Origin of the sequence: Shewanella electrodiphila (assembly GCF_023283985.1) — a bacterium.
Lineage (GTDB): Bacteria > Pseudomonadota > Gammaproteobacteria > Enterobacterales > Shewanellaceae > Shewanella > Shewanella electrodiphila.
Genome location: NZ_JAKIKU010000002.1, coordinates 346029 through 403699, shown reverse-complemented (window position 1 = coordinate 403699; position 57671 = coordinate 346029). Strand labels below are relative to the sequence as shown.

Annotated in this window: 50 protein-coding genes and 1 other RNA gene (2 of these 51 cut by a window edge); 20 read left to right on the top strand and 31 right to left on the bottom strand. The window is 39.6% G+C overall.

Features of this window, described 5'->3' with window-relative positions; genetic code table 11:
• Both L2737_RS05295 and L2737_RS05290 read left to right on the top strand, forming a co-directional pair.
• A protein-coding gene (locus tag L2737_RS05295; protein ID WP_248955119.1) for an ATP-binding protein crosses the window boundary here: on the top strand, positions 1-1100 show its 3' portion. It extends 226 nt beyond the left edge of the window; only the last 1100 of its 1326 coding nucleotides appear in the window; its start codon lies beyond the left edge, outside the window; its stop codon occupies positions 1098-1100.
• A 151-nt stretch (positions 1101-1251) separates the two neighbouring features.
• Positions 1252-2634: a DUF3300 domain-containing protein gene (locus tag L2737_RS05290; RefSeq protein WP_248955004.1), complete on the top strand. Its 1383-nt coding sequence runs from the start codon at positions 1252-1254 to the stop codon at positions 2632-2634.
• Positions 2635-2760: 126 nt separating this feature from the next.
• On the opposite strand, the gene der is transcribed toward L2737_RS05290, so the two are convergent.
• From der to rlmN, 8 genes are all read right to left on the bottom strand, one after another.
• Positions 2761-4236 carry a ribosome biogenesis GTPase Der gene (gene der, locus L2737_RS05285; protein ID WP_229372303.1) on the bottom strand — a complete coding sequence of 492 codons (1476 nt, stop codon included), beginning with the start codon at positions 4234-4236 and terminating at the stop codon, positions 2761-2763.
• A 79-nt stretch (positions 4237-4315) separates the two neighbouring features.
• On the bottom strand, positions 4316-5503 hold the full coding sequence (gene bamB / locus L2737_RS05280) for an outer membrane protein assembly factor BamB (protein ID WP_102528859.1): 1188 nt from the start codon (positions 5501-5503) through the stop codon (positions 4316-4318).
• Between the two features lie 12 nt (positions 5504-5515).
• Positions 5516-6136, bottom strand: a complete 621-nt coding sequence (locus L2737_RS05275; protein ID WP_229372305.1) for a tetratricopeptide repeat protein — start codon at positions 6134-6136, stop codon at positions 5516-5518.
• A gap of 49 nt (positions 6137-6185) precedes the next feature.
• The gene (gene hisS / locus L2737_RS05270; protein WP_102528861.1) at positions 6186-7460 is read right to left on the bottom strand and encodes a histidine--tRNA ligase; all 1275 of its coding nucleotides are present in this window, start codon (positions 7458-7460) and stop codon (positions 6186-6188) included.
• A gap of 160 nt (positions 7461-7620) precedes the next feature.
• Complete coding sequence (gene ispG, locus L2737_RS05265; RefSeq protein ID WP_102528862.1) at positions 7621-8736, bottom strand: flavodoxin-dependent (E)-4-hydroxy-3-methylbut-2-enyl-diphosphate synthase; 1116 nt, start codon at positions 8734-8736, stop codon at positions 7621-7623.
• Positions 8737-8774: 38 nt separating this feature from the next.
• Positions 8775-9779 carry a RodZ domain-containing protein gene (locus L2737_RS05260; protein WP_248955003.1) on the bottom strand — a complete coding sequence of 335 codons (1005 nt, stop codon included), beginning with the start codon at positions 9777-9779 and terminating at the stop codon, positions 8775-8777.
• Complete coding sequence (gene pilW, locus L2737_RS05255) at positions 9779-10561, bottom strand: type IV pilus biogenesis/stability protein PilW (protein WP_102528864.1); 783 nt, start codon at positions 10559-10561, stop codon at positions 9779-9781. Before pilW ends, L2737_RS05260 begins: the two co-directional genes overlap by 1 nt.
• A 35-nt stretch (positions 10562-10596) precedes the next feature.
• Complete coding sequence (rlmN, locus tag L2737_RS05250) at positions 10597-11718, bottom strand: dual-specificity RNA methyltransferase RlmN (protein WP_102528865.1); 1122 nt, start codon at positions 11716-11718, stop codon at positions 10597-10599.
• A 169-nt stretch (positions 11719-11887) separates the two neighbouring features.
• On the opposite strand from rlmN, the gene L2737_RS05245 reads away from it, so the two are divergent.
• The 4 genes from L2737_RS05245 (at position 11888) to L2737_RS05230 (ending at position 16178) form a co-directional block, all read left to right on the top strand.
• Entirely contained in the window at positions 11888-13066 is a 1179-nt protein-coding gene (locus tag L2737_RS05245; protein WP_248955002.1) for a CNNM domain-containing protein, read from the top strand.
• A 183-nt stretch (positions 13067-13249) separates the two neighbouring features.
• Positions 13250-14998 carry a bifunctional metallophosphatase/5'-nucleotidase gene (locus L2737_RS05240; protein ID WP_248955118.1) on the top strand — a complete coding sequence of 583 codons (1749 nt, stop codon included), beginning with the start codon at positions 13250-13252 and terminating at the stop codon, positions 14996-14998.
• 229 nt (positions 14999-15227) lie between these two features.
• Complete coding sequence (locus L2737_RS05235; protein WP_102528868.1) at positions 15228-15530, top strand: NrfJ; 303 nt, start codon at positions 15228-15230, stop codon at positions 15528-15530.
• A gap of 138 nt (positions 15531-15668) precedes the next feature.
• The gene (locus tag L2737_RS05230; RefSeq protein ID WP_248955000.1) at positions 15669-16178 is read left to right on the top strand and encodes a GNAT family N-acetyltransferase; all 510 of its coding nucleotides are present in this window, start codon (positions 15669-15671) and stop codon (positions 16176-16178) included.
• A 31-nt stretch (positions 16179-16209) separates the two neighbouring features.
• On the opposite strand, the gene L2737_RS05225 is transcribed toward L2737_RS05230, so the two are convergent.
• Positions 16210-16422, bottom strand: coding sequence for a DUF3820 family protein (locus L2737_RS05225; RefSeq protein ID WP_055025682.1), 213 nt, complete (start codon positions 16420-16422; stop codon positions 16210-16212).
• A 717-nt stretch (positions 16423-17139) separates the two neighbouring features.
• On the opposite strand from L2737_RS05225, the gene L2737_RS05220 reads away from it, so the two are divergent.
• From L2737_RS05220 to L2737_RS05205, 4 genes are all read left to right on the top strand, one after another.
• Positions 17140-17886 (top strand): AAA family ATPase, encoded by a 747-nt coding sequence (locus tag L2737_RS05220; protein WP_102528870.1) that lies wholly within the window; start codon positions 17140-17142, stop codon positions 17884-17886.
• On the top strand, positions 17846-18247 hold the full coding sequence (locus L2737_RS05215; RefSeq protein WP_229372317.1) for a CopG family transcriptional regulator: 402 nt from the start codon (positions 17846-17848) through the stop codon (positions 18245-18247). Before L2737_RS05220 ends, L2737_RS05215 begins: the two co-directional genes overlap by 41 nt.
• Before the next feature lie 254 nt (positions 18248-18501).
• Complete coding sequence (locus tag L2737_RS05210) at positions 18502-19326, top strand: M90 family metallopeptidase (RefSeq protein WP_248954999.1); 825 nt, start codon at positions 18502-18504, stop codon at positions 19324-19326.
• A gap of 46 nt (positions 19327-19372) precedes the next feature.
• Positions 19373-19849, top strand: a complete 477-nt coding sequence (locus tag L2737_RS05205; protein WP_248954998.1) for a nuclear transport factor 2 family protein — start codon at positions 19373-19375, stop codon at positions 19847-19849.
• A 181-nt stretch (positions 19850-20030) separates the two neighbouring features.
• On the opposite strand, the gene L2737_RS05200 is transcribed toward L2737_RS05205, so the two are convergent.
• From L2737_RS05200 to L2737_RS05170, 7 genes are all read right to left on the bottom strand, one after another.
• Positions 20031-20939, bottom strand: coding sequence for an alpha/beta hydrolase (locus L2737_RS05200; protein WP_248954997.1), 909 nt, complete (start codon positions 20937-20939; stop codon positions 20031-20033).
• Between the two features lie 176 nt (positions 20940-21115).
• Positions 21116-22591 carry an HDOD domain-containing protein gene (locus L2737_RS05195; protein ID WP_428848372.1) on the bottom strand — a complete coding sequence of 492 codons (1476 nt, stop codon included), beginning with the start codon at positions 22589-22591 and terminating at the stop codon, positions 21116-21118.
• Between the two features lie 277 nt (positions 22592-22868).
• Complete coding sequence (aceA, locus tag L2737_RS05190; RefSeq protein WP_102528875.1) at positions 22869-24194, bottom strand: isocitrate lyase; 1326 nt, start codon at positions 24192-24194, stop codon at positions 22869-22871.
• 120 nt (positions 24195-24314) lie between these two features.
• Positions 24315-25970 carry a malate synthase A gene (aceB, locus tag L2737_RS05185; RefSeq protein ID WP_102528876.1) on the bottom strand — a complete coding sequence of 552 codons (1656 nt, stop codon included), beginning with the start codon at positions 25968-25970 and terminating at the stop codon, positions 24315-24317.
• Positions 25971-27477: 1507 nt separating this feature from the next.
• Positions 27478-29196 (bottom strand): tetratricopeptide repeat-containing diguanylate cyclase, encoded by a 1719-nt coding sequence (locus L2737_RS05180; protein ID WP_248954995.1) that lies wholly within the window; start codon positions 29194-29196, stop codon positions 27478-27480.
• A 9-nt stretch (positions 29197-29205) separates the two neighbouring features.
• On the bottom strand, positions 29206-29412 hold the full coding sequence (locus L2737_RS05175; RefSeq protein WP_153913335.1) for a hypothetical protein: 207 nt from the start codon (positions 29410-29412) through the stop codon (positions 29206-29208).
• A gap of 28 nt (positions 29413-29440) precedes the next feature.
• Positions 29441-30286: an SAM-dependent methyltransferase gene (locus L2737_RS05170; RefSeq protein ID WP_248954994.1), complete on the bottom strand. Its 846-nt coding sequence runs from the start codon at positions 30284-30286 to the stop codon at positions 29441-29443.
• A gap of 345 nt (positions 30287-30631) precedes the next feature.
• Here L2737_RS05170 and L2737_RS05165 point away from each other — a divergent pair, with 345 nt between their 5' ends.
• Positions 30632-31165 carry an outer membrane protein assembly factor BamE gene (locus L2737_RS05165; RefSeq protein WP_248954993.1) on the top strand — a complete coding sequence of 178 codons (534 nt, stop codon included), beginning with the start codon at positions 30632-30634 and terminating at the stop codon, positions 31163-31165.
• Positions 31166-31285: 120 nt separating this feature from the next.
• On the opposite strand, the gene L2737_RS05160 is transcribed toward L2737_RS05165, so the two are convergent.
• Together L2737_RS05160 and L2737_RS05155 are read right to left on the bottom strand one after the other, a co-directional pair.
• The gene (locus L2737_RS05160; protein WP_229370092.1) at positions 31286-31618 is read right to left on the bottom strand and encodes an RnfH family protein; all 333 of its coding nucleotides are present in this window, start codon (positions 31616-31618) and stop codon (positions 31286-31288) included.
• Positions 31608-32045, bottom strand: a complete 438-nt coding sequence (locus L2737_RS05155) for an SRPBCC family protein (protein WP_248954992.1) — start codon at positions 32043-32045, stop codon at positions 31608-31610. Before L2737_RS05155 ends, L2737_RS05160 begins: the two co-directional genes overlap by 11 nt.
• A 201-nt stretch (positions 32046-32246) precedes the next feature.
• Between L2737_RS05155 and smpB the strand changes: the two genes are divergently transcribed.
• The 3 genes from smpB to L2737_RS05140 all read left to right on the top strand — a co-directional run bounded on the left by smpB (position 32247) and on the right by L2737_RS05140 (position 34583).
• Positions 32247-32744 (top strand): SsrA-binding protein SmpB, encoded by a 498-nt coding sequence (gene smpB / locus L2737_RS05150; protein ID WP_102526487.1) that lies wholly within the window; start codon positions 32247-32249, stop codon positions 32742-32744.
• A 72-nt stretch (positions 32745-32816) separates the two neighbouring features.
• Positions 32817-33171: a transfer-messenger RNA gene (gene ssrA / locus L2737_RS05145) on the top strand.
• Positions 33172-33335: 164 nt separating this feature from the next.
• Positions 33336-34583 carry an integrase domain-containing protein gene (locus tag L2737_RS05140; RefSeq protein ID WP_248954991.1) on the top strand — a complete coding sequence of 416 codons (1248 nt, stop codon included), beginning with the start codon at positions 33336-33338 and terminating at the stop codon, positions 34581-34583.
• A 489-nt stretch (positions 34584-35072) separates the two neighbouring features.
• Here the strand turns inward: L2737_RS05140 and L2737_RS05135 are convergent, their stop codons facing one another.
• From L2737_RS05135 to L2737_RS05115, 5 genes are all read right to left on the bottom strand, one after another.
• Positions 35073-36545, bottom strand: a complete 1473-nt coding sequence (locus tag L2737_RS05135) for a hypothetical protein (RefSeq protein WP_248954990.1) — start codon at positions 36543-36545, stop codon at positions 35073-35075.
• A 30-nt stretch (positions 36546-36575) separates the two neighbouring features.
• Positions 36576-37127 (bottom strand): hypothetical protein, encoded by a 552-nt coding sequence (locus tag L2737_RS05130; protein ID WP_248954989.1) that lies wholly within the window; start codon positions 37125-37127, stop codon positions 36576-36578.
• A 141-nt stretch (positions 37128-37268) separates the two neighbouring features.
• The gene (locus L2737_RS05125) at positions 37269-38810 is read right to left on the bottom strand and encodes an endonuclease NucS domain-containing protein (protein WP_248954988.1); all 1542 of its coding nucleotides are present in this window, start codon (positions 38808-38810) and stop codon (positions 37269-37271) included.
• Between the two features lie 113 nt (positions 38811-38923).
• A complete protein-coding gene (locus L2737_RS05120) occupies positions 38924-39712 on the bottom strand; it encodes a trypsin-like serine protease (RefSeq protein ID WP_248954986.1) in 789 nt (262 codons plus the stop codon).
• 118 nt (positions 39713-39830) lie between these two features.
• Positions 39831-40109 (bottom strand): hypothetical protein, encoded by a 279-nt coding sequence (locus tag L2737_RS05115; RefSeq protein WP_248954985.1) that lies wholly within the window; start codon positions 40107-40109, stop codon positions 39831-39833.
• Between the two features lie 596 nt (positions 40110-40705).
• Here L2737_RS05115 and L2737_RS05110 point away from each other — a divergent pair.
• The 4 genes from L2737_RS05110 to L2737_RS05095 all read left to right on the top strand — a co-directional run bounded on the left by L2737_RS05110 (position 40706) and on the right by L2737_RS05095 (position 44161).
• Positions 40706-41122, top strand: coding sequence for a site-specific integrase (locus L2737_RS05110; RefSeq protein ID WP_346349188.1), 417 nt, complete (start codon positions 40706-40708; stop codon positions 41120-41122).
• 222 nt (positions 41123-41344) lie between these two features.
• Positions 41345-41767, top strand: a complete 423-nt coding sequence (locus L2737_RS05105; RefSeq protein WP_248954983.1) for a hypothetical protein — start codon at positions 41345-41347, stop codon at positions 41765-41767.
• A 2-nt stretch (positions 41768-41769) separates the two neighbouring features.
• Complete coding sequence (locus L2737_RS05100) at positions 41770-42285, top strand: hypothetical protein (protein WP_248954982.1); 516 nt, start codon at positions 41770-41772, stop codon at positions 42283-42285.
• A gap of 1048 nt (positions 42286-43333) precedes the next feature.
• Positions 43334-44161, top strand: a complete 828-nt coding sequence (locus L2737_RS05095) for a hypothetical protein (RefSeq protein ID WP_248954981.1) — start codon at positions 43334-43336, stop codon at positions 44159-44161.
• A gap of 410 nt (positions 44162-44571) precedes the next feature.
• Here L2737_RS05095 and L2737_RS05090 read toward each other — a convergent pair whose 3' ends face one another.
• The 4 genes from L2737_RS05090 to L2737_RS05075 form a co-directional block, all read right to left on the bottom strand.
• The gene (locus L2737_RS05090) at positions 44572-47388 is read right to left on the bottom strand and encodes a hypothetical protein (protein WP_248954980.1); all 2817 of its coding nucleotides are present in this window, start codon (positions 47386-47388) and stop codon (positions 44572-44574) included.
• Positions 47378-48301, bottom strand: coding sequence for an SIR2 family protein (locus L2737_RS05085; RefSeq protein WP_248954979.1), 924 nt, complete (start codon positions 48299-48301; stop codon positions 47378-47380). The genes L2737_RS05090 and L2737_RS05085 overlap by 11 nt, the downstream gene beginning before the upstream one ends.
• Positions 48302-48573: 272 nt before the next feature.
• Positions 48574-49140 (bottom strand): recombinase family protein, encoded by a 567-nt coding sequence (locus tag L2737_RS05080; protein WP_248954978.1) that lies wholly within the window; start codon positions 49138-49140, stop codon positions 48574-48576.
• 227 nt (positions 49141-49367) lie between these two features.
• Positions 49368-49709 carry a zinc ribbon domain-containing protein YjdM gene (locus L2737_RS05075; RefSeq protein WP_248954977.1) on the bottom strand — a complete coding sequence of 114 codons (342 nt, stop codon included), beginning with the start codon at positions 49707-49709 and terminating at the stop codon, positions 49368-49370.
• Positions 49710-50139: 430 nt separating this feature from the next.
• On the opposite strand from L2737_RS05075, the gene L2737_RS22435 reads away from it, so the two are divergent.
• Positions 50140-52785, top strand: coding sequence for an EAL domain-containing protein (locus L2737_RS22435; RefSeq protein ID WP_248954976.1), 2646 nt, complete (start codon positions 50140-50142; stop codon positions 52783-52785).
• A gap of 238 nt (positions 52786-53023) precedes the next feature.
• Here L2737_RS22435 and L2737_RS05065 read toward each other — a convergent pair whose 3' ends face one another.
• Positions 53024-54073 (bottom strand): alkene reductase, encoded by a 1050-nt coding sequence (locus L2737_RS05065; RefSeq protein WP_248954975.1) that lies wholly within the window; start codon positions 54071-54073, stop codon positions 53024-53026.
• A gap of 156 nt (positions 54074-54229) precedes the next feature.
• Positions 54230-54487, bottom strand: coding sequence for a TIGR02922 family protein (locus tag L2737_RS05060; RefSeq protein ID WP_102526490.1), 258 nt, complete (start codon positions 54485-54487; stop codon positions 54230-54232).
• Positions 54488-54750: 263 nt separating this feature from the next.
• Here L2737_RS05060 and L2737_RS05055 point away from each other — a divergent pair, with 263 nt between their 5' ends.
• Positions 54751-55473: a YebC/PmpR family DNA-binding transcriptional regulator gene (locus tag L2737_RS05055; RefSeq protein ID WP_102526491.1), complete on the top strand. Its 723-nt coding sequence runs from the start codon at positions 54751-54753 to the stop codon at positions 55471-55473.
• Between the two features lie 73 nt (positions 55474-55546).
• On the opposite strand, the gene hpf is transcribed toward L2737_RS05055, so the two are convergent.
• Both hpf and L2737_RS05045 read right to left on the bottom strand, forming a co-directional pair.
• Positions 55547-55903, bottom strand: a complete 357-nt coding sequence (hpf, locus tag L2737_RS05050) for a ribosome hibernation-promoting factor, HPF/YfiA family (RefSeq protein WP_102526492.1) — start codon at positions 55901-55903, stop codon at positions 55547-55549.
• 520 nt (positions 55904-56423) lie between these two features.
• Positions 56424-57671, bottom strand: the 3' portion of a protein-coding gene (locus L2737_RS05045) for an alpha-1,6-glucosidase domain-containing protein (protein WP_248954974.1). It continues 3093 nt past the right edge of the window; only the last 1248 of its 4341 coding nucleotides appear in the window; its start codon lies beyond the right edge, outside the window; it ends in the stop codon at positions 56424-56426.

Below are 57671 nucleotides of genomic sequence, written 5' to 3'. Positions count from 1 at the left end.
CTTCAGAAGATAAACTGGTTTGGCACTCAGAATCTTTTCTAGGCTTAGATTTACCCACGAATCAATCAACAGCATTATTACTGCCAGCACCTCCAATGGGCCAAGGCCAGCTCACCCAAGTTCGTTTTGATGATTTAGCTGGTAACAGCAACAATAACCATGTTGTGTATAGCTTTAGTGTTAGCTTTGAAACCAATGAAACACCCCTGGCAATCACAGTACATATTGTTAAAGATGACGCTGACTATCAACAGCAAGTGAGTGAGTTCAGCACCACTCTCTGGACTTGGCTTATCGTGCTCATGATTGTATTGGCTTTGGTTCAGGCTATTTGGTTATTCTGGACATTAAAGCCATTAAACCAGTTCACGAAAGAGCTAGCATTAGTAGAGCAAGGCCAACAAACACGATTAAATCAACATTACCCCAACGAGTTAAATGCTGTCGCAAAACAACTCAATGTATTGCTAAACACAGAGCAACTTCAGCGCCAGCGCTACCGAAATGCGTTAGCCGACTTAGCTCATAGTTTAAAAACGCCATTAGCCGTGCTGCAAAGCCAAACGGACTTAAGTCCGGACTCTAAAGAGCAAGCAAATAATATTAATAACATCATTAGTTATCAGCTCAACAAGGCTAAATCCAGTGCCAATCAAGCATGGCATTTAGGGGTGAGCATTGATGATGTAGCCAGCAAATTAATTAGAACCTTAGCTAAGATATATCAACAGTCACACATTGATATCGACTATCAAGCCCCTGCTAAACTGGTATTTAAAGGCGAAGAAGCGGATTTACATGAACTGCTGGGTAATCTGCTCGATAATGCTTGTAAGGCGGCGAAAACGCAGGTTTGTTTATCGGTAACAAAAACTGACTCCAGCTTAAATTTTATCATTGAAGATGATGGTAATGGCTTAACTGAAGTGCAGCGCCAAAATATTTTTGAGCGTGGTATTCGCGCTGACACCTACAATCAAGGACATGGCATTGGTCTAGCCATCGTTCAAGACTTGGTTAATAGCTACCAAGGTGAGTTAACAGTTGCTCAATCAGAGCAGTATGGCGGCGCAAAATTTACAGTCACCTTTCGCCATTAAGTCTTTATCCATTTAATTGGCTAAATAGCGACTAAAAGATTATCTCATTTAGTTAGCCCTATCTAATACACTTTCATCTTGTGTTCATTTTCACTTAGTTATTCTATCCCTAACATTCGTAAAGTACCGATGTTTGGTACATGGAGATAAAATGACACTATTATCTATCCCCAATAAACTATTAAAAGCAGGGCTAATGAGCCTGTGCTTACTGTCACCAGCGGCGTTAGCTGTTGATAGCCAATCCAATGCCAATAATGACGCTCAATTTGAGCAGTCTCAGCTTTCTGAAGCGCAGTTAGCGCAAATGCTTGCGCCTATTGCACTTTACCCAGACAGCTTATTGACGCATATTTTAATTGCAGCAACGTATCCGCTTGAAATCGTTCAGGCCCGTCGTTGGGAGCAACAAAATAGCAGTTTAAGTAGCAGTCAAAAAATGCAGCAGGCTGAACAACAAGATTGGGATCCCAGTGTCACTGCCCTTGTCGCTTTCCCTACCGTACTTGAAAAACTCAATGAAGATTTAGATTGGACTCAAGAACTCGGTGAAGCTTTCTTGCAAGATGAAGCTATAGTGCTTGCCAGTGTTCAGGCGCTTAGGCAACAAGCTGACGAAGCAGATAGCTTTAATGATATGGATAACATGACAGTTACCCGTGTCGAGAAACAGATCATTATTGAGCCTGCCAAGCCTGAAGTCATTTATGTTCCAGTGTACGACCCAAGAGTGGTTTACGGTCACTGGCGCTGGCATGCATACCCGCCTGTTTACTGGCATTATCCAGCACACGCTTATTATCGCCCACACCGTCCAATATATTGGGGGCCAAGTGTTTACATAAACTTTAACTACTTCTTTGGTGCTGTGCATTGGTCACATCACCGTGTCGTAGTGGTTAATCATCGTAATACGCGTTATTACCGCAAACCACATAAAATTGCTTATAGCAGTGGTTCACAGCGATGGAAGCATAAACCCGCGCATCGCCGAGGTGTCGCTTATAAAGCGCCTAAAGTCAGCCATCGATACGATAAAAAACGCTATAACAAGACAAAAATAGTGCATAGCTCAGTTAACAAGCCTTCGCATATGCCTGCAAACTCAAAGCATTCGCAGCACAATCGAGTCAACAAAGCGTTAAAAGACAATAAACGTCATGCTGTAAATAACAAAAGCACTTACAGTAAATCAAACCACAAGGTTAATCATAACGTTCAAAAGAATAAGTCGACGAATCACTATGCGAATAACAAAGCCATTAGCAAAGCGAATAATCACAACAATCAGAGTCGACAATATAGTCAACGCGCTAGCAATAGCTCGTCTAAAGCGAGGACAACGCAAAATCATGCGTCGTCAAAGCAGTACTCATCTAGACAGCACACATCTACAAATAAGAGCAGCAGTAATAGAAATATGAATAATAGAAATATGACTAACAGAAATGTAAGCAATAGAAATGTGGGCAATAGAACAACGCAGCATAAGTCATCAACTCGTTCATCTGCACCTAAACAGAAAGCCAGATAAGGTGTCATACCGCCACAGTTGTTTTTAACTAACATCTGCTAAAAACAAAAAAGCCTGAATTTTTCAATTCAGGCTTTTTTAATCAGTCAAAAGTCATCGCACTTTTAGTGTCAACGACCTTCTTAATTAAGACTGTGATTTTTTACGAGTATTAATGTGGCTCATAGCACGTTTGCGACGACGCTCTTGGCTAATAGTCAGCTTTTCGGTTTTACCTTCGAACGGATTCGCACCTTCTTGGAAGCGGATCTGAATTGGGGTACCAACCACTTTTAATGAACGACGGAAATAGTTCATCATGTAGCGTTTGTATGAGTCAGGTAACTTACTCACCTGGTTACCGTGCACGACAACGATTGGCGGATTGTAACCACCAGCATGAGCATATTTAAGCTTAACACGGCGACCATGTACTAATGGTGGCTGATGATCATCTTGTGACATTTGCATAATACGCGTCAGCATTGACGTACTCACACGACGTGTCGCACTGTCATACGCTTCTTCAATAGATTCGTACAAGTGACCAACACCAGTTCCGTGTAATGCTGAAATAAAGTGAATACGGGCGAAATCAATAAAGCCTAAACGGCGATCTAATTCACTCTTAACACTTTCTTTAAATGACTGGTCAAGGCCATCCCATTTATTCACAGCAATAACGATTGCGCGGCCCGCATTCAATGCAAAACCTAATAAGCCTAAATCTTGCTCAGAGATACCATCTTGCGCATCAATCACTAACAATACTACGTTAGAATCTTCAACCGCTTTCAACGTTTTAATCACCGAGAACTTCTCGATAACTTCATGTACTTTTGCACGGCGACGAACACCAGCAGTATCGATCAACACATACTCACGACCTTCACGTTCCATTGGAATGTAAATGCTGTCACGAGTTGTACCTGGTGCATCGTAAACCACAACACGTTCTTCACCTAAAATACGGTTAGTCAGCGTTGATTTACCCACGTTAGGCTTGCCAATAATCGCAAGTTTAATCGGTAAGTTTTGTAGACGCTCTTGCTCCGCTTCGGCTTCTTCTTCGGTGTATTCACGAACTTCTTCACCGTCTTCATCAGCATCTTGACGAGTAATACCCATCGCTTCAGCATAAGGAGCCAGTGAATATTCAATCATATTGGTCACGCCGCGGCCTTGCGCAGCTGCCATTTGATAAACTTCACCTAAACCCAGCGACCAAAACTCAGCGCAAGCTGAATCAGCGTCAATACCATCAACTTTGTTGGCAACAACAAAGGTGGTTTTATCACGGCTACGTAAATGTTCTGAAATCGCTAAGTCAGCAGAAGTAAGACCTGCGCGCGCATCAGTTAAGAATAATACGACATCAGCTTCTTCAATCGCAGCAAGCGACTGTTCAGCCATTTTGGTTTCGATCCCTTCTTCAGTGCCATCGATACCACCAGTATCAACCACAATAAATTCGTAACCAGATAAAAACGCACGACCATATTTACGGTCACGTGTTAAACCAGGAAAATCGGCGACAAGCGCATCTCTTGTGCGAGTAAGACGGTTGAATAAAGTTGACTTACCAACATTAGGTCGCCCCACCAGGGCCACTACAGGGATCATGATTTTGCCTCTAAAAACTTTTAAATAAAAAGCCCCCGGAACACACTTCCAGGGGCTCTAATAAGGTTTACTGGTTAATTTATGGCAGGATTACAGTAGCTAGCTTCCCGCTGCGACCTTGCACATAAACTTTGTCTCCAGCCACTACCGGCTGCGAGAATAAACCATCACTATCAACCTCAACTCGACCAGCGACTTCGCCAGTGCTGCGATCGATAAAGTGCAGATAACCTTCAAAGTCACCTACAACAATATAAGAACCAATAACTGCAGGAGAAGTTAAACCACGGTTTGTTAACGTAGTATTACTCCAAAGTTCTAAACCATTTCGTCTATCTACTGAGTAAATACGACTATGGTCATCAACGACATAAAGTCCAACCCCTGCTGCGGCGAGTTCATTAAAGCTTGAGTACTTACGTGTCCAAACAACACGACCCGTTCTAAGCTCCATTGACACCAAGTTACCATTGTAACTTACCGCGTATAAATTATCGCCCAAAATTAACGGTGTCATATCCACATCAGCCATACGAGTAAACTCGTTACCGCCAGTTGGAGTAAACACAGCTTGTTCCCAAGCCACTTGACCGTTATTTTTAACAATAACTGATATTTTACCATCAGCAGTCCCTAAGAAGAAACCGCCTGAGTCATATGCCGCTGAACCTGTACCGCGAAGGGTTAGGTTTGGCAGTTGCATTTCATGAGTCCATAACTTGCTGCCATCTTCAATTGAAAATGACTCAAAGTTACCATCACTGGTATGCACAGCGACTGAATCTTCAGACACTGTTGGCAATGATAATAATTCGCCGCTTGCAATAGCATGCCAAGCCGTTTCACCGGTTTTAGCATCAAGCGCTACAAGCAATCCTGACTCGCCACCAATAAAGACTTTATTACGGCCAACGGTTACGCCTGCAGCAATACGGGCTTGTCTGGTATTAGCTAGCGCAGTATCTTTAAATTCTGACGCTAAATCTTTACGCCAAGCGACCTTGCCTGTTTCTTGATCGTACGCGATAACAGTACCGTTACGATCAGCCACATAGACGTGACCATAAAAAACAGCAGGTTTAAGTTGTGAGTAGTAATCACCCACACCATTGCCTACGCTGACTTCCCAATTTACCTCAGGAAATACTGTTGCTTGGATTTCAGTTAGTTCTGTTACAACTTCTTCTTCATTATCGCTTGAAGAACAAGCAGATAGCATAGCGACACTTAAGCCCGCAGCTAGCAAGGTTTTGCATAAAGACTTCATTCGGCTAATTCCTTATGCCTTGTTTAAATTGTCTAGCTTCATTTGTAGAGCAGGGCTTGATAACGTGCCGCCATTATCTACCGCTGCTTGATAAGCAGATCTTGCTTTATCCATGTCGCCTTGACGCACTAAGAAGTCGCCTTTTAACTCGTCACGTTGCGCATTGAACGCTTCATCATTCACTTGTTCTAAAGTTGCTAATGCAGTGCCTAAGTTACCTTGCTCAGCTTGAATACGTGATAAACGTATCGTTGCTAAAGATGCTAGTGAAGCACCTGGGTTAGCTGCAATAATTTTAGTGAAGGCTGCTTCAGCTTTATCTAGCTCACCAGCTTCAACAGCTGCTTTAGCAGACATTAGTTCAAGCAATGCTTGATAACCTTGTTGATCATGTTGCTGACCAAAGTCGCTTACTGCAGCCATCACAGCTGTGCTGTCTGTACTATTAGCAGTAATGCTTTGGAATGCTTCAGACGCTGCTTCAGCATTTTCAATTTTTACGTCAGAATAGTAATTCCAACCGTATAATCCACCTAGACCTACTACCGCACCTACAATGATTGAGCTGCCGTAATCTTTCCAGAACTGCTTAATAGCATCTACTTGTTGTTCTTCTGTGCTATAAATATCCACGCGCACTTCCCCTTTCTATTCAGTTCTGTTTATTAGCTATCAGCTAATATTAAAATAATGATTTAATCGTGGTCGCCAAATCGTCTCGGGCAACCAAAAGTTGTTCGTTCTTATTTCTCAATGGCTTAACTGCAACCTGTTGGTTCTCAATTTCGTTCTCACCAATGATTAATGCATACTCAGCACCACTTTTATCAGCACGCTTCATCTGCTTTTTAAAGTTACCGCCACCACAATGACTCATGACTTTAAGCTGTGGCAGGCTTTGACGCAACTCTTGTGCAATTTTAATTGCTTCAACTAAACAGTTTTCACCCATTGCTGTGACATAAACGTCAACAACTGGGGCAACATCTTTGTTTAGTTCAAGGGTTTCTAGCAGTAATACAATACGTTCAAGACCCATTGCAAAACCAACTGCTGGCGTATCTTTACCGCCTAATTGGCCGACGAGTCCATCATAACGACCACCTGCTAAAACAGTGCCTTGAGAGCCTAAGCTATCCGTCACCCACTCGAAAACAGTGCGGTTATAGTAATCTAATCCACGAACAAGGCGAGGATTAACTGTGTATTGGATTCCAACAGCGTCTAAGAGTTCACATAAGGTTGAAAAATGTGTTTTCGACTCTTCACCTAAGTACTCCATCAATGCTGGCGCATCGGCTAACAAAGCTTGAACTTGTGGTGATTTTGAATCTAATACACGCAGCGGATTTGAATACATACGGCGCTGTGAGTCTTCATCTAATTGTTCTTTATGTTGCTCAAGAAACGCAATCAGTGCATCACGGTAGGCCGCGCGCTCAGCTGGATCGCCTAACGTATTTAACTCTAATTTAACGTGTTCAGTAATCCCAAATGATTCCCAAAGACGCGCTGAAAGCATTAATACTTCAGCGTCAATGTCTGCACTTGGAATGCCGTACACTTCAACACCAAACTGGTGGAATTGACGGTAACGACCTTTTTGAGGACGTTCATGGCGGAACATAGGGCCCATGTACCATAAACGCTGCTCTTGGTTATAAAGTAAGCCATGTTCATTACCAGCGCGTACGGTAGAAGCTGTACCTTCTGGACGTAAGGTTAAGCTGTCTTCGTTACGATCTGCAAAAGTGTACATTTCTTTTTCAACGATATCGGTCACTTCACCGATTGAACGTTTAAAAAGATCGGTTGATTCAACAATCGGAGTACGAATTTCGCTATAGCCGTATGCGCTCACAGTAGAACGGATAACCGATTCTACTTTTTGCCATAATGGGCTTTGCGTTGGCAGAATGTCATTCATTCCGCGAATTGCTTGGATCTGTTTAGCCACGTTTTGCCTACTTGTGTTAACTCGCCGTCGTATCGTGTTCAAAATAAAATCGTTTTGTTCGATTTAAAATCGATGACCGAGGACTTAAATTAATCTACATGCCTTACACAAAGAAACACCTACCATCGCTGGTAAGGTGTAATTGTTGTCTAAAACAAACTTATTCTGTTGCGTCTTTAATATCGATTCTGTTTTGCATTATCGCTGCTTTCGCACGAATCTTAGCTTCTAACGAATCCACTAAATCATTGTTATCAAAGCGCTCTTTTTGACGTTTCCCGTCATCATAATAACCACTTTTACCATGGCTACCGGTTAAACCAATATCTGAAACTAATGCTTCACCAGGGCCATTTACCACACAGCCAATGATAGAAACATCCATTGCTGTGGTAATGTCTTCAAGGCGCATTTCAAGTGCATTAACAGTGTTGATCACATCAAACTCTTGACGAGAACATGATGGACACGCAATGAAGTTAATACCACGGCTTCTGATACGTAGCGACTTTAAGATATCAAAGCCCACTTTAATTTCTTCAACAGGATCCGCTGCTAACGAAATACGTAAAGTATCACCAATACCTTCAGCCAGTAACATGCCTAAACCAACTGCAGATTTAACCGAACCCGCACGCGCTCCGCCCGCTTCGGTTATGCCTAAATGCAATGGTTGCTTGATTTGTTTGGCCAGTAAACGATATGACTCAACCGCTAAAAACACATCAGAGGCTTTTACGCTGACTTTAAACTGGTCAAAATTAAGACGGTCTAAAATATCCACATGGCGCATTGCTGATTCAAGTAAAGCTTCAGGTGTCGGTTCATGGTATTTATCCATTAGATCTTTTTCTAATGAACCACCGTTTACCCCTATGCGAATTGGAATGTTTTTATCACGCGCACATTCCACAACGTTTCGAATGCGTTCTTCATTACCGATATTGCCAGGGTTAATACGTAAACAATCAACCCCATATTCAGCCACTTTAAGTGCGATTCGGTAATCAAAGTGAATGTCGGCAACAAGCGGAACATTGACACTTTGTTTAATCAACTTAAATGCTTCAGCTGCATCCATTGTAGGAACTGAGACACGAACAATGTCTGCGCCTACTTTTTCAAGTGCACGAATTTGTGCCACAGTCGCTTCAACGTCAGTCGTTTTGGTGTTCGTCATCGACTGAACTGCGATAGGCGCACCATCACCGATAGGAACATCGCCAACATAAATACGGCTTGAAGGGCGGCGAATAATAGGAGATTCGTTATACATAATCTGTTGCTCTACTGCTTACTTAATTACAATTAACATTACACTCTAGGTAAGGTTAACCTAGCCACACGGCCTTCGGAGAAATCAGCTAAACTGATGTCTTCGCCATTAAATTTAATCGTTACAACTTGCGGGGCACCTAAAATAAGCTTGAACGGTGCAACGCCTTTAGCTTCAACAATTCTGCTTGAACCTTTAACGCCATCAACCAGTGTTTTACCGGTTGCATCAACCACGTTAACCCAACAATCAGCTGTAAAACTCATGCTCAATGCATCATTTGCAGCTAGTGCATCAGTTTCATTTGAAATCACAGGTTCATTTGAAACTACAGGTTCATTGGCAAGCTCTGCTGCTGCGTCAGAAGTTAATGCACTGGCAGATTGCAAAGTCTCGTCGACATTGTCTTGTGCATTATCCGAGGAGGTTGTCAAAGCTTGAATATTGCTCTCTATATCAGATTCATTCGCTGACGGTTCCACATAAGCCAGTTTAGGGTCAATTTCTGGCTCTAATAAATCTTCAGTTTGATTTACCTCAGTGACACTTGCCGCAGCAACTTCTTCAGCGGTAGGTTTTGATAAATCAATCCCACTGAGTAATGAATCTTTTTGTACCCACCAGACCACTAACAGTGCGAGTAATGCGAAAATGATTAAGTAAGTTACTATCGTTAAACGACTATCACGAGCTTCACGAGTCGTCTTACGAGAAAAACTTTGCATTGCCGCTGTTTCGTCTGGTAATTGTTGGGCAAGACATTGCTGCAAAGCATTAGCATCTGCCTCAACGTATTTGGCATAATTTTTTGCATAGCCGCGCGCATAAGTTGCCGATGCAATATTATCAAAGTTATCGTTTTCAATATCTTCAATGATGCCAGGACGTAAATGTAGCTGTGTTGCTACGGCTTCAACTGATAAGCTTTTTGCTTCACGCGCTGTCCGTAACAGCATCCCAGCGGTTGAGACTTCTTCTAGTAAGTCAATTTGGTCAGCATCATTCCCATCTGTATGGGTGTTTTCGTTTTTATTATTTGTCATTAATGCAAAGTAGCCCTGTATTCTTTCGCTTGTTCTGAAGCAGGATATTTGGCGATTAACGTAATGCCATAGCGTTGAAGCGCTTCATCATCTGCTAACTCACGCGATATTTTAATTCCTAAAGCTAAACTTTCAGGCGTTTGCTGCGCCACACGATGAAACCGCTGTAAATTGGTTTTAGCCGCATCATAGTCACTTTCTGCGATAGCTAAATCAATCAGCTCCATCAAAGTAGATTGTCTTCTTGGATCGTAACGCAATGCACTTTCAAAGTACTGCTTAGCCTTTTCAGGCTCACCAGCAGAAAGACTGCACACACCTAAATTTTCATAGCTTGATGCGGTGCGGGTATATTCTTTTGCTTCAATCGCATTTTTAAACATGACTTCGGCTTGACTGAATTTATCTTGTTGACATAAAAACACGCCAAAGTTGTTCATCGCATCACCCGTAGCATCGCTGGTGTTAATGGCTTTGCGATAAGATTCTTCTGCGCGTACTACATCATCAACGGTTTGATAGTAATAAGCCATAGCTGTATGCACTGCGCTTAATTGCGGTGCATAATCAACTGCACGATTCAAATTAAACTTTGCCTGTTCCATGTTGCCACGTTTTAAATAGGTCAAACCAAGCTGCATTCTTTCTTTCGCAGCTGAAGTTTTATCCAATGTCCTTTCAGAAACTGGAATATCTGTACCACTATACGTTCTTTCTGTAACACAACCCACTAAAGGTAATGATAAGGCAACAATAAATAAAAACTTCGGCAATCCGTGCATACTTCTTACGCCTATTAATCTATACAAACAAAGAGTTAATCCATTGTGACCGAAATAGCACTTTCTTGCATGCGTTTTTTCGCCATACGTTTAGTTCGGTCACGAATATCACCCGCTAATTGACCGCAAGCAGCATCAATGTCGTCTCCGCGAGTCTTACGTACAATTACGGTTAACCCATATTCCATCAATACTTTCGAGAAACGGTCAATTCTAGAATTAGAAGAGCGACCATATGGTGACCCAGGGTAAGGGTTAAATGGAATTAAGTTAATTTTACACGGTGTATCTTTCATCAACTTAGCCAGCTCATGTGCTTGGTCTGTGCTGTCGTTGATATGATCTAACATGACATATTCTACGGTCACGCGCCCACGGTTGGCATTTGACTTGGTTAAGTAGCGACGAATACCCGCAAGAAACTCTTCTAATGGGTACTTCTTATTCACTGGCACTAACACATCACGCAATTCATCATTTGGTGCATGAATACTTACTGCAAGTGCAACATCTATCGCATCACCTAACTTATCAAGCGCGGGTACCACACCTGAAGTTGATAATGTTACGCGGCGTTTTGATAAGCTAAAACCAAAATCATCCAGCATGATGTCCATCGCAGGGATGACGTTGGCTAAATTCAATAACGGCTCACCCATGCCCATCATCACAACGTTAGTGATAGGACGATCACCGGTATCTTTATGGAAACCTAAAAATTCTGATACACGCCAAACTTGGCCGATGATTTCAGCCACGGTCAAGTTACGGTTGAAGCCTTGCTGACCTGTTGAACAGAAAGTACATTCTAGTGCACAGCCTACTTGCGATGATACACACAAAGTCGCTCTGTCTTCTTCAGGTATATAAACCGTTTCAACTTCTTGGCCTTGACCTACATTAATAGCGAACTTAATCGTGCCATCATCTGACTTTTGGAAACTGGCAATTTCTGGCGCAACCACTTCACACTTACGCGATAATTTAGCGCGTAATGCTTTGTTAATGTTGTTCATTTCTTCGAAGTCGCTAACACCAAAGTGATAAAGCCATTTCATCAATTGATCAGCACGGAACGGTTTTTCGCCCATTTCGGTGAATAACGCTCTCATTGCCTTTCGATCAAGATCCAATAAATTGATCTTTTTTTCACTCATGTTGTCTAACCTCAAAAAAACCTAAAACCTGCTAGCGGGCGGCGAATTATACAGATCCTTACAAAATTTCGCCAGTGTCACTGCATTAAAGCTTTGATACTTTCACGACTGTGCTAAAATTTCCGTGGACTAATATTGGTCTGCCATATGGAGGTGTAATTCCACCTTTATGATAACTCTTATCATTATAGTATTTATCGCCATTGCAATCTCATTTCTTTGTAGTGTTTTTGAAGCGGTATTACTGTCTGTTACCCCTAGTTACATTGCCAACTTGGCAAAAACTAATCCAAAAGCTGCAAAACGGCTTGATAAACAGAAACAAAATGTGGAATCACCACTGGTTTCTATTCTGACATTAAACACCATAGCTCACACCGTCGGCGCTGCAGTAGCAGGCGCACAGGCAGCAAAAGTTTTTGGTGATGAAATGCTCGGCGTATTCTCTGGTGTGCTTACCTTCTTGATTTTATTCTTTTCTGAAATTATTCCGAAAACATTAGGTGCAAACTATTGGCGCTCTTTAGCCTCTCCGGTTTCGCTCATTTTAGTGTGGATGGAAAGAGCCACTAAACCGTTAATTTGGATGTCATCACAAGTGACAAAGTTAATGGGTAAAGGCGACGAAGGACAATATATCCGTCAAGAAATGAGTGCGATGGCAGAAATTGGCCGCCAATCAGGTGAGCTAGACAAGCAAGAATCTGCGATTTTAACGCAAATGCTGTCAGTGAAAGAAATGCCAGTATCTGCAATCATGACCCCAAGAACTGTGATGTTCAAATTACCGATACATTTATCTCAAGGTGAATTTGTCACGCAATTCTTAGCTAAGCCTTTTACCCGAATTCCGGTATATCAGGATGACCCAGATAATATTATCGGCTACGTTAACCGTAATAATATCATCCAAGCAGAACGATATACGCCTAAGGAATCTATCGGTGTATTGAAAAAGAACCTGCTAGTGATACCTGAGACGGCTAAGATATTACCGATTTTCGAATTAATGATTAAGCGCAATACCAAAATTGCCATGATTGTTGATGAATATGGTTCTGGTGAAGGTATTGTTACCTTAGAAGATATTGTTGAATCCTTACTAGGCTTGGAGATTGTCGACTCCAATGACCCCGTCACTGATATGCAACAATTAGCTCGTAAGTTATGGAGCACTCGCATGAAGCATAAAGGCATTGTATTGTCTGATGATGGTGAGTTCTCTAAACAAGATACGATGGTCGCTGAACAAGCCAAACAAGGTGCTCAACAAAACAATAAGCCTCTTGTCAAGCCAGTCAGTGAACCACTTACTAGAGATAAAAAATCGAGTGATAAAAAGCTGTAAATAAACACGACATAAAATGGCTTTTAGACAAACATTGATTCAAATATAAAGGGAGCATTGCTCCCTTTTTTGACCAAAAAATATCTTTACTGCGTACATCACAGGTGAAAACGAACAGAGTCGAGTTTGTAACCTAGCAAGGGACTCCTACAATCTTTCTCCCTTGTAAATATAGAGGAAATGATGCCGAAAAATTACACGCTATCGCTCGCTCATATCAATGATACCCACTCAAATTTCGAGCCAAGCAAAATTAAATTTAATTTGTCAGTTGATGGCCAAGAGTATCAAGCTGAAACCAAAACGGGTGGTTATGCTCGCCTCTGTTACCAAATAGAAACTGCCAGAAAAAAAGCCCACGATGACCAAAAAGCATTTTTATTTCTTCATGGCGGTGATAGCTTTCAGGGCACGTTATATTTTCGCGAGTTTAAAGGTGCTGCCAATGCGCACTTATTAAATATGTTAAACCCTGATGCCATGGTGTTGGGTAATCATGAAATTGATGCGGGTAACAGCCCGGTTTTAGCCTTCTTAAATCGAATTGAATTTCCACTATTAGCTGGCAATATGGATTTAAGTCAGGAAGTCACCGATAAGGAAGGTCGATTAAAAGACCATCCTATGTTGCTTGATTATGATCCGCAGCTAAAGTGCGCCAAGGTACTGTTAAAACCTTTCTATGACAAAAAAATTGCCATTGTCGGTATCACCCTTGATCAAATGCCATTAATTGCAAGACCCGACCCCGACACTCACTTTATTAACGCTATTGATACTACAGTCAACACCGTGACGATGTTGAAACAGCAAGGTATTGATCACATTGTCATATTAAGCCACTTAGGGCTGGACCAAGACCGTGAGTTAGCCGAAAAAGTTGACGGGATAAGTGTTATTGTTGGTGGTCACTCTCACACACTGCAAGGCAATTTTAGTGACCTAGGCTTAAGCCACACAGAATACGCAGAAGTGATAAATCACACCCCTATCATTCACGCAAGTAAATATGCGGAAGTGTTGGGGCTTGCTGAAATAGAGTTTGACGTTCAAGGCAAGTGTACTGCCATTAATGGCGATAACTACTTTATGCTCGATGAGCAGGTGGATGTTTCATTAATCTCAACTGAGGCGAACGCGGCTAAGCAAATCACGCCAGAACAGATTGCCAAAGTGACCAAACAGTTACAATCCCACTCTGGCGTATTAGGCGATGAAGCTAACCAAGCAGTACACGACACTATTATGCGGGATTATCGCCCTGCGTTAAACGCCCTCGAAGAGCAAGTACTCGCCCATATTCCACGAGATTTGATCCACACTCGATTGCCCAGCAAGCACTTCCCCCATGGCAGTGAAATCGCGCCTTGGGTGTGCCGTAGTATGTATAAAGCCACTAAATTATCTGAGCCAGAATTAGACTTTGCATTACATAATGCAGGCGGCGTAAGGCAATCATTAAATAAAGGTAACTTATCCGTCGCTGATGTGCTCGGGCGAATATTACCGTTTGAGCTACCTTTAGTTAAATATCAAATCCAAGGCCAATACTTATATCAAGTGCTAGAGTCGTCGATTAATGCTGCCACTAACAATGGCGTCACTGGCACAGGCGCAGGCAGCTTTCCGTATACTTATGGGATCAGATACTTCTACGATGGGAAGTTAGAAAAAAATCAACGCATTACCCTTATCGAAGAATATCGACAAGGGCAATGGAGTGAGATAGACAAAGATAAGCTGTATATCGGCGTTTCAAGTGCATACACCGCCGCAGGAAAAGAAGGTTATGACGCATTACTCAAGGCGCACTGGCAACAAGATTTAAATACTATGACCTTGCCAGAAGCCTTTGTCGATTTTGTATCCCAACATGGCAATTTAATTGAAAACCCATTACAACCTAATGTGTACTATATTAGCCATCGATAAAATACAGACTTAGATTGAGCCATTAAAAATAAGCTTAACTAAAAATAGAGATACATAAGAAAAACGATACATTAGCCAAGATTAATATTATTTATGATAATGTAGACTTCACAAATCTGCAGCTGATCACAGACCCTGTGCTAGCTTCATGATTTAATAATGTATCTTTATGTGGATTCATGACTTGAATCATTGCAAATATTAGCCTAATCAAATAGGAAACAATTTCATGAAAGCAAAATTAATCAAATTAGCAGCGGCTGCAACATTAGCATTAGGTGTTTCTTCAGCTTGGGCTGCTGGTATCATGCACCAAGGCGAAGTATTAGACACAATGAACAGCGGTGGCTACACCTACGTACAAGTTAAAGGTGAAGACAAAACTTTCTGGGCAGCTGGCCCACAAGTTGACATTACTAAAGGCGACACTGTTAGCATGAACGAGCAAATGTGGATGAATGATTTCACCAGCAGCACGCTAAACAAAACCTTTGAAGAATTATTATTTGTAGGCAAAATCGAGAAGAAATAACTCGCTTTAGTTTCAGATAAATCAATAATCGGCTAATTTATATTAGTCGATTTTTTTTGGTTAAATGTTCCAGTGGATCATTGATAATGACATTTAAACCTTGTGTTAATTTTATGAACTCAACATCCGAATCTACCTATGAGTAATCTTTTTTCCATTGTTCAGTTTAAGCCAAAGTTTGCTGAAAAAGTCAGTCAATTAGTTCACCTTAGTGTTCAGCACATTGACCATCCTCGCTATAGCCATGAGCAATTAAACGCATGGTCAACAGCCCCTCGTTCAAGAAAACACTGGCAACTGAGATTGCAACGCAGTCAAAGCTGGGTAATGCTCAGCGATACTCAACAACGCGAAACAGAGGATGTCGTGGGGGTTATCAATGTGGAAACCGATTTTCATCATCGAGGCTACATTGATAGTCTTTATATATCGCCATTGTTACAGCGACAAGGGTTGGCAAATCGGCTTTATCAAACTCTGGAATTATGGGCCCAAGCACAAGGCTATACATCACTGAGTGTCGATGCATCTTACTTATCGAAAGGCTTTTTCCTTAAGCAAGGTTTTAAACAAATACAGCCAAGCTATCAAATCACTAAAGACCAAGTCATTAATGGCTTTTATATGACCAAAAGCCTGCTGAAGTAATCTAATACTCAACTAATATAAAACGACAAACTCACTTTTTAAGTAATGGCTGCAGCATTTCTTCTAGGCCATTCAATTTCACTTCATACATTAACGCTAACTGCTCGCCCAATTTTCCCTCAGGAAAACCTTTGCTATGAAACCAGACTAAATAAGGTTCCGGTAATTCCAATAGTTTTCTGCCAGCATACTTACCAAATGGCATTTTTTGATTAATTGCTTCTAAAAGTAGTGCTTCATTCATCTAGATTATATTCCAACATTTTTTATCACATTATACTTTGGCTATATTCATTTGGCTTGATAATCGCCAATAAAATAGATTAACTCATCCTACAGCTTAGAGATTCTCGAAAATATATATGAGCTAGTATCGATTTGAGCAAGTATCGATTTGAAAAAATACAGCTTTGAGTTAGCACAGCTTTGAATTAGCACAGCTTTGAGCTAATACAGCTCAGGTTTACTGCAACAAACTCACTAAATTATTGCTGTTTGGTTAACGCTAAACAAGCTACATGAGAAGATCCACATTGATAACTGCATTTTTATCTCCATTTTAAATATAACATTTAGAAATATAAACTAACCCTATAATACTTTTTAGCTATTAAATAAGCTTGTTCGCCTATCCATTTTTCTGTGTAATTGAATCACAAAATGACAGCGTCAATGTTTTAACGCCCTAAACCACTCAATATCAACCAATTCACCTAACCAACTTTGGCTAAAAACCAATCAGTCAAAAAGCCGCCAATAATGCTGATAAGTCAAAAAGACACCTGCGAGTCAAAACGGCCTTATCGTCAATTTACCGCCAATTGACCTGTTACAACTCACCACATAAAGTTAATAGCATAAAGGTTAAATGTTACTTAAGGTTTAACCGAAAGTTTGACTAAGTATTACTGCAACGAGTGTTTATAAAGTGGTTCTCGTTGCCCCATCAGGAGATGTAAAGATGATCATATTAGTCGGTGGAGAAAAAGGCGGTAGTGGCAAAAGTTGCCTTGCACAAAATGTCGCTGTATTTCTCGCAAAAGATGCTAAAGCAAGCATTATCATGGTTGATTGTGACCCACAAAGAACCACGTCAGACTGGATCCAAGCAAGAAACAATAATCCTGAACTTCCTGCTATTAATTGCGTGCAATTATACGGAAAAATACGCAACGACTTACTTAGTCTCGAGCAACATTATGATTACGTCATTGTCGATTGCGGCGGACAAGATAACTTAGCCCTTCGTGCGACACTTTCAGTGGCATCACATGCCTTAATGCCATTACGCCCTAAACGTCGTGATTTAAAGACCGTTGAACACATGGACGATATCATCGCAACTTGTAAGATGATTAATCCTAAAATGAAAGCTTCATTTGTTATCACCCAATGCCCAAGCTTACCTAATCAAGCCGGTCGAATTTTTGAAGCAAAAGAAGTGTGCAACACTTTCGATATCAACGTGCTTGAAGCAATCACATACAGCCGAAACATTTACGATGACAGTGAAGAATCTGGTTTGTCAGTCATTGAAATAGACCCTAGCGGAAAAGCAGCTAACGAAATTCGCAATATTGCCTGCGAATTGCTGGAAGTTGAGAATGCAGAACAACTTATCCAACAACGTAATGATGCCGGAAACGTTACGCAGCTGAGGGGGACTTATGGGGCTAGCAGATCTCAAGAAAAACGTTACGCCATGTAAAGCACAATTTTCGCCGCAGATGTCGGTTGATGACTTTATTGAAGCAGCAAACTTGTATGCCATGGGGAAACCACAGCGTCATACTCTTTCGCACGATGATTCTAATAAACACGCAATGGAACAATTATTTGCGTTAACCGAAGCCAATGAACCGCTAAATGCAGATTCAAGCAAAGGGAAACCAAAGCCGTTCAGAAGAGCCACATTTACATTAAGTGAAGCAGCAATTGAGCAATTAACCGCCATGAGCTTGAGTAGTCATTCAGCTAAATCTAAATTAATCAGACAACTGATCCAGCAACACTTTTTGTTATCAGAGCAAGAACAACGAGCAATTGAAACTGACATAAACATCAAATAGTCAGCAAATTAAAGGAATCTACATTTAAAAAATAAACTGAAAATACTAGGAATTTACCCAATAATTAATTTGAGTAACGCACTAAAAAAATAAAAATCCCTCCCCCCTCTTTGCTGGCATCAACTTTTGTTGATTGCCAGTTTTTTTATGACTAATTTACACTAGCTTTATTAGCTATATCTAAACTTACCCTTGAAAATCATACTTAGTCGCCCAATAACCTATTTAAGCTTATTACTTATTAACGAGGGCATATGTTTGCACTATTGGCTTTGATCATTGTTTCAATTATTGCCATTGGCCTTATTGTGTCCAAGCCAATGCGAACTCAGCGTCATAGAGAAAAAATAACGCTGCAACCATTTCCTAAAGCGTGGCGAAACATACTTAAGCGTCGATTCCCTTATTTCAAAGCGATGCCAACCGATCTTCAACTGCAACTTAAAAAACACATTCAAGTGTTTATTGCAGAAAAGGAATTTGTTGGCTGTGACGGCTTTGAGATTACAGATGAAGTCAAAGTCACCATTGCGGCTCAGGCATGCTTACTACTACTCAATCGTAAAACGAACTTTTACCCAAAACTGAAACAGATTTTAGTATATCCATATGCCTTTATTGTCGAGAAAAGAGGCACTGACTTTGCTGGAGTTGAATCTAATCAACGTAATGTTTTACTCGGTGAATCATGGGGGAATGGAAAAATTATATTATCCTGGAAAAGCACTCTTGATGGTGCCGCTGATCCATTTGATGGTCAAAATGTCGTGATTCATGAATTCGCACATCAACTCGATCAAGAAAATGGCCAAGCGAACGGTGCGCCACCTTTGCGAGACATTACAAATTATTCAACCTGGTCGAAGGTGTTAGGTCAGGAGTTTGAAAACCTACAACACTGTGCAAAACAACAAGTCCCCTCATTGTTTAACTATTATGGCGCGACTAACCCTGCTGAGTTTTTTGCCGTTATTAGCGAGACCTTCTTTGAAAAACCCCATGAATTTTACCAACGACACAATTTGCTTTATAAAGAGTTAAGCCAGTTTTATCAGCTTGACCCCATCAACTGGCACTAGTGCCATACTGAGTTGATTTAGTATAAAAATACAACAAGGAATTTCCATGCAAAAAGCGCTTCTTACCTTTCTATTAACCAGCAGTTTATGGGTTATGTCATCACTTCCAGCAGAAGCCAATGACACGATTTCAGTTGAGTCGAGACAGCAAGCCGATACTTTATTAGATAAACTCCATCAAGATGCCAGTGATGCTAATTGGGATAGCTACTTTTCACTTTATGATGAGAGCGCCGTTTTTCTTGGTACCGATGCGACTGAGCGGTGGGATATGAGCCAGTTTGCAGGTTATGCAAGACCCACTGATGGATGGCAATATGAGGTCAAATCTCGCCAGTTATTACAATTTGACAATACCATCGTATTTGATGAGTTACTGCATAGTGCAAGTTACGGTTTATGCCGCGGTACAGGTGCATTGCAACTCACTGAAAATGGTTGGAAGATTGTGCAATACCACTTAAGCATTGCTATCCCTAATGAAAATGCTAAGGCCGTAGCCAAGCTTATAGGAGCAGGATAATAGGAGTAGATTAATAGTTGCTGGTTAATAAGCCCAGAATACTATTTGTCATGATGGCCAATGGCATTAACCCGTTGGCCATCATTATTGGCAGTTTTTTTGTTAATAGCTTTAGTTTATAGCTTTAGTTAATAGCTTTAGTTTATGGCTTTAGTTAATAGCTTTAGTTTATAGCTTGGGCTTATTCTGCATTATAAAACTGCTTAGCGATGATACGTACTATCTCGTTTTTTAACCATTCAGGCCCATAATCATTCATATCGTTGTGTCTGGCTTTTTCAATCGTGACTACAGAAATATTTGCTGCATCTTCATCAACGCCAGGAAGCACACCTTCATCTGCAGGATAATCACTTGCTCGTATAGATAACACTTCAATATCAGGACTTCTTGGCAGAGCCACTCTGCGATGATCTAACGTAATAATACGAGCAACATATTGCACCTGTTTATTTGTGCTTTTGTTTGCCCCTGCAGCATTTAGCTTTGATTTGTTGCTAACAACACCGTAATCAGCTAACCAAGCTGAAATATCGCCGCCATTAGAGTGACCCACCAGGGTGATATGATTAAAGTCATAGTTTGCATAATGATGAGCTTCAGCATGAAGCTCATCACCGCTAAAGTACTCGTGAATGAAATCCAAAGTATTTGCGCCGCGCTGCCAATTTTCAGATCGTGTGTCCATAAATGGCTGAATACCTGACAACGAAGGATCTGACGGTAACTCATGACGAACCGCAATAACTAGCGAGCCATGTTGCTGAAAGAAATGGCTAATGAATTGATAATCCGTATGCAACAATCCATACCCAGAACTTAGAATAACCACAGGGCATGGTTTATCTGGCGTACAAGCAAACTTAGATGAAGGATGATATAACTCAACAGGAATTAATCTATTTCGAGCAGTATCCATAATCTCAAGTGCTTGAGAAGCTTGTGGTGGATTAAGCGTTAATTCAGATGCTGAAGCGGTGAGGTGAAATGAGGTAATAAGGCTGCACAATAAGCTGCAGCACACTAGAAAACGGTAAAGAGTCGAACGACGACAAAAGGAATTAAAGCCATTATTTGAAAGCATTTTCATGTTTAAAACTAACCTCGTGTGTAAAATCAAGCTCATGTTTATAACTAAGTTCGTGTGTAAAATCAAGCTCATGTTTAAGCAGTTTCACAGCAGCAATCCCCATCAAAAGAACAATCACTGTGGGTAAAATGCCTAAAAAACAAACCTGTTGATATGTGAGTTTAAGTGAATATTTGTTACTTTACCGTAAGCCCAAAGCAAAGATTGGCCAATTGAGTTAAATGACAAAAGCTATCAAAATCTTGTTGAGTAAGCTGCCTTGCAGAAAATTGTTTGTCCGCATAAAACAAACCAATCGCTTTATCATTAACGACAATGGGCGCAACCACAAAACCATGTTTAAACTGGCTTAAGTCAAAATCTGAACCAATAAAAGCATCCATATCAGCAGGTGCTCTTTCATCAAACTCGTGCAACCACTTCGCCTTTTTACTGTTTATGCTTTGCAAAAATGGATTACTGTCGCCTGACATTTCAATTAAAAGTTGTTGCTTGAATTTATCCGCATCATCACCAAAAGCAATCCGTGGTGATAGTTGTTTTCGATTAGGAGACAGTAACATCACTGCGCAGCGATCAACTCCTACACCGTCTAAAACCCCTTCTAAAGTTGTTTGCACAACTTGATTAAAATCGGCTTTGTGAATCGCAAACTCTGTCAGCTCACGTAATTTTTTCAGTTGAAGAACCAAATTAGCTTCTCTAAACTGCTGTAAAGGTTCAGGCTTATCTAATGTCGATATTATTTCTGCTGTATCTGGCAAGTGTTGAACGAGTTCAATGGCTCCATAATCTTCAGCTAAACGTATCGTTGCTTCAGCACAGCGACTCAGTCGCGCTTTACATTGCTCTAAACTGATATTTTGAATTTCAGCAGCGGCAGTTAATAATTCATTTAGCTTTTCAGCATTTACATGGGGCTGATTCAAAGCATCTGTAATTTCGTTAGCTAAAAATATACTGCGAATTTCAGGCATTCTTTCATCAGGGTGTGACAAAGATGTGGTGAGCACATCCCCTAAGCCCCAAGCTCTAGCAATGCTTTGCGTTAACTGCGAGAACGAGGTACCAAGTTTTTCCCTGACGATAACTTTCTGCTGCTTGGGCGAGTCACACGCTAATAAGGCTTGATCTAAATGATCAACAAAATCACCGCCAATACTCCAAAAAGCACTTTCCCCGATTCGATATAATAAAGAGGCGATAAACACCTCTTCACGCAAGGCTTCATCATAATCTTTGAGCATCACTCTCGAAATCATTGCCGATTGAAATGAGTGCGCCATCAATTTGATTAAACGCTGATACACGGATTCGGAAAGGTTATGATTTTCTAATAGGCTCGTTAGCAGTTTGGCGGTAATGCAGATATTACGAATGGTATCAAAGCCGAGCACAACTGCTGCACGGCTAACAGTAGTCACATGGCTAGTACCTTTATTATAAATAGCACTATTGGCAACCCGTAAAATACGCGTGGTTAAGGCATTATCGTGCATAACACTTCGACCAAGAGACGCTAATGAAGACACATCATCCTTAGCAAGTTTCTCTAAGTCTCTAATAGTGGAACATAAAGCAGGCATTTCTTGATCACTAATACGTTTAGTCCAGTAATCGACACCTTTTGTTATGGGTAGTGAGGTTTTCAAGTACATACTCATCAATTATGACAGTATTTTTACTATAACCTTTTAATAACAATAAACTCATTATTTTTTGCAAAAAAAAACGGCTCCGAAGAGCCGCAACACAAGCGAATGGTTGAAAACTTACTGGGTAGGAAGTTAAAAATCCTCGCATTAAGAACCACTGCTAGCTTTCGCTAATATTCCGAATACTGGATAAAAACCCGATGAAACCTGTAGGTGAGTAACACCGGGGTAAATCAGCTGCAAAGCAGCTAAACTGTTACAAAGTTAAAAACGATTAAAACTGTTCTTCTTCAGTAGAGCCTGTTAACGCTGTCACTGATGACTTACCGCCTTGAATACAAGTAGTGACTTGGTCAAAGTAACCAGTACCCACTTCTTGCTGATGCGATACGAATGTGTAGCCTTTTTCAGCTGCTGCAAATTCAACTTCTTGTACTTTTTCAACATAGTGCTTCATACCTTCACCACGTGCATAGTCATAAGCTAAATCGAACATGTTGTACCACATGTTATGAATGCCCGCTAACGTAATGAACTGGTACTTGTAGCCCATGTTCGAAAGTTCTTGTTGGAACTTCGCAATCGTTGCATCGTCCAAGTTCTTCTTCCAGTTAAATGAAGGTGAACAGTTATAAGCGAGTAATTGGTCTGGGTACTGTGCATGAATTGCATCAGCAAATTTCTTTGCTTCTTCAAGACATGGTTTAGCCGTTTCACACCAAATCAAATCAGCATAAGGTGCGTAAGCTAGGCCGCGAGAAATAGCTTGGTCGATACCCGCATTAACACGGTAAAAGCCTTCTTCAGTTCGCTCACCAGTCACAAAGTCACGGTCATAGGCATCGCAGTCTGATGTCATTAAATCAGCTGCGTTAGCATCGGTACGTGCAATTACCAGTGTTTCAACACCGCTTACATCAGCCGCTAAACGTGCAGCAACTAACTTTTGAACCGCTTCTTGTGTAGGGACTAATACTTTACCGCCCATGTGACCACATTTTTTAACTGACGCTAACTGGTCTTCAAAGTGAACACCCGCAGCGCCGGCATCAATCATTGATTTCATTAGCTCAAATGCATTCAGTACGCCACCAAAACCAGCTTCTGCATCAGCAACAATCGGTAAGAAATAATCTGTGTAATTTTCATCACCTGGATTCACTTCTTTGCCCCACTGAATTTGGTCAGCACGACGGAATGAATTATTAATACGTCCCACTACAGCAGGTACTGAGTTTGCAGGGTATAAAGACTGATCTGGGTACATAGTGCCCGCTAAGTTAGCATCAGCTGCTACCTGCCAACCTGAAAGATAAATAGCTTCAATACCCGCTTTAGCTTGTTGTACTGCTTGACCACCTGTTAATGCGCCTAAAGAGTTCACATAACCTTTCTTTGCACCGCCATTAATTAGGCTCCAAAGTTTTTCAGCACCACGCTGTGCGATGGTATTCTCAGGCACAACCGAACCACGTAACTTGACGACTTCTTCTGCAGTAAACGGACGCTTAACACCTTTCCAACGTGGGTTTTCAGCCCAATCCTTCTTAATCGCATCAATCTGTTCTTGACGAGTTAGTTGCTTATTAGTGTTAGACATAGTGTTACTCCTTCCTGTGTAATTCGTTTTGTTATGCTATTTAATGTCGGTATTCACACCCCAATGTGTCATACCATTTCTATCTATTAAGCTTGTTACAGCTTGTTGAACTCTTTAAAACTAAGCAGTTAGTAGCTCGTAACCTGGTAAAGTTAAGAAATCAACCAGCTCATCTGAAGTGGTAATTTCATCAAACAAACCCGCCGCTTGATTAAACTTACCTTGGTTAAATCTTTCGCTGCCAAGCTCTTGCTCTACTGTGCCAAGCTCTTCGCTGAGCATGCTTTTGAACAATGCTTTTGTGACTAACTTTCCGTTTGATAATGATTTTTCGTGTTGAATCCATTGCCAAATAGAAGTACGTGAAATTTCTGCGGTTGCTGCATCTTCCATTAAGCCGTAAATCGGCACACAGCCATTACCTTGGATCCATGCTTCAATGTATTGCAGCGCGATTCGAATATTTAAGCGCATCCCAGCTTCTGTTCGCTCACCAGCACAAGGTGCTAGTAGCTCATCAGCTAAAATGGGTGCATCAACATCACGAGTAATATGTAATTGGTTAGTACCAGTACCGATGTAGTCGTTAAAGATGGTCATTGCGGTATCAGCAAGACCTGGATGGGCAACCCAAGTGCCATCATGACCATTGCGAGCCTCTAGCTCCTTATCGCCTTTAACCTTTTGTAAGATGATTTCATTTTCTTCAGCTGTTTTAGCCGGAATTAATGCCGCCATGCCGCCCATCGCTAATGCGCCACGTTTATGACAAGTCTTAATCAGTAAGCGTGAATAGGCACTTAAGAAAGGCGTATCCATGGTCACAGCCTGTCTATCGGGTAAAACACGATCGGCATGTTTATTAAGTGTTTTGATATAGCTAAAGATGTAATCCCAACGTCCACAGTTCAAAGCCACAATATTTGAACGAAGTTCGTAGAGGATTTCGTCCATCTCGAATACCGCAGGCAATGTTTCAATCAAACAAGTACATTTGATGGTGCCAGGCTTTAAACAAAAACGTTCTTCAACAAAAGCGAATACTTTTGCCCACCAGCGAGCCTCAACATGGCTTTCAAGTTTTGGGATATAGAAATAAGGGCCACTACCTTTAGCTAATAACTGGTGGTAGTTGTGATAAAAGTACATTGCGAAATCAAATAATCCACCAGGGATAGCTTCGCCTTTAAATTCAACATGTTTCTCTTTTAAATGCAGACCACGAACGCGGCAAATTAATACAGCTGGATCTTCATCTAAGGTGTAATGCTTACCCGTGTTTTCTGCTGTAAAACTGATATCGCCTCGAACAGCATCACGTAGGTTAATTTGACCTTGAACCACCTTTTCCCAACTAGGTGCTAATGAATCTTCAAAATCTGCCATGAATACTTTCACGTTGGCGTTCAGGGCATTAATAATCATTTTACGATCTACAGGACCGGTAATTTCCACTCTACGGTCAGTGAGATCTTCTGGCATGCCACGAATGCTCCACTCACCATCACGAATAGCGCGAGTTTCTGGCAAAAAATCTGGAAGCTCACCATTATCAATGCGTTGCTGCTTTTGTTTACGCTTACTCAGCAGCTCAGGTACTTCTTCATTAAACTCTTCACACAGCGCAGCAAGTAAAGAAAGCGCGCCATCATTAAAGATTGTTTCTTGGCCAGGGACCTTTGGACCAATTAACGCAAGTTCTGCGCTTGTTGGTAATTCAGTATCAGCACTTGGCTGCGATTTAGCATATTTAGCCACTAATTGTTCTGCTGTCATATTAAGCCCCTTGAGCATAAGTCAGTTTTAAAAAGAGAGAAGCCTGCACATTAAGCATGACTTTATAGATGAAAGCGGGTTGCGCTCTATTTCTCTATCTCCAAAACAAACCTGCCAAAATTTAACCACCAAATGTTTGTTTCGTACTAAAACCTAACCAGAAACGTTTGCATTTGCAACAGCTTGAAATGACCTAAAAACAATCAAAAACATGAAGATAAATTGGTATTACCAAGCCGCACAAACACCCAAGCATATGTTTTAAATGAACTTTTAAATATGACAAACTTTTAACATAATCTTAATGGTAAATTGTCTTACAACTTAACCAGACGTCACAAAAGGTAATTTAAAAGGTAATAAAAAAACATGGTGTAAATTTTAATTTACTCTAATTTTATGTATTTATACCAAAGTAGAATCAAGCTTTTGTTTTGAACTAACCTAAAGGTAAAGCAACCTAAATGATTAAAAACAATGACATAGATAAAGCCCCTCCAAAAGCAAATTCAAACAAGTGTTTTAAATTGACGTTTACGTTAACGAAATAGCAATAGTAGAATAATTACTCTAGAGCTTGACCGATGTTGCCCGATCAACATCACAGAATTTCTTGGTTTCAATGAAAATAAATCGATTTTTTTTATTAAAAAGTAAAAAAACTGTCATTTTTCGATTTTTGAGCTGAAAAACCATCAAAAACACCGCAGTGACTAGAAGGATTAACTGCACGCTTCAACCATATATTCCCCCTCAACTTATGACTTAGGAGAATATGAGGCTAATTCAGAGGGCGTATAATTAACTAAAGCGTTAATTGAAGCGTTAGTTGAAGACTTAGTGCGGGGGGTAGCAAACATGATGGGAATAATCAGACATTAATAGCTAGCCTGCATATGGATGAGCGAACACAGCTAGCGGTTGTAACCGAGCTTTCATGATCAACAATAAGTAAATTAGTGGTCAAATGAATAGTTAAATGAATAGTTAAATGAATAATTAAATGAATAGTTAAAGAAATAGCCAAATGATAATTCATAGCTCTTGTTTTGAATGCTTACAACAGCCCCCCCCCAAGCGAAAGCATTGAAAGGCAATACTCTGAATACTTGTGTCTTAGATTGAGTGACTGATTGATTAAGTGATTAAGTGATTAAGTGAGTACGAACCATAGTCCTCTGACAGGCACAAAGCTCACAGCTCACAGCTCACAGCTCACAGCTCACAGCTCACAGCTCACAATACTAACCCAAAGAATCAATACACAAGAATCTATACGCAAGAACCAAAAGTCTGGAATCAAGAAATAGGCAGCAACAAGAAAGTATGAAGGTAAGTAATGCAGTAACAGCCAACATTGCCACAATAAAAACGATAGATAGCAGTGCTATTTATGAATAACTCGCATTAAGAATAGAAAATAATTGAAACAGCTATAGGTTGTTTGGATTTGTTTTGATATGAGAACTAAGCACGACACTGATATTTAAAAAGAGACATGCCTTACTTAAGACTTAACTACTCGATTTCGACCTTCAGATTTCGCTTTATAGAGCGCGTTATCTGCACGATTTAATATAGGGTCTAAGCTTAAGTCATCGTTAGTTAAATCACTCACCCCAAAACTACCTGTAATCGTAAATTGATGACCAGAGTAACGAGTATTGATATTAGCAAATGCTGTACACAAGCTTTGCGCGCATTCATATGCAAAATCAATATCAGTGAACGGCATAAAGATCGCAAATTCTTCGCCACCTAAACGGCAAACAATGTCACTGGCACGTTTATGTTCAGTAATCGTATCAGCCACCTTTTTTAACGCCCAGTCACCAGTAGCATGGCCGTAACTATCATTAATTTTTTTAAACCAATCTAAATCAATAACAATGACACTAATACTGCCTTGCTGAGCTTGCACTTGAATAAATTCATTCTCAGCTTTTTCGATGCCTGCGCCTCGATTATATAAACCTGTCAACGCATCTATTTGCGCTTGTTTACGGAATTGATTTCGCTGCATCCAAGCTGCTGACAACATCAAACTCAAAAAAGCCACCGTGCCGACTAATACCGTTGAGAACATAAAAGAAGAGCTTTTTTCGTTATTCAACATACTACGCTGCTTAGCAATCATCTCATGATCTTGTACGAGTTGGTTCAGTTCACGAGTTTTCTCTGCAGAATCGAACTTAACCATTTGGTAGGCATTTTCTTTTACTTTTTTCTCATTGATTATCTGCATATCTAAGGCATGAGCTAGAACCTGATATTGATAAGCTTCTTTATATCTACCTTGTCGATTAGCAAGCATTGATAATATTTCACTTACTTTTCTCTTAGGTAACATATAAATAGAATCATTGGGTAGCGCATTGACCAATTCAGCATAATGGGTAGCGGTTTCGAATTCTTTAATATGATAGTGGACTATCGCTAATAGTGCGTTTGTCCTTGATAGTTCGTAGCTGAAATTGAATCTTTGATAAACAATTAAAGCAGTTTCCAACTGCTCTTTAGCTTTACTATATTCACTCATTTCCAGGTTGATTTCAGCTAACCCTTTTAGAGCCATAGCCCCAACAAGAGAAAACTCGTGAGTTTGACAATAAGCGTATGCTTCGTCAAAAGTGGAGGTAGCTTCTTGGTAGAGTCTCAAATTCAAATTGCTGTAGCCTAGTCCTACAAGCCCATAGCAATGGCTTTTAGGTGACTGCTGTTTATTCAAGTCCAATAGTTTCTCAGAAATTCGTTTACTTTCTTTATATGCATCCATGTCTAGGTATACATTTAAAATGCGTAAATATGACTCTAGTTTTAATTCTAGATCTTGGTAGGTTTCTACTCGTTCAAGGTTCTTTCTTAATTCAATAAATGCAGAAGTGTAATTTTCGAGCCCTATATATGAAGTGACCTTATACATATAAGATTGGGTTAATAATATTCTATCTGTTGCCACTTTTTGTACATCATCTAGGCGAATAAGTGCAGTCTCAAAATTGCCTATCATTATTTGTCTTTGGGCATCGATCATCCATAACCTAGCAAGCTGGTCATTATTTAAAATTGAGCTTTTATCATGTAAGGCACTAAAAAGCACTTCCCCTTCATCAGGGGAAGTTTTCATCGTTTTTTCTAATTGCGATAACTCTATATCAATTTGCTGGTCAGTATTGGCAAAAGCAAAAGGACTTAGAAAAAACAAAATCAATAATATAAATTTCAAGCCATTAGCCTAGGAATGATGAACAAACAATATTTTAGATTTATCAACATCCCCAATTAATGCACAGACTTTACCTTCATCGCATGACATTACAGCTTCTTGTTCTTCTTTACTCAAGCCGTAATCCTGCATGACTTTTTCAGGCGAGCTTTCATAGGCTTGTTTTAATTTTGCATCCGAGCTTAAATCCGTTAAAAAAGAGCTAAGTTTTGACATAGTAATTTCCATTTTAGTGTTGAAAGGTTTATCCAATATCGCAAGCTTCAATCCCAAGGCGCTTTAATATGTCGAAATTTAAAGCTAATTGCTCCGAGGGAGGTATTAATAATGTACTAATGGTGCTGAGTTCAACATGAGGCAACTGCTCAAGGTTGAAACGTTCAATTCTAGGTTTTAAATGAGGTAAGGTAGCAGCTTCGTAAATGACTACCTCATGCTCACGCGGATACCACTGTGATAGATGCTCAACTAAGATCTCTAACCGCTCTGATGTTGTCGAAAATTCAGTTAACGTATGTTCGCCAGCTAACGATATTTGCCACAGGAGTAGATGGGTCTTAGGGTTAGGAATATGCTGATACAGCATAAATTGAGTGGCTTCGTAGCTTTGATGTCCGGAAGTGCCAGGATCTATACCTAAATCAGCCCATAGGCACGATTCTGCAGAAATACCTGGCAGCATTTCAGCTTGATAACCTTCTAATCTCGCCTGCTTAATCGATAAATGCGACACACAAGCAAAAACGCCAGGGTGGCCATACAAGGCAACAACCACGTTTAAGCCAAGACGTACTTGTTCGAGTATTGCATCGACCATTTGCGCATAAGTATCACGGCGATTTTTTACTTCACCTTTTTGGGCATAATAAGGCTGAAGTGAGTGATGATTAGCATTTAAACTAACTAGCCAACGTTCAGTAAACCCATCAGGAACCAGCGAAAAAATGATATCTGCATTTTCAATGTAGCTTTTACTTAATACACTGATCTGCCCAGCTAGTTGCAGACCGGTACCTACAAATGTCACCTTACCTGCTGATTTTTGAGGTGCCAGTGATTGTTGATTTTTTTTAGTTTCTTTTGATGACATCGTTAATCATTATTCTTTTTGTCAAATTAGAGCGAATATTAAGCACGTATCGGGCTATGCAGGTTTATGAATTAACTTAATTAATCAATTTTTCTGTCTCAGCTAAAACCTATTCTTCAAACTTATATAATTACTCTTGGATTTACCATATTTTTCTACATTTATGTAACAATTAAGCGCGATTACCTGAGTAATTAGTCAAGTTTACTAAGTTGTGAGGAACTAACTGACAGCTATCCACTCTATTATTCACACAGTTATAGCATCCAACAGTTAATAGCCACTTGTCAGCATAGGGAAGCCTTGGGTATGATGGCGTCAGATTTTTAGGAAATAGCGCAGACAATGATAAACAAAAAACAAAGTCTTACCCTTTTAGGCGCAGTTGCGCTATCAGTATCTTTAAGTGCCTGTAGTGTTTTTGATTGGTTAATCTATAAGCCTGATGTACCGCAAGGTAACTACATGGAGTTACAACAAGTAGAAAAGCTACGTGTTGAAATGACTAAAGAGCAAGCCGAATACATATTAGGTCGCCCAGTACTGCGTGACAGTTTCGCTGATAATATTTGGTATTACGTTTATCACTTTAAAAGTGGTCGTAATGCCAGCGTGACTCACAAAGAGCTTATTTTATACTTCGACGGTGATTTACTCACCAAAGTTGAAGGCGATTACAAATTAAGTGATGACTTTGATACACCACTTAATGAAGGTGCGCTGCCAACCATATCTGCGCCTGTGGTTGCTCCTTTGCTTCCAGAGCAAGAGCCTGACGCCATTCGCCGTGATGCTAAGCCACTGGTTGAAGAAGAACGTATTTCAAAGGAAAATGACGTTCCTAAAGGCGGTAATCAAAATCGGCCAAAAGGCGAGTAACCAAATTATACTCACAAAAAAGCGGACAGCATTAGCTGTCCGCTTTTTTATACGTAAAACTCGTTACACATAGCATTACGCATCAATATCGATATCACATGGATCGCTTAAGTTTATAAATTAAAGCTTAGCACCAGTAATTTTGTTGCTGCGACCTTCTTCTTTCGCTTTTTCAGCTCGCTTGCGGCGTACATCTTTAGGGTCCGCAATGAGTGGCCTATATATCTCAATACGCTGACCTTGTTGCAGCACTTCATCATGCTTGGCTTGGCGGCTGAATACTCCAAGTTTGACCTTTTCAAGATCAATTTCAGGGAAAAAACTGACAATATTACTCTGCTTAACAGCCTCAATAAAAGTGGTGCCAGGCATCACACTAATGGTGATAATTTTTTGTTGCGTAGGGAGCGCATAAATCACATCCACAGAGAATGTTTCAACGTCATTTGTCATTGTAAATTACCTTGGCTCTATCGGTAAAAGCCGTCACCATCGAATTCATTAACTCTTTAAATACTCGGCCAAATGCCATGTCCGCAAGCGGGTTTGAAAACTCAAAATTTAAGTCAAACTCAACTTTGCAAGCATCTTCCGTCAACTCAGTAAAACGCCAAATGCCATCTAAGTTTTTAAATGGGCCATTTTCAAGAGCAAGAGACACGGATTTTCCAGACACAACCTGATTGCGGGTCGTAAACGTTTTACGAATACCCGCTTTAGAGACATCAACCGATGCGACCATTGTCTTACCATCAAACTCAAGGACTTTACCGCCCACACAGCCAGGTAAAAACTCATGGTACGACTCAACGTCATTTACCAGATCATACATTTGCATTGCACTGAAGCGTACAAGCACATTTTTTGAAATTTTTGGCATGAATAACAACACTATCGATAACAATCTGCCAATTTTAACACGCTTGAAGTAAAACGCATCCATTACGATTAAGGAATAAACTCGCATCTTTAAGTGGTTTGGGTATAATCCCTTGATTAGTTTATTCTCTCCCCCATATCTGCAGTATGTGAAAACGAGCAGATCTTTTAAATGGGATAACAGCGGGCAGTACACGCGATTATGGTAAAAAAGAATTCGAAAAAATCAAAGAATCCACCCGCTACGATTACACGTAATAAGCGCGCGACCTTTGAATTTAAAATTGAAGAAAAAGTAGAAGCAGGACTTGAGCTACAAGGCTGGGAAGTTAAATCCTTGCGTATGGGTAAAGTGACCTTAGCTGATTGCTATGTTTTCATCAAAAACGGTGAAGCATTCATGCATGGTTGTACTGTTCAGCCCCTCAACACAGCGACGACCCATGTAGTATGCGATCCAGTTCGTACTAAAAAGCTACTAATGAAGCGCAGCGAAATTGATAAACTTGAAGGCTTAATTGAGCGTCAAGGTTATACCTTAGTGCCGCTATCTCTATACTGGCGCAAAAGCGCTTGGGTAAAAGTAGAGATTGGTCTAGGTAAAGGTAAAAAAGACCATGACAAGCGTCAAGACACTAAAGAAAGAGAATGGAAAGTCGAACAGTCGCGCGTAATGAAAAAGAGCAGACTGGACGGATAATATACAAACGATTGTATTTTAGTGGAATACGCTAGGTATTTTAGCGTTTACCCGATACAATCAACAAACTTTGGGGGCGATTCTGGATTCGACAGGATTCACGAAACCCTGGGAGCATGTCGAGGGGCGGTTGGCCTCGTAAAAAGCCGCACTGTTATAGTTGCTAACGACTCTAACTACTCTCTAGCAGCTTAGGCTAGCTAGCCATCTTACCCACGTCTCTCAAATGGGCAGGGATTCAAGATGGTCATATTACATTTGATAGCGAGGGAACTCCGTCCGAGGGTGAACCGCGAAATAGTATCGGACTCGCCAATTGCAATCCTGTCTTTCGGAGTGTACTTGGTTAATCAAAAGAGAGACTAAACATGTAGCGCCTTGGATGTAGGCTTTCTGGACGCGGGTTCAAATCCCGCCGCCTCCACCAAATTAAGTAACTAAGACGCCCTAGGGCGTCTTTTTTATTGCCTGAAATTCAATAAATCAATAACTTAGCGTGTTATAATGTGTTATGGGATTCTAGGACTTCTTTGATTTTTGGGTACACTACAGGGTACACTGATTCAAATTAGTTAATTTAGTGTACCCATTATGGCAATTATCACTACTCGCCTAACAGATAAAGAAATCAAAGCCTCCAAACCAGGCGAGAAAGAATATAATCTTTTTGACGGTGAAGGCTTACGTTTAAGAATTAAGCCGAATGGTTCAAAGCACTGGATACAAAATTACTACAGGCCAACTAATGGGAAGCGGGCAAACCTAAGTTTTGGCAAATACCCAGACATATCTCTAGCTAATGCCAGAAAACTCTCATTGGAAGCAAAACAATTAATAGCACAAGGGATTGATCCACAAGAAGCTAGGAAACATCAACAGCAAGAAGCTAAATCTGTCCACCAGCACACTTTCTATAATGTAGCTAAAGAATGGTTTGAAATAAAAAAAGACTCAGTAACGCCAGATCACGCAGTTGATACATGGCGCTCATTAGAGAATCACATTTTCCCATGTCTATCTAACACCCCAGTAAAAGACATCACCGCCCCACTTGTTATTGACATTCTAAGACCTATCGAAGCGAAAGGCAGCCTAGAGACCGTTAAGCGTCTGGCGCTGCGCCTTAACGAGGTAATGAATTTTGCGACTAACTGCGGCTTAATTCATGCGAACCCATTGACAGGTATTAAAGCTGCTTTTAAAACGCCGAAAAAAGAAAATATGGCAGCTCTATCACCAGCCGAGCTACCAGAACTAATGCGGTCAATTGCATACGCCAGTATTAAGCTGACAACACGATGCTTAATCGAATGGCAACTTCATACCATCACTCGCCCTAGTGAAGCAGCAGGAGCTAGGTGGGATGAAATTGATTTTGATAGCAAAGCTTGGACAATACCAGCCGAGCGTATGAAGAAAAGACGAGAGCATTGCATCCCGCTAACTGAACAGATGCTTGAATTACTAGAAATAATAACGCCTATAAGTGGTCATCGAGAATTCATCTTTCCATCAGACCGAGATCCTAAAAAACCATGCAATAGCCAAACGGCAAATATGGCTTTAAAACGTATGGGGTTTGCTGGACGATTAGTAAGTCACGGACTCAGATCACTAGCTAGCACGACACTCAACGAGCAAGGCTTTGAGCCTGACTTGATTGAAGCAGCGTTAGCTCATGTCGATGGAAACCAAGTGCGAAGCGCATACAACCGTACTGATTATTTAGAGCGCCGCCGTCCAATGATGTTCTGGTGGAGTGGCCATATAGAAGAAGCAGCTAGAGGTGGCAACTCTTTCACGGGGACTAAGCAATTGAAAGTAGTTAATGGTAAATGAACCGCCTGAGATGGGCGATTTACATCATGCCGCCCATCACTGCCAGTCGGTTGATTTCAAAGAAAATAATATTGCGTGAATTTAAAATACCCTGCCTTATACCCTAAAGTTGCAGGGCTCGATAATATACGAGGGAAGAGCAGATCAAATGCCACTGTTTTTAGGGGGCTACACCCTTAACCTATTTATGATTATGTATGAAGATCGATTGATGGATTGCCTATAACTAAGAGCTATTACACTGAGTTATTTACAGGCTCTTGAATAAAGCCACGAGCAATGCTAATGGATTTACTTTTGCTAGTGGCTTGCTCGTAACTCACAACTGGACAGAAATCATTTAAAGCTGAAACTCTGAAAGCAACAACTCCCATTAGGTAAAGTATGGCGACCTGATATGTGGTAACGCCTTAAGCGGACAAGAATTGTTGGCTATACTTGTGAGGCACGAAACAAAGCCAACTGTTTTTGTTCCGTTTAAAGGCCTTGTTAGGTTTGCTCTGCCTTTTTATCAAGAGTTTTCAAATAATGCATTTCTTTAAACCAATCTTTTTCACCTGTTGAGACATGACGGTTAGCCCAAATATTTTTTTTAAATTCTTCTTCATTAGATGAATTTTTTATTATTTGCGAAAATTGCAATAAATTATAAAACCTACAATTGAAAAATGCATTTTGACATTTTGAATATTCGCTTAACTCTGGAAGGCTATATTGATGGTTTAGCTCAGATAATGATTTATTAACTGACTTTAGTAATGATTGAACAGCCTTATCATCAGAAATTAATTCTCTTCCAATTAGATTGTTCATTATTTGATGTATAGTTGGTCCATCATGTAACGCCATATAGTCGAACATAGATAAAGATATTTTTTCTATGTTCCTACCATTTAACTTTAATGTATTCCCAGATTCAAATTTAAGAACACCTTCACTTCTCAATATTATTTCATGCCAATTAGCTTGGATCTGAGCATTTGCAAAGCTTTTCACTAGGTCTGCAGATATACTTGCTATATTTCCAGATTGAGCAGCTCTAGTTAAAACTTTCTTTTTAACTTCGATAAAGAAAACAACCTCATCAGTTGCTACAATAAAATCACATTCTCCCATAGCTCGAGGTGTTGAAAGCAATTTTTGCTGTGCCTTACTAATTTTGTACTTTTCACCAGTTAAAAAGGATATTCCGGATGAAGTAAATTTATTTGAAATAAATTCTTCAAGAATATCACCAATTACAGAGTCTTTAACTCCTGCATTTCTATACTCGCTAGAGACAACTTCATAAAATCCAAAACTAAATAAGTTACTGTCTAAAAACAGATAAGACGATTCCGCTAAATTAATTAAAGGCTTAAAATTCTGGTTATTTCTCTGCGAATCGGAAGGGAGGAAGTAATCATTATTTATTCCATCAATATGATGCGACATATTAACTAAAATCTTTTCTATTACAGCTAAAGGTGTTTTATTGTTGAGTTTAGAGAGCACATCTACAGCTGAAAATGTTGTAGGAGTATTATTTTTTGCAAATGAAGATATTACCTCTGCAACCCCCATATATTCATCTAACTTCCATTGTAAGTTAAGGCTCTCATCCTCAACTCTTGAAAAGATAAAACGTGTTATATCAAGGATATCAATACAATTTACTTGAGGTATTGCATAAACCTGATCACCAATAACTAGTTTCTGTATCTTATCGAGTATTGTGTCTGGTCGTTGAAACATAGATTCATATTGCGAAAACTCCTGAACATTTAAAGTCGTAGTATAATTTTTTGCTAGCTCAACCAGTTCAATCAAATCTTTTTTATGCCCTACTTTTCTTTTCTTATGTTGTAAGTGTTTTAAGGATAATTTAAATAAGTACCCCCACGGAATAAGGGCCTCACTTGAAATATTTTGAAAGAAATATCGATTAGATTTTGAATTAAATAGCGGCTTAAGCCCGTTCATGATGGCGTTTATACCGATTGTTCCTAATCGTTAAAATCTCACGTCAAGCGCAGTTGCGATTCGCTTTTGCACCTCATTAGAGATGATAACATTTCCATTAACCAAAGAAGTTTCAAACCCCTTTGTGTTTAAATATTTTATAGAATGTGCGATTGCTTTCTCTTTAAGATATATATCATCAATATTAGCTAAGGGATCATATGTTCGAAGGTTTGCATGAGCTGAAACCAATGTTAATACGTCATCCCATTGTATGCCTATGCTTACATAAGAGTTTAACTCTCGGGTCGCATCACTAATAACTTCAATGTACTTTACATATTCGCCATTTTTAGTATCCAAGAAATATTCAATAAGCAATTGCTTTCTAAGGTTATCAAATTGATTGTTATCTATATCATTACCTTGTAATTTACGCTTTATTTCTTTATAGATATATTTACTAACTTCATTAGAAGAACTACTACTTTGAGTAAATTCATAACCAATGCTCTTTCCAACTTCTAAATAGTTGCTATTAACAGGCAAGTTAATTAATTGGACTTCATCGACTTTCTGTTTAAATAGTTCAGCAATGTTCATTTGGTGAGATACCTGATAATGGATGACAAACCTAACGCCGCACTAAGCGGACTAAAACAGTGGGTTAAAATGTGTAGCGAAGCGAAACGTAACCCACTGTTTTAGTTCCGTTTAAGTGCCTTATTATATTCTGGATTACTATTAACCAACACCTATAGCTAGCTCATCAAATAGCCCACCTACTTGATCAATAAAATGATCATTCGACATTAAGAAGTCTTGTAAATTATCTAGTTTTTCAAAATCCACAAAGTCACATACCTTACCATCTATGGCTAACATTTTCCCGTTACTACACACTACTTCATAACTCAATCCGTATCTCTCAGATAAAGAGACCTCATTTTTTTTATAATTATTGGTGAGATATCTTAATTTGAAATCATCGTTGCTATCAAACAGTTTAAAAATAGTTTCTTTCGGACATATAATTAATTTCTTCTTTGTCCAAAATAATGAACCGTAATACTGTAATGAAGTCCCATTTTCTTTTTCTACTGTAATATTTAATGAGGGAATTCGCTTGGAACTATTGGTCTTATGCACATCATTTATCATCCCTAGAAAGTTTAGAGGGTTGAAAATATTTATCTTAATCACGTCTGATTTATCGGATTGTTGAAATATATGATTAACAATCACCTTCCAGCGTTCATTAAAAGCTAAAAATTGATCAATCTTTTTTCTAACGAAATTAAACTGTTTAGCTCTCTGGGGAGAAGTTTGAGTTACAAAACCATAAGGGTGGTCACCAACAAAACCACAAGCTAAGGATAAAATCTCATCTTCATCAAATAAACCATCATCAAACATAACCCCAAAGCCTACCGGAGTCGAGTAATCCCAGGTAGACAATGTATTGTTAAGTGAGTGCAACGCTAAGCCAGTATATTCACCCGCTGAGTTATTTATGCGAACTTGTTCTAATAAAATTTTTGATCGAATATTAAACTCGGGTAGCTCTCCTGCCCATAAAGAAATAATGTCACCAGCATTAAAGAATTTAGGTGATACTTTCTTTGGCGCTAACTTAGAAATATCTAAATTCATATTGTCGATATCACCAGTAAACAACACCCATGCAAACCCAAATGGGTTGATTATGTTTAGATCATCACCACTATAATCCATTTCAATTAGTACACTATTAACTGAAGGAAGTGACTTTAGTGTCAATTCAAACTCCTTTAATAATTTATCCCTTTCATCTTTTGTATTAAACTCAAAAAAAATAAAGTTATGTAAAGGGCTTAAATTTCCTTGTTTATACTCAGGTCTAACCTCCGTAAAGACTGGCAGCTTTTCTTTTTCATAATCAACAAGATACCCCTTTGATTCATATTGTGAAAATTCGACAAATTCACTAAATGGATCTTCCAGCTCATCCCAAACAGCAGATAAAATAACACAACGAATTTGAGACTCTTCAAGTCTATTTTTACGTTTTAAAAAATTAGCATATTTTAAAAGTTGCTGAATAGCACTACGAGCAGTTTGATTGCTCTTTTTTAGTTCTATAACTGTGAAGCAACCAAAGTCATCCTTTGCGAGAATATCAATAAAAGCTTTTTTCCCATCTGGCATTTTGATGTAGTGCTCTTGAGCAACTAACTTTAGACTTTTATCGAGTAAATATAAATTTTCCGAAATATTTTCTCTAATTATCGACTCTTTAACTTTCATAGAACAAATTTACCCGAAGAATATAACGCCCTATTAACAGGCAATAAAATAGTTGGTTAAAATAAGCGGCGAAGGAGCCAAAAACAACTGTTTTGTCCTTGTTTAACAGCTTGTTAGCTACCCAATACACCTAATATCCAGTCATGGTAATTTGACACCCTAACTTGATAAGCTGTAGTACCATACAAACCACCTTTAAAATCAGATATATCGCCATGCCCTAACTGCCAACTTGATAAACCTACAAGAAAAGGAACACCTTCTTGAAAGATAACAGAAGCACCACCGCTATCTCCTGAACCATGCATACCTTCAAGTGGTAATGCATTTTCTGGTTCGTCAAAGTTAAATGCTAACCAGTTACCTTTCGCACTTTCAACAATATTTTGAAACTGGTTCATCACACGAAGTGATTTAGTGTCTGGATCTTCCCCAGTTAATCCGTTCCCAGTAGCTCCCCTACCATAGACTGTAATTGTTTTGTCTATTTCACTTTTACCAGAATATATATTGATTGGTTCTACACCACTAACAGTTGAAGTTAATTTGATTAACGCTATATCACTTCTAGATTCGAAAAAATTCATTAGTGGCGCTAAATCACCTTTAAGTAAATCTTTATTAGGTTGAGTGTAATCTGGGTGTATATGAACGCTTTCAATTTCATACACTTTTGAACCAATTAATAAATCCTTACCAACATAATCATAAAATATAGTGTGTGCTACAGTTACAACCCATTGTGAATTTATTAATACTCCATGTCCTTCATGGGGCATATCTATTAGATATTCAGGCTTTTTATCAATGACATAATTTTCAGGAGGAACATCATGTCTCTTCACTACAGCATTGCTGAATGTAGAAAAGAAAATAATTGATAAGATAAATAAAACTTTCATATTACGTCCATGTTCATTGATGGGTAGCTAACGCCCACATTAACGGGCAAAAAATAGTTGGTTAAAATTAGCGACGCAGGAGCAAAACCAACTGTTTTTTGTCCTGTTGAATTGCTTGTTATGTGTATTTTGCCACAATGCCTTTATCGTTAATCCGACAGCTCCATTTAGCGTGTTTATTCATGAGCTTATCGTTCAACTCAACAAAACCTTCTGCAAAGAGATACTCCTCTTCGCCATCATCATATTTGTTGTACTCATAAAGATAAACAAAAGTACCTGTGGAAAGCTTAATAATATTACCTTCAGAGTCAGTTCTTTCATCCGTTTTAGATATTAGAACAAGATCAGGCTCCATTCGCTCATTAAAGTCTACTTTGATTCGAGGTTTATCCATACTCTCAATACACATAACGATCATAGTTCATGAGCCGTAGGTCTCATGTAACGGGTTGTTCTTTACTTCGGAGAGAGGAGGTTATCGCTACTCAATCCGTGAGTTCATATTCCATGCCCTTGGGGCTTAATTGAAGCCCCCCTGCGGCGTGAGGGAAGCATCGCTTCTTTACTTGAAGTCAATTGCAGGTCTCTTTAAAAGCTACGCTTTACGAGCCTTAGCAAGTGCCTTCAAGCTACCATAAAATAGGCGTTTCTTCCATCACGTTTGGTTCTATCTACTCCCTCGGCTAGACTAAAATATCACTTCTTTTTACTAAAAAATCGTCTACCGCAGGTCAAGAACAGCTTATTGATTAGCAGCAGGATAACCTCCTGCTTTCTTGTAAGTCTTTTCTTCAAAATATCACTTGTAAGTATTTGTTGTAAATATATTATTTAACAAAAAATACAGGTTAAAAATGACAATTTAGCAGATAAAAAGATGCATAGGTGTTTACGAGGTCTGCATAGCACTTTTACATATATTACAAACTATTGATAATAATGAGTTAATATTTAAAGGTTAGTATTATCGATGCGCCAATCCAACAATTTATGCATCTTTTTCATAGTAATTATCTCAACTTGAACTATAACTGTATATATATACAGTTCACTGTTAAGGCGACGGTTATGGGGCAATTAACACTTTTGGAGGCTATACGGGCAGAGATCAGGGTACGCCATTACAGCTATCAAACAGAAAAATCCTACCTCTATCGGAATCGTTATTTCATTCGACATTGTAATATTCGTCATGGCACTGATATAAGCCCCGCTTTGATTGAACAATTTCTCTGCTTTTTAGCAGTCGAGTGTGAAGTGTCGGCGAGCACCCAGAAACAGGCCCTATGTGCCATTGTATTTGCTTGTCGCCATGTATTAAAAGTTGAGTCCAATGAGTTACAATTTACCTATGCAAAGCCCCTAAACGAATACCGCAGGTATTGTCTAACGATGAAGCAAAACTGATCTACTGCAAATTTGAATGAGCTATTACATTAATACGGTTATTTGTAAACTTAATAACGAATGTGATTATTGAAAAACTACAAACATAACTCCAATTGGTTATTAATTTACCCCCGACTTTGTAAAGAAACCCAAAGCCGTTATTATTATAAATATCAATAGAACAATAAAATATAATCGAATATGGCTCTAATACCTTTCGCATATCACAAAGAAACTGCATTGTTGGTTGATGTTCTCAGTGTGGCGCGAGGAAAAGCTTGTGAATGTATTTGTCCTGCTTGCCAAACACCGTTGATAGCTAGGCATTGCAAAGAAGGCCATGAGAGCCATTTTGCACATGATCCAGCTTTTAAAGATGAACAACAATATAAAGAATGCGAACTATCCTATCCTGTGGCCTTGAGATTGATGCTCAAGCAAATTATCAACACCACTTCATCACTTACTTTGCCTGACTACACACTACGGTACTACAAAACCCAAGAACCAATTATTGTGACTAAAGCACAAACACTTTCAAGACCACAATTTGACGTTGAACTTGAAAAAAAAGGCTTTGATGCTGTAGTAAAAATTGAAGGCCACTCACTCGCTATATTTATTAAGTATGAAGGTAGAACTCATATACCTGAAATACACTGAATTTGAGTGGTATTATTGTACTCGACATATCTAACCTAAGACTTAGTTCAACATCAAAGAACAACAATGGTTATGCATCACAGCTTGTAACGCTAATAACAGAGCAGGCAGCAATTAAAACTTGGTATTGGCATGTTCGGGAAGATGCATTGAAACGAAAAGCCGATGTGTTAGCTACGGAGCGAGAACAACAACTCATTGCCGAGCATAAACAAGCTAATCAATTTAAACCTGCACCAATGAGCGAAATAGAAGCCGATTTTGAAAGAGAGGCAAATAACGGAATGACCTATAATAGTGAAGCACAAACTATTGCAGGGATAAGCGCACAAGAATTGATTGATTACCAAAGCAAGATAAAGAAAACCCGTTGTATTTATCAGGCTGTAGCTGGTAATCAAATAAAAACTAGCTCAATGTACCGTTGTAGTAGATGTCATCTTGATTTCAATTTCAACCAACATAGTGACCAGTGTCCCAGGTGTAGTACGAACTTTTTTAGCTATCCAATTCGTTAATGGCCTCCACATTTAAAATAATGGTTTTATTTTTAACACAATCATTAATATTCACCTTACGACTTATTTATGCAGGGTTTGAGTGCGGCCTAGGTTATAAAGTGTAGCGTTTCATGTGCCTGAGGGGCCATTGTCTAGGTGTAGTTCTAGAACCTTACTAGATATGAATAGGCGCTTCATTACCTTGTAACTGAAACCATTAGCCATATTTTTTGCTTTCTGCATTAGTAAATATAAGGCAAACACAGAAACACAAAGTTAGAATGAGTCATTGTTCTAAATGATAATGAGGCAGTAACAATTTGAGGGAAACAACGAGCAATAGAAATATTCTATTTTAAAATAGGTTTTCGCACTTCTGTTATCAGGGTTCGTTTATACATAAAACAGATTATCTGTGTTTCAAAATATAAGTTAGTTTTCAATATATGCTATATGCTCTGAAATGGATTTTATAATGAAAAGATAGATAGTCTTACTTGTACTGCTTTGTGCTTCTGTTCAAGCAACTGAAATACGTACTCCTAACTGTCCTGTTGGATGCCCTAGCTTTGAAATAGAAGGGAATATCGTAATCTTCGAGCGCTTATATGCTTTATTCCAAAATAAAAAAACGCAATATGCTGACTGGGTTACTTATGAAGTTGATGTTCTTAATTTTGGTGTAACGACTAAGCAAACTTGGAAAAACAATCCTCTTCTGGATGAAAATTAGCGCTTAGAGAAAATGATTACACAAATGCATCTAAAAAACTTGACGTCGACCGTGAACATCAAGCACCACTAGCAAGCTTCGTGGAAGTCGCACCGGCAATTAGGGATTAAAATGCTGCAGGATTTTGTAAAAGAACCGCAAGCATCCTATTAAATTAGTGGGGATCCGTCAGACCCTGAACCCAATTATTTTCTCTGACCCCACTTATTACTGGCTACGGTTTATACTTAGCAAATACACTAAGTAATTTAAGTATAGTTAGCTACCAACTAGCCCTTGTTAGGCAATTGTGACAAACTTAACACCAATTCAAAGTTGAAGTTGAGGTGATATGTGTTTGAATACTCTAGGTGGAGCAGAAGAAAGATAGCTGCTGGACTTCGAATAATAACGATACCTGAATTAGCCAATATACTTATAGCACTGACTGGAGTTTTTTTAGCTTATTTAGGTATGCAATTTGAACAAACTTATACAGCTCGACAAGAAGAGATTAAGCTTATCGAAAGAGCGCAAAGGGTCGAAGAAGTTTTTACAAGAATGCAGTCAAAATTGACCAGTGCGAGGCTAACTAGACAAGAAGTAATGTTTGAAGAAGCCATCATCCCCTTTTTGCTATTAGATTATATTAAAAAATCTAAGGATTCAGTTGGAAGTCCTGCTGATCGCCAAGTCATATATATTACTTTAGAAGAAAAAATTAATACCATTCGACTGGGACACGAAAAATTAAGAGATGACATATCCCTTCTTTCTATACATTACAGTACTTACCTTCCTTTGATGTATCAAATCTTCGGCTCTGCGTCACTTTCTCATATAACAGCCCCCAAAATTGAAGAGCAGAAATACTATGAATACATGAATCAACATTCTGAAAGAATTACAAAATTCCAAAAGGCTCTACATTGTCCAGGTTTTGTAGAACAAGGGATTATACTCAAAGGTATTGAATCAGGATATGAAGGTTGCTTAAAGCTTTTAGAATCTATAGAAAGATCCAATATGGAAGATACCTTCCCTATTTTAGATGCAATAACTATAGTCTTCCCAACAAACCGAAACTTACTTCTTGAATACTCATTAATTAATATTGATTGTAAAAGACAAACTGAAAAGTCCTTTGAAAGTTGTTACAAAGAAAAGATCAGTTCTGAGTAAACTTAAACTAAATAACACTTTTCAATTCTAAAAGAGCCCCGAAACCTATAGGTATCGGGGCTTTCAATTTTCATTCAGCTAGTATTCTGTAGGTATAAATAAAGAAAATTTAACTCTGAGCCACTTATTTAGGCAGATAACTATCAAGACACTGAAAGCTTAACTCAGGAACCACAAACATGTTATTAAATTCATGGGGATCCCTCATACTCTGACCCCATTTATTTTGAACACCGTAAGAGCGGCATATAAACGCGCCGACTACATTGAGCGGCGCAGAGAACTTATGTGTTGGTGGAGTGTTCATATCCACCAGCCTGAACAAGGCTAAAGCAGTCAAGAAAAATGGGCTACACAAATATGGGGCTTCGCATAAGAACGCTAGGCCTTAACAACATTAAAAATGTATTTCACATAGCCTCTACCAATTGACGGTATATATTAACTATGCCAGAAGCACCAAACTTCAAATATAGATCAGCTATATCTCTTGCTGCTCGCTGCCCATCTTTACTAGCTGCATAAATATTATTAAATAATGTTTGTATCGATTCATCAGCAAAAACGGTACTGTAATTGGTCAACATCAACTTCCAAATTTCAGCAACCTCTAGCGGGTATGTACCACTTAACCTCGCCAGCCCTTCTAAGAAGGTGTCAGCGTTATAATCTTTACCTGCATAAGGAGCTATAGTTGACAGCCAAGAAATAGTATCGGCATCGAGCTCATCAATATAAACAATCCACAAGCATAATTTCGATGCTAATAACTGCCCCTCTTTATCCCCTTGAGCAGCCCTAGCAACTAATGTGGGCCAAAGTTTATATACCAACTCATTACTTTCGAGTTTATCGTCATCATGTATGGACCAAAGCTGCCAAATTAGCTTTTTCAGTTCCTTATAATGGCATCTATCAAGTAACAATGACAACGGGTCCCCATCAGCCCCTAACCGCTCTTTATTGTGTATATGGCAATAACCGATAAACTGAATATAACGGTCTTTTATCTCATCATTCAAGTGGGGGCTATCAAGTAGATTCTCAAAAAATTGCTTACGTTTAAATAAACTATAAACTTCATCATGGAACCCATTGACGTAGCTATAACCTTGAAGTGCACATATCCAGCGCTGGCTACACTTTTCGCCAAATATCTGCTCTAAATTGGCAGATAACCAGGTATCAGAAAGATATAAAAAATTGGACAGATACATAGGCGCTAGCGCAGCAAACTCAAACTCATCATTATCAGGCTTATTAAGCTCACACCAGAACACTGCCTCATAACTTTGCCAGGCAGCAGTATGGTCAGCAGTGTTAGCCTTCAGGTTGCGACACTCATACAAAGCTAAATTAATATAAGCCTCTAAGCATCGACCTCTGGGGCTATTGATAGCCACAGAAACTGCATCAGCATCTAGTTCAAATTCTTCACCTGGTTGCCTTTGCAATATTAGCTCTATAACTTTCTTTGCAGCACCTATATTAGCTATGCCCAAAGCGTGATTATCTTTCTTACAGCCCGCCTGAATTAAATAACCTAGCTTGCTCACAACCCAATGCGAATCACCGATAAACACCCCATAAGGTTCATTTACAGGAGTACTCCAAAAACCATCTTGAATCAGTGTCTCATACGCAAAGTTAAGCAGTTTGGGCCAGATAGTAGGCCAATCTAGCTCTTGTTTCGCATTCCAAAATCTATCAAAAGCAGCAAAGATCTCATGCAAGTAATGAGGTTTTAGCAACAATAAATGCTGGCAGTGGTTAAATATCTCCTTACCTTCCGCTTCAATGAGTTCACCAAATGCCTTTACTAGGCCTTCTATCCCCGGCTCATTAAAATGGCCCACATGATCATAATCATTTAAAAAGTTAACCATCTTTTCAGGTTCTTGAAGCATTACTTTCAACTCAACCAAGCTCACAGGAGATTCATGCGTACCAACACTAACGCTAGAATAGCTCGAAAAACTTGGATGTTCAGGCTCTTTTTCAGTAACTCCCACACACTTGTCATATAAGGCTTTCGCTGAGGCGTCATTATCCTTTATCGCTGAATACCATAACGACTGATGGTATGCGGTCGGCCTTTTTTCAACATTACCGTCATCATCGAAAAAAGATTGATCATCGATTATTTGCAATGTGGATTGCTTTAATGGCTCATCAAATTCATTAAAGTGCTTGTTCAATAAAGTCCATAGCTCATAACGGTATTTATCTTTAAAAAATGCAGGAGTAATAATTTTAGCAACGGTATCAGGGTGCAAGAGCCAATATTTTTCATAGGCTACATAAATAGCGGTGCGCTGTATAACCTGATACGGACTGTCCAATGCGTTCTGCAAATTGGCTTCAGTATCTGCACCTCTTTCTCCTTGGTACCACGCTAAAAAAGCATCTCTGTATGCATCAAGCAAAATATCGACAAGATCATCTCTACCTGAATCTTGCTCATGCTTCTCTATGGCATGACGCCAGATAACAGACCACTTATCATTGCCGCTAATATCTAAAATTTGGCAAAGCCTAACCTCGAATAGTTCTACCGCTTGTTGCCCAAGAACGGCCCCGGCTTTACTCGCAACCTTTTCAACCAACTTACCAGCCCAGTACTTATCAATTCGAATCGTCGGCTCTTTCTTATTGGCATCATACTTACTTTGACTTTCAGCGACTAAGAACAATTTATCGAGCAGTAACATGGCAAGTTGATGTGAGTGTTCATCTGGTGCATCTAGCAATAGCTCTAGCCATTCACCTAACTCTTTAGCTATTAAAAATCGATCGAAACGGTCACCCAACCAAAAATCACAAAGCTCTATATCCTCTGGTGATACAAGCGCAACAGGCAACAACTTCAATACCTTCGAGAACTGCCACCAGGTGCGGTGATTACCATCACCATTAACCTTTGCATAAGCTGCCACTTCCCGGATTAATGTCAGGTATGCTTTGGCATGCTCAACATTCTCCTCTAGCAATAACACTTCAGCAGAACGAACCAAATACTCTGTCAATGGCCAAGAGGGCACACTCCAGTAATCGCCCTCTGTATTAACAGGGAGTGGGTTCAATGATGGCTCTAACAACCCTTTTTCTTTTAACGCACCAAACCACTTCAGATTCTTAATCTTACCGAAAAAATGCGGCTGTAATTCGGGCTTTGCGACTACGCGCTCAAGCACCATTTGCTCATCAGATGTTAGTTCAATCGTCATTTAATATCCTATCCATCATCTCAATATCACCTACTAAGGCTGGTGGTCGGACAGTTAACTTACTCGCCCACAATTCGATGACATCCTCTAGCTGCTGATAATCTTTTTCATCTCGAGCATAGCCAATTAAGTGCACACCAAATGACTTTTGATGGTAAACCTTTAACCGCTCATAAAGTGATTGCTGATTTTTGAAAAATGGTTGAAGTAAAAATCGTTGCCTTTCAGTAACGCTTTCCTCGACTCCTGAGCGCCTCAAAATATGTTCGAGAATTTCGGACTCTTCAAGACCATAACCAATGAATACCACCACATAGTCTTTAAATAACTCTGAAAGAAAGTGTTGAACCTTAGGTTCATCATAATGAGCCAGGTAATCACGAGTCGTCACAATCATTGTATCGTGATTATCCATATCACCATGCAGATGAATCACTGTGCCTGGCACCTTCAAATCGGCAGCTTGCAGATTATCAACACCTGACTTACGCTCGACGCTCGCCTTTGTTTCTTTTTCTGAGGCCTCCTCTAGAGGTAGAGGGCTCAACTCATGATCATAATTTGTGGTAACACAGGTAGCCTGGATTGAATTGATGTTGGGATAAATACTGCTTGTCCTGCGAGCTTTTAGATACTGAGTTAACTCTAAGCGATTCCCTTGTCCCTTAGCGATAAAATCAGCAATTGAAAGCTGCTTTTTAGGATCCAATGTCTTTAATTGGTCAAATTCCGCATAATCAATATAGCCTTGCTCAACCAAGCTGTTTAATGCAGCACTTGCAAGCCCTGGCCATGATGGCATGCCAACCATCATCGAGGCGCCAGCCCCAACAAATAGAACTAAGCGCCCATCTTTGGCTGCCTCAAGAATTTCTTCAGGTATAGGTGGGAGAGTTTCAAGATTATCTGTCAATTAGCAGCGACCTTAACATTTGAGTTGATGATGCTACGCACCTGATATCAGATTAAATGTATAACAGTTTTTTTTGACTTACAACTCAACCAATTAAAACAAAATAAGAAATCTGTTATGAAGATAAATACTGGAAATTATTCTCTTAATTACCCCTAATACAAAACTAATAGAAAAAAACCAAAAAACGACAACAAGCCATACTACAAAAACATTTTTAACCCACTTAGGCATAAAAATTAGAAAGTGTAAGGCTACCAAAATATCAAGGTTTACTTATTCCAATGCCTTTTTACAGTGGCAATTCCTAAACTTAATGACTTCGCAGCTTCAGATTGGGATAACCCTTCAGCTTTTTTAGCTTGCACTATTTTTGTGGTGTTATTCGCCGTTGGCCTACCAAGCTTTTTACCTTCTGTCTTCGCTCGTTCCAGCCCTTCTTTTGTTCGCTCTCGAATACGGTTTCGCTCAAACTCAGCAAAGGCAGAGAACATCTGTAGCATCAATTTACCCTCTGCACTTGATAGGTCGGCTACAGGTAAGTCTAAGCAAACCACCTTGATGCATTTCTCTGCAAGTAGGTTAATAGTGTTTTGTACATCTATGTTGTCTCGGCCTAAACGGTCTAGCTTTAAGACCACCAGCATATCGCCACTTTCCATCTGGTGATTGATTAACATCTTAAACTTTTCACGCTTCATTGCTTCAACAGAACCAGAGACCGTTTCACTAATAGTACGAGCATCATTTACGTCATACCCTTTCTGACGGATAGCAAGAATCTGATTTTCGGTCGTTTGCTCAGTTGTAGAAACGCGACAATAGGAAAAGATACGCATGGGGCACTCACTTTATGGAAGGTATCAAACATAGGGGTATCATATATAGGGGTATCATATAATAACGGTACCATTAAAGCCACACCCTAATTTTATGATACCGATATTAAGTTAAGATAGCTGGTATCAATATACGAAGGCTTTTTGAGCCCTCGCCCATAATTTTCACATAAAAAAACACCTGCTTGTTGGCAGGTGTTTCTAATCTAAATTGGCAATAATGCTAATTAGTTTTGTTTTCTAACAAACTTAGATTTAAGCATCATTTGACCGTGGCCATCAACTTTACAATCGATGTCGTGGTCTGCATCTACAAAGCGTTTGATAACCGCTTTAGTGCCAACTTTAAGAACGAGCGAAGAACCTTTAACTTTAAGATCTTTAATCAAGGTCACTTTATCTTCTTCAGCCAGTAAGTTACCAACAGCATCTTTTAAAATGATTGCATCTGGATCGATGATTTCTTCATTCGGGTTCCATTCATGAGCACATTCAGGGCAAACTAATTGTGAACCGTCTTCGTATACATATACAGATTCACATTTTGGACATGGTGGGATAGTGCTCATGGTAATTTCTCTCAATTGATATAAGTTTCAGGCTGATTAGCCTAAGTCATTCCACTAATAAGCAGAAATAGATGTTTTACATTATACGTAATTTATTGGATCTCAGCCAGTAACAGCACATTACTCGAGTCACAGTTATAACACTGAGATACTAGATTACAACAAGACTGCACCTTTGAGTTTTGTACCTACAAGATAGTAATTCCCCTTACACCTCTGAACAGTACAATTTTTCGCTCACTTGCTGTTGACCCTAGGTCATATTCAGCTCATATTGATACATAATTGTTAATATTTACATCAACTTCTACAACATTTATCGGTTTGTTATTTGGGAGCAGAATATCTTGTTATTATTAGTAAGGCCTAGCTTTTGAGTTTAATTGCTCACTATCTCCATAAATGGAAAATTAGGCTGGGTATCTTTTTTGTGCTTGTCTGTATATGGCCTATTCAAACTTGGGTCATTTCGTTAATGTCCCATGATGCACTCACGCCCTATGAAATTAATCTCACTCTCCCCTTATCCGACGAGCTAAATCAGCAATACGGTTTATCCGCTTCAAGTCACATAGAAAACGTGTTTGTCAGTGGCAGTTTCTCCGATTGGCACCCTGACGATGCCTATTATCAAATGCGAGCTAATGGCCACAATCAATGGCAATTCACATTACCCCTTCATCATGGCGACATAGAATACAAACTGGTTTTACAGGTTAAAGGTGAACAAGATCCTATTTGGATTTTAGACCCTTATAACCCGAATACATCAGTTAACCCATGGGGAAACAAGAACTCGTTAATAGAAGTCGCCGATTGGCCAAAAATTGCGTTAATAACTCAATTGCTGACTTTTGCACTGATTGGCTCTTTTCTATTATTTTGCTTACTTGAGCCCTTACTCTATTGGTTGCTGCATTTAAAAATGCCATTGCATCGCAAGCTAATGCTAACCAATGTGTTGATCCTTGTGTGTGCTCAAGTGATTTTTTTCAGTTACCAATTACATCAAAATAGACAGTTAATTAAGCTGAGTGTCAGTGACACCTTACACAATATGCACTTGCTTTTAGCCAGTAACCAGGTTGATTTCACTGATTTAACCAGCCAAAAAACGCAGATAGATAAAACCATTAGTCATTTCTTTAACCAAGCGACAACTCGCATTGATAAAAAGCAAACCAGTCTATTTCAAATTACCTTGTCAGACTTTGCGGTTCTCGATAACGATGGCCAACTGATTTCTTTACATCATAGACAACAAAATGAATCGATTCAGCTTGATAGAGCCACAAAACTGGGGTTTAACTCTACCTCAAATTATTTTGTCAAAGGCATGTGGTCCAAGTTAATTCCACTAGCAAAACAAGATGCACTCAATGGCCAGTTAATTACCGCTAAAAGACCGCCAGCCATTCGACATGTCGAAACCAATAAAACGCGCCAAGGAGAGTGGGTACTGGGCTTTAGCCAGGTCATGCAGCCTATTATTGAGCGTGGCCAACTGATGGGGTTTTACGGTGGTTCTATTCAAGTGAAGCTTTATGGTGCAGAACTATTAAATACACTTATCTTTCAATTAATGTTGCTGTCTGGCGTATTGGCGTTAGCGAGCTGGTTATTAATGAGTGTAGGTAAAATCGTTACTGCGGATATTTTAACTTTGACCAATTGGACCCAAAAAGTGGTCAAAGGTGACTTAACCCAAAAACTAAAACTGAATAGCCAAGATGAAATCCAGCAACTCGGCGATAACTTTGAAATCATGCGCCAGTCTTTAGCTGAAAGCTTTCATCAAATTGAACAGCAAAACAGTAACTTATTTAAAGAGGCTTATTTTAATAATCTCACTGGGTTACCTAATCGCAAAAAACTCTATGCTGATTTAAGCAAGCATCAAGCAAGTTCTTTGTTGGTATTCAACATTAATAACTTTGGTGAAATAAATGATTTTTATGGCATAACCACTGGCGATACTATCATTCAAAAGGTCGCGAATGGCCTGGAGCTGTCTTGCGCCCCTCACAGCCTTTATAAAACAGGGGCTGATGAGTTTGTAGTACTCATGGCTTGTGACTGCAGTGATCAGCAACTGCAACAATTAGCAGAACACATCATTGACCATATCAGTCATCAAGCGATGACAATTGATGGTAATGAACTCTATGTCACCTTAAGCGCAGGTGGAGCACATTGCGTTAACGACCAATATTCTCAATTACATCAACAAGCAGATTTAGCGCGGCGTATTGGTCGTCGTCAGTTCCAGCGATATCGATTATTTACGCCAGATATGTCAAACCCAAAAGCCTTTGAAGCGAACATGCATCAAAACCGAATGTTGGTATCAGCTGTTCAGCATGATTGGGTGACGCCGTATGTGCAGTTAATAAACCCCTTGTCAGCCGATGCACAGCCTAAATTTGAGTGTTTGATGCGAATCTGTCTTGACGATGGCACAGTGCTGACACCTGCGATGTTTATGCAAACGGCAGTACGTTCAAGACTTTATCCTCGGATGATGAAAGCCATGTTAGAAAAGTCATTCTCTCTCTTTAGTCAGTTACCTTATGAGTTTTCGGTGAATATTTCACTGGAGGATATTGCTGATAATGAGCGAGTTGCAGAGCTACTTGAGCTGCTTAAGGCAAATCCGGAGACCTCAACCAGACTGACCTTTGAATTGCTCGAAAGTGAAGAAATCACCAACTATGATTTAGTCCATGACTTTATTGTGAAGGTAAAACCTTTCGGCTGTAAAATTGCCATTGATGACTTTGGTGCAGGCTACTCTAACTTTGTCCATTTAATGAGTCTTGATATCGATGTCATCAAAATTGACGGTTCATTAATCCGCAATCTTGATACCGACACCAAAGCACAACACTTAGTTGAAACAGTGACCCATTTTGCCAAAAAAATGAACATTAAGACGGTAGCCGAATTTGTAGACTCAGAACAAGTACTCTCACAAGTAAAACACTATCAAATTGATTATGCCCAAGGCTTTTTACTTGGAAAACCGGAAGCCTCGATTGAAGCCGCCTTATCTATCCAAAGAGACAATAGTGCTTAACCCTTATTAATAAACATTAAGTACTAATTAACTGCAGTACTAATTAACTGAAGCACTAATTAAGTGAAGCGCTAATTAAGTGAAGCGCTAATTAAGTGAAGCTGTTATGTCCACTTTTAAGCGACATAAAAATGCTGCGAAGTGACGCAGCATTGGGGTTAAGCTAAGGGGATTAATTGCGCTAGCTGAAGCAAGCTAAAGCTAATTCAAGCTAATTCAAGCTAATTCAAGCTTTTAGTTACACTAACTCAGCAAGCATGGCATCATCATAAGCGGTGAGTTCAAGTCCATCGCGCACTCTAGTGACATAATCAGGGTTGGCGATAAAAGCTCTACCGATTGCTAATAAATCAAATTGATTATTCGCAATCGCCTTACTACCTGTTTCGGCGGTATAACTGCCCACGCCCACTAATGTTTGATGATATTGCTGGCGTAAATAACGAGACGCCGTTCCACCTAAATAGTCAAACTCCATCGCATCATCAAATATACCAAGATGTATAAATGCCAAGTGACGGGTTTCTAACTGCTTTAACAGTGTATCGAATACCGCTCTATCACCTTGATTAGGTTCCATATTGAAATATGCACCAGGTGATAAGCGAATTGCCGTTCTATCACTGCCGATAGCTGCAATAATTGCATCAACGACTTCGACTGCAAAGCGCGCCATATTTTCAGGTATTTCACCGTATTCATCGGTGCGGTTATTACATGAGTAATGCAAAAATTGATCGATTAAGTAACCATTGGCACCGTGGATTTCTACCCCATCAAAACCCGCTTCGATCGCATTACTTGCTGCTGTTGCGTAGTCACTGACTAGTTGCGCAATATCTGCTTGAGTAGCGGCTTTAGGCTGTTGATAGGTTAATTCGCGATTTCTAGGTATCGTACCTTCGATACCAATATTCGATGCTGAAATCACTTCACCATTTTGCTCACCAAAAAAGAACGGATGAGCGACACGCCCTGTATGCCATAACTGCGCGAAAATCTTGCCGCCTTTGTCATGTACAGCCTTAGTGACGACTTTCCAACCTTCAATTTGCGCTTGTGTATATAGGCCTGGGGTATTCACATAACCTTGACCGTCGGGGCGGATAATGGTCGCTTCGCTAATGATTAATCCTGCATCGGCTCGGCGGGCATAATATGCTGCCATGGTTGCGGTAGGCACTAAGTTATCATCAGCCATACAACGAGTCAGTGGCGCCATAATTATTTTATTATTCAGGGTTAACGTGTCATTGAGCTTATACGGGGTGAACAAGGTGGCGGTCATAAAATACTTCCTTGATAAAAACGGTTTAACAAACTGAATACGCAAATCAATTTTACTATTCGGCCTGTTAACATTCGAACATGAAAAAGCGACTCACTAGTAGTCGCTTAAAAATACGCTTTGTATGTACGTTGTAAATAGAAATTTAGTTCTGAATTAGACTAAATTTTTCTGAGCGTAGACACGTTCACCTAATGAGTTGAGGATTTTACATTCACCATCAAGTACAGCAATAATCGACTTTCCTGCTCTAAAATCATTAGGCAGCATTACCCTTCCCGTTTCGCTTACATCTAAGCCTGTCAACACGGTATTTTTCATTAATAACCCCACAGGAGCCTCATAAAATAATACTGTCACCGTCGCTTTATTTTCGTTATCAGTGGTGGCCGGTTCTTGAATCACTTTTGTCATATTTTTACTCTCTTACCGATGCTAACTACATGCTTACGATATGGTTTTTATATCACTTGTTTCAGTCTAGACGATTATTGTTGCTAATACCTCATTCAAGCAATCAATATCTTACACAAATTTAACACCATCTATGGTAAATTAATCCTAATAATCCTATATCGGCTGATCTGCATCAACTGCAACGCCCATATAGACTAAACAGCTGCGATTATTTTTGTTAGAATCAGCGGCAATTTTTCGAAATTCAAAACGAGATCAAGATGGGAAGAGCATACCAAAACCGCAAAGAATCTATGGCAAAAACTGCCGGCCAAAAAACGCGTATCTATTCGCGCTACGGTAAAGAAATATACGTTTGTGCTAAAAATGGTGGTTTTGATCCTGATGGTAACCTTGCGTTACGCAGCCTAATTACCCGTGCAAAGAAGGATCAAGTCCCTACTCACGTTATTGAACGCGCAATTGAAAAAGCCAGAGGCGGTGGCGGTGAAGATTATGATACTGCTCGCTATGAAGGTTTCGGCCCTGGTGGTTGTTCAGTTATCGTTGACTGTTTAACCGATAACGTAAAGCGTACATTCACTGAAGTTCGTCAAGCATTCGTTAAAAACGATGCAAAATTAGGCGGGCCAGGCACTGTTGCTCATAGTTTTGATCATCAAGCGGTATTTGTATTTGCTGGTGACGATGATGAAGCGATTCTTGAATTATTAATGATGGCTGATGTTGATGTAACTGACGTTGAGTTAGAAGATGGCATGATCAGCGTATTCGCGCCTATTACTGAATTCAGCAAAGCACGCATTGCTTTGACCGAAGAAATTGCTGACATCAACTTTGAAGTTGAACATATTACTTTTGTACCTCAAGCCATGACTGAACTGACTGGTGAAGATGTTGAAACCTTCGACAAATTCATTAACGCGTTAGAAGATTGTGATGATGTACAAAACGTTTACCATAATGCAGAAATTAACGATTAATCTGTGAGTTTCTTGCAATAAAAAACGCAGTCATTTGACTGCGTTTTTTGTATCTAACTCATATTAGCTTGATTTACTTAAGATCCATTTCTTGGACTCTTTCATAAGCAATTTCAGGCGCCGTAACTTCTGGTTTGGCGTGTAAATCAGCTTTTAGCTGACCTTTTCGATGCTTTAATGCTGCATCAAGTTTTTTGCCTGCACTTGAAAGCGCAGGGTACATAACAGGGTCTGAGGCTTTTGCAGCTATACGACTTCCTTCATAATTTGTCGTGATTTCAACTTCAAATTCGCCGTGTTCTTTTGAGATGATGATATCGAGTGATATTAACGTTGGGAAATGGCTGGCAATTTTAGTGAACTTTGCGCTAACGTCTTCTTTTACAGTATCTGTAACATCAACATGGTGACCTGAAAGATTTATTTTCATAGATAACTTATCCTTTAATAATATAGCTTGGCTATATACTTCACTTTCTAGCAGATATTTGTGCTTACATAAGTAGATTTGGGGGCGTATGTCCTAGATCACAAGGGTAATCGCATTAATCATTGTTAACTTAATAAACAACCTGCTTCCATTTTCATACTTATGTCATTTATTTAGTTTACAGCTTTAGTATAGACATAAAACCACAACAAAATCTGCAACTTTTGTCGTCTTTACGCTGAATTTGTATTTATTGTCATTTTTCAAACAATTAAGCGTACTTTTTGATTGTTTTTCATTCTATTAGCCGTGATAAAGTTTGTGATAGTTTGTTCATGTGCGATTTATCCGCCAATACAGATGCAATAATGCTCAGGGTTAAAGCTGTAAGCGTTGATAGTATTAACCACAAATACTGAATAAAACGACTATTACTCTCTTAATAAAAAGCCCAGCTAAAGCTGGGCAATAAAAGTGAAGCCTATAATAACTAGGCTAATATATACTCTTCATTACTGGTTTAATTCACCGAAGTAACGCTCAACACTGGCGAGCTTGAACTTGGCCCTGTAACCGTAAAGCGATAAGTCCCCGCTGTTGCCACGTCAAACTGCATGTTTGCGCCTTTTGAAGCCAACGTTTTCATATCGCCTTCAACAACAGCTTCTTCACCTGCTATCGCGCCCAAATCAACAGTTGACCAATCTCCGGTAGCAATCTTAAACTCTGCATTACCCGCTTCTAAAGCGATATCAACAGTGTAAACAGATGAACCTTGATAGCTCAGGGCATCAACTTCGCCCCAACCATTCATTCCGCCACGAATATACACAGTATTAGTGCCAAACATTTCTGTTTTATTGACAGTTAACATTGGCTCTAAACGATTACTCATATCAAAAGTAAAAGTGTACATTTCTTCAGTTTCAAAGTTGAGACTCATATTCGTCCCAGCAACCGCTAACGCTTTGGCAGCATCTAAGGTCACTGCACCATTATCATCTAAACTGCCGTAATCAACTGTAGACCAATCACTTGAGGCAACTTTAAATTCATGGTTTGCAGCTGATACCAATATTTCTGCTTGGTAAATACTGCCGCCCATGTAAACCAATTCATTGGTTTCGCCCCAACCATTCATGCCGCCACGAACATAAACACTCGTGCCGACGAAAGGCTCTTCGTTGTATACGGTGAGTACTGGGTTATCTTTATCTGCTGCATTAAGTGAGAACACATAAGTGGCATCTGTTGCTGCTGTAAAGCTTAAGTTAGCTCCGCTTGGGGCAAGTTGCTCTGCAACATCTTCTTCAACGCCAGCTTCAGCATCAGATACGCCGCCAAAATCAACGGTGCTCCAATCTGCTGAGGCAATTTTAAAGTCATAGCCACCAGCGGCTAAAGTAATGGCAACGCGATATTCACCACTACCAATATAAGTAAAGCTATCCACTTCACCCCAGCCGTTCATGCCACCACGAACAAACACTTCTGTGCTGCCATATGGCACAACATCTGGCGCACCCGCTGTAGCATTAGCACTTAAACCTGTACCTTGTGTATCACCCTGATTTTTAACAAATACAGCGGTGGTATAAGCAGGGACAGTAAACGTACCTTCTTCAGCACCCTCGCTAAAGTTGGCACTTTGCACTGTGGTGTCAATCGACATAGATAAACTAGGATGCAAACTAAACCCAGATGCTGTCGGCACTGTATGAGACTGCTCATTTTCACTGCCGTTGATCATCACGACCATGGCATCAAC

Coding starts and splice junctions, on each gene's coding strand:
- L2737_RS05290 (WP_248955004.1), top strand. CDS start 1,252: ATGACACTATTATCTATCCCCAATAAACTATTAAAAGCAGGGCTAATG.
- der (WP_229372303.1), bottom strand. CDS start 4,236: ATGATCCCTGTAGTGGCCCTGGTGGGGCGACCTAATGTTGGTAAGTCA.
- bamB (WP_102528859.1), bottom strand. CDS start 5,503: ATGAAGTCTTTATGCAAAACCTTGCTAGCTGCGGGCTTAAGTGTCGCT.
- ispG (WP_102528862.1), bottom strand. CDS start 8,736: ATGTATAACGAATCTCCTATTATTCGCCGCCCTTCAAGCCGTATTTAT.
- L2737_RS05260 (WP_248955003.1), bottom strand. CDS start 9,779: ATGACAAATAATAAAAACGAAAACACCCATACAGATGGGAATGATGCT.
- pilW (WP_102528864.1), bottom strand. CDS start 10,561: ATGCACGGATTGCCGAAGTTTTTATTTATTGTTGCCTTATCATTACCT.
- rlmN (WP_102528865.1), bottom strand. CDS start 11,718: ATGAGTGAAAAAAAGATCAATTTATTGGATCTTGATCGAAAGGCAATG.
- L2737_RS05245 (WP_248955002.1), top strand. CDS start 11,888: ATGATAACTCTTATCATTATAGTATTTATCGCCATTGCAATCTCATTT.
- L2737_RS05240 (WP_248955118.1), top strand. CDS start 13,250: ATGCCGAAAAATTACACGCTATCGCTCGCTCATATCAATGATACCCAC.
- L2737_RS05235 (WP_102528868.1), top strand. CDS start 15,228: ATGAAAGCAAAATTAATCAAATTAGCAGCGGCTGCAACATTAGCATTA.
- L2737_RS05230 (WP_248955000.1), top strand. CDS start 15,669: ATGAGTAATCTTTTTTCCATTGTTCAGTTTAAGCCAAAGTTTGCTGAA.
- L2737_RS05225 (WP_055025682.1), bottom strand. CDS start 16,422: ATGAATGAAGCACTACTTTTAGAAGCAATTAATCAAAAAATGCCATTT.
- L2737_RS05220 (WP_102528870.1), top strand. CDS start 17,140: ATGATCATATTAGTCGGTGGAGAAAAAGGCGGTAGTGGCAAAAGTTGC.
- L2737_RS05215 (WP_229372317.1), top strand. CDS start 17,846: ATGGGGCTAGCAGATCTCAAGAAAAACGTTACGCCATGTAAAGCACAA.
- L2737_RS05210 (WP_248954999.1), top strand. CDS start 18,502: ATGTTTGCACTATTGGCTTTGATCATTGTTTCAATTATTGCCATTGGC.
- L2737_RS05205 (WP_248954998.1), top strand. CDS start 19,373: ATGCAAAAAGCGCTTCTTACCTTTCTATTAACCAGCAGTTTATGGGTT.
- L2737_RS05200 (WP_248954997.1), bottom strand. CDS start 20,939: ATGAAAATGCTTTCAAATAATGGCTTTAATTCCTTTTGTCGTCGTTCG.
- aceA (WP_102528875.1), bottom strand. CDS start 24,194: ATGTCTAACACTAATAAGCAACTAACTCGTCAAGAACAGATTGATGCG.
- aceB (WP_102528876.1), bottom strand. CDS start 25,970: ATGACAGCAGAACAATTAGTGGCTAAATATGCTAAATCGCAGCCAAGT.
- L2737_RS05175 (WP_153913335.1), bottom strand. CDS start 29,412: ATGTCAAAACTTAGCTCTTTTTTAACGGATTTAAGCTCGGATGCAAAA.
- L2737_RS05170 (WP_248954994.1), bottom strand. CDS start 30,286: ATGTCATCAAAAGAAACTAAAAAAAATCAACAATCACTGGCACCTCAA.
- L2737_RS05165 (WP_248954993.1), top strand. CDS start 30,632: ATGATAAACAAAAAACAAAGTCTTACCCTTTTAGGCGCAGTTGCGCTA.
- L2737_RS05160 (WP_229370092.1), bottom strand. CDS start 31,618: ATGACAAATGACGTTGAAACATTCTCTGTGGATGTGATTTATGCGCTC.
- L2737_RS05155 (WP_248954992.1), bottom strand. CDS start 32,045: ATGCCAAAAATTTCAAAAAATGTGCTTGTACGCTTCAGTGCAATGCAA.
- smpB (WP_102526487.1), top strand. CDS start 32,247: ATGGTAAAAAAGAATTCGAAAAAATCAAAGAATCCACCCGCTACGATT.
- L2737_RS05140 (WP_248954991.1), top strand. CDS start 33,336: ATGGCAATTATCACTACTCGCCTAACAGATAAAGAAATCAAAGCCTCC.
- L2737_RS05135 (WP_248954990.1), bottom strand. CDS start 36,545: ATGAACGGGCTTAAGCCGCTATTTAATTCAAAATCTAATCGATATTTC.
- L2737_RS05130 (WP_248954989.1), bottom strand. CDS start 37,127: ATGAACATTGCTGAACTATTTAAACAGAAAGTCGATGAAGTCCAATTA.
- L2737_RS05125 (WP_248954988.1), bottom strand. CDS start 38,810: ATGAAAGTTAAAGAGTCGATAATTAGAGAAAATATTTCGGAAAATTTA.
- L2737_RS05120 (WP_248954986.1), bottom strand. CDS start 39,712: ATGAAAGTTTTATTTATCTTATCAATTATTTTCTTTTCTACATTCAGC.
- L2737_RS05115 (WP_248954985.1), bottom strand. CDS start 40,109: ATGGATAAACCTCGAATCAAAGTAGACTTTAATGAGCGAATGGAGCCT.
- L2737_RS05110 (WP_346349188.1), top strand. CDS start 40,706: ATGCATCTTTTTCATAGTAATTATCTCAACTTGAACTATAACTGTATA.
- L2737_RS05090 (WP_248954980.1), bottom strand. CDS start 47,388: ATGACGATTGAACTAACATCTGATGAGCAAATGGTGCTTGAGCGCGTA.
- L2737_RS05080 (WP_248954978.1), bottom strand. CDS start 49,140: ATGCGTATCTTTTCCTATTGTCGCGTTTCTACAACTGAGCAAACGACC.
- L2737_RS05075 (WP_248954977.1), bottom strand. CDS start 49,709: ATGAGCACTATCCCACCATGTCCAAAATGTGAATCTGTATATGTATAC.
- L2737_RS05065 (WP_248954975.1), bottom strand. CDS start 54,073: ATGACCGCCACCTTGTTCACCCCGTATAAGCTCAATGACACGTTAACC.
- L2737_RS05060 (WP_102526490.1), bottom strand. CDS start 54,487: ATGACAAAAGTGATTCAAGAACCGGCCACCACTGATAACGAAAATAAA.
- L2737_RS05055 (WP_102526491.1), top strand. CDS start 54,751: ATGGGAAGAGCATACCAAAACCGCAAAGAATCTATGGCAAAAACTGCC.
- hpf (WP_102526492.1), bottom strand. CDS start 55,903: ATGAAAATAAATCTTTCAGGTCACCATGTTGATGTTACAGATACTGTA.